This is a genomic window from Paenibacillus sp. EB106-06-01-XG199, assembly GCF_058791575.1.
Window position 1 is genome coordinate 565,893 of the sequence record NZ_JBYTDQ010000003.1, and the last position, 57,671, is coordinate 623,563.

Here is a 57,671-nt window from a genome sequence, read left to right on the forward strand (position 1 = left end):
CCTACGTTGTCTGTGGATGCTGCCCAAGCAAGGCTTACGCTTGTTGCCGTTTTTGAGGAACTTATAAGATTTGTTGGTGTGGTTGGTGCTGTGGTATCTGGGGTCGTTGTGATCTGCGTAAATTTCCATTTCTGTTGTGCATTTCCGTTATCTGTCCACTGCTGCACTTTAGCTCCGTCTGCAGATGAGCCTCCTGCTACATCCAAGGCTTTACCGCTGCTTTTGGAGATTAATTTGTAGTACCCGCTACCTGCATCAATAATTGCCCACTTCTGAGTGACTGCACCGTTGTCCGTCCATTGCTGCACATTGGCTCCATCGGCCGCAGGGCCTGCGGCATCCAATGCCTTACCGCTGGACTCAGCAATCAATTTATAGGCTCCGCTGCCAACGTCAATCACTTTCCACTTTTGTTGGGAGTTTCCATTATCCGTCCACTGCTGCACATTAGCTCCGTCTGAAGTAGCGCCTCCTGCCACATCCAGGTTTTTGCCGCTATGTTGCGCTGTAAGCTTATACACCGCACCAGAAATAATTCCATTATCCACCGGTCCGCTATCCGAATACACTTCAAAATTCCACAGGGAATACCCGTATTCGGTTGCCCTTTGTGTTCCATACATTCTTACATATCTTGCACTTTGGGTTGCAAATGAAATCGTATCAACTCCACCGTCTCCTGTTGTAGTGGAAAACACTGTAGTCCAGTTGCTGTTATCTGTGGATAGCTGAATCTGGTAAGACTTTGCGTAGGCAGCCTCCCAGTTCAGCATTACACCATTCACATTGATGGCGCTTCCAAAATCAATACTAATCCATTGAGGATCAGAATAACTGGAGGACCACCTTGTTGAAGCGTTTCCATCAATAGCCATATCCGGTGTTTTTGTTGAATCTTCACTTGAACTTGCAGTTGCAGTTTTATTGAATTCGATGTTTGTTGCTGCACTTGCCTGAATTGGCGCTACCATCCCCATAAGCAAACCAAACATCATAACAAAAGCTAAAATTTTCTTCAAGCAACATCCCTCCCATTAATTAATAAATTTTAAATTACGTTACATCTCTTACTTAAATTTGCATGAAAATACAAAAAAGTTCCTTCCTCCTTCCTCGTTATACGCAAATTGAAAGCGCTCTCTTATCTAAAAAGAGCTCTAGATGCAATGATCTAATGGTTCCCACAACATATTTGGCATACCACTAAATCAATGGTTATAAGGCCCGTTGTTTCCAACAACCCTCTAACCATTACAGAATATTACTTTGTTAGCCTAACCGTCAATGGTTTCAATAACACAATTTTAAATATTATTTCGAGCAATTTTGCGCTTGCTATGAATGATGTTTATTCCATGAGTAGTGTCTGAACAAAAAAAAGATCGCAGGCCCCTCATTACTTTATGAGAGCCATGCGATCCTTCCTTAAGATTATCGGTTATCCTTCCAACACACTTATATTTTTGAACTCACCCTTTTTGTCGACCTCAAAACGAACGTTATTATTCCTCTGATCCATTCCTTGAGAAACTCCCTTATCATGAACCTCTATAGTATGCACAGAGATACAATAGAGCCCTTCAGTAAGAACATGACTTTTTTCATAATCGTTTGCAATATCCTCTGCTTGAGGAACGTCTTTGTCTTGTTTATAGGTGTTAAAATCAAAATTAAAATTAATTACACCCCGATAACGGTTACCCTCTTTACTTAATGGATCAGACATGTCAGGCAGAGAATTTAGAGTATCTATTTTTTGAGTCCCTCTGAAAGTATCTATAAGTTCATCCGCCTGTTTTGTATTCAGATTAACATTAAGATAGTAATAGTAGTTCCCTTTCATTTTATCGTACTCACTTGCCGATTTCTTCATTAAATCATATTTATCAATCAGTTGTTCGGTTACTTTCATTACCTCTGGATGCTGTTCGATATAGGCACCTTTATATAATTCAAAAAATACATTATCACTTCTTTCCTCTGCAATTTTGTAAGTATCCCGTTCGAGCATAATATAAGCAGTCGCATGATAGGGTTTGCCGATTTCAATAGCTGTCTGATGATCAATACCTTCAAACCAATTATCATCCCATGTCAGAAATTCAAACGGCTCCTTGAAGCCATATCGCTCATCTAAATAATTTTTAACCGGTTTTTTCAGGTCCGCTTCTTCTACACTTCCACACCCGCTTAATGAAATTACAAAGATAACCATGGTTAAAACAAACAATAAATACTTTCTACACATCGTCAAAGTACTCCCATCCTTCTTACGGTTAAATATGCAGAATTTTAATAATATCAGGCAACGAATGAATCGACGTTACTCCAGGAGGTGTCTCTTTGTTTTCCCGATTTAAAAACAACGGTTGAATTCCAGCATTAGCAGCACCCGTGACATCACCGCTTAATGAATCGCCAATATGTATCACTTCGTCTGCACTCACCCCCGAAACCTCCAAGGCCAGTTCGAAAATTTCCTTGCGGGGCTTATAAGCTTTTGCCAGCTCGCTTGTAATCAGTCCATTTGGTTGTAACCCCATGTTGAACAATGCTGTTTCCACAAAAATAGTATCGCAATTCGTCACAATGTATATCGGCAACCGGTTGGCTGAGAGAAAAGCCTCGACATCTTTGTACACAGGAGGATTACTCCAATGTTCTGCAAGCCTGTCAGCAAGCTTTTTGGCATCCGCTGTGGAAGAATAATGCTGAATGGTTGTCTCAAACGCCTGGACAGCCAGTTCATACTGTGGCAGAAACGTCTCTCCAAATGAAGCTGCACGCAGCTCTGCAAAAGATCTCCACCAAAACCTGGCAGCTTCCATTTTGTCCTTTGCATTTCCAGTATTATAGACCTGGTCGATTACCTCCATCGTAATTTCACTGTTTTCATATACCAGCGTACCGTAAAAATCAAGAAAAATTGCTTTCGCCATGTCTTGTTCATCTCCAATGTTGTTTAATTACTTTACCTATATAGATTGAACTGAAAAGTTTAGAGTAAAGGTTTCAAGTCCAATCTATATCCCCCAGTCCTCCTGCAAATAATCCACTTTCAAATTATATCAAATTTAGCATATCACACCCTCCATTTGTTACCACAAATAAAAAATAAATCCCATTCTGAAGAGGAGTTTGATGAGCTTGCACGCTAGCTCAGTAACTTTCCTGACAGAACTACGTTGTAGGAATTTCATGCGGAACGCTACCGTCTCTGAACAAAATAAACACCAGCTAACTTCGTTTTACCTTCTGCACACTGTCCTACGCACTCATTTATTAGATACATATCGCTGAATGAATGTTCAGAAAATGATCAGAGGTTTGGGGTTTAATAAGAGAGTATTTTGATAATCTGGCCCTCTAGCCCCTCTAAAGGAGGATAAAATGGATCGAGAAAAAGTCATAGTTGAATTAGCCAAGCATTTGATTGAACAGTACCCCAAAAAAAATGATGTGAGGTTCCGCCGGGCTGCAGCTCTTAGCCGGATAGAACCATCGTTGAAAGTGACCGTTCACCATTTGCCAAGGTGCGAGATATCAAGATTGTACTGGCAGCACTAAATAAAGTAGACGACATAACCTGATGTGCGCTATAAGCCATGGACCGGCGGCGAGGCTGAATGAACTTCGAATACAAAAGGAAGGGCACCAACATTATGAAATGGAATGAGTTAAATCCGGGGCTAACCGTGCAGATCGTAGAAGGTCATAATAGTGGGTTTGGCGTACGCTGCGGTGAAATTATATCCATCGGAACCTTCGAAGGCTACAGTAAGCGTATAGGTGCAATGATTGATATTGGAGAGCCGCTATTAATGGTAATAGAACCGGAAGCCTTAGAAGAAGCCTCAAAGGTTCTTATTGGCATCAGGATGGGAAAAGTTCGACTTATAATCGCCTGATCAGTCTTAACGGATAGGGCCTAAACCGAATTTAGCACCATCTACTTGACTCCCAATAAAAATATGAGTTAAAACTTTTTCAGCGTACTCTCTACGTTCAGCATTCAACTGAATCACCTCGCGCTTTATATTACCATAAATTAGGGCTTACCAATGATGAAGCTGGTTGGACGTAAGATCCCGTATAACAAGCGATGCTATGGAGCGACAAGAAGAACCGTAGGGGATGCCGGTGAATCTAAAATTAAAGGAAGAGAGCCTTTTTCCACACTTTGGTGCAATGAATTTTCATAGTAGTTTTCAAATGATGAAAAAAAATTAATCTTTTCACATATTTATCAACTGACTTTTGTAGCTTTAAGTTCTCTTCATCAAGGTTACTCATAACGAGCATTGCCCATCGTGTCGGTTTCATCAGAGTATAAGAACCCTGTGCCTTTTAATGTACATACAGGGTTCTTTCGTTTTTGACATGAGAGAACTTTACTCTAATTTAAAGTTCCTTATTGATTGGAAACTTATTTAGTAATCAACTTGGTATTGGAGATATTACCATGGACTGAAGCCATATGACTCATGATCATTTCGGCGGCCCGCTTATAACCGCCGGCCTGCCGTAAAGATTCACCGATGAGGCAAGCCTGCTGTTTATAAAATGGATTGCTTAGGACTTCTGATAATGCCTCTCTCATATCCGTTGCACTGAGCTTATGTTTATTTAAAGTGATACCCGCCCCTAACTCCTGTACCCGATTGGCTACAAGAGGCTGATCCGACGTTAGTGGAATCATTACCAACGGAACGTTGTAATAAAGCGCCTCACTCGTACTGTTCATTCCGGCATGTGTAATAAAAACATCCGTATGTTGTAGCATATCCAACTGTGCAATGTATGGCATGACGATAAAATTAGGAGGAATTCGATCAGCCAGCGGCTCCATATCCGTGTATCTTCCTGAAGATAGAACCACATTCACCGGCATATCCCCAAATGCTTCAAAGCAAAGCTGATAGAAATCCAAGTTTTTATTTAAAATAGTACCCATAGCAATGTACACAGTTTGCGGGTAACGTTCACGAAGCAGCTCGAACGAGAAGGTCTGAGCATCTTGACGCGGTATGATCGAAGGACCCGTGAAAATAAAACGATCATCCAGTTTTTCTGCCTGTGGCTGAAAATAACGACTTGTATACACAAGATTTAACCGACCTGCATGTGCCGGAATCTCTTCCATGACGGGAATACTCACTTGAAACTCTTGCGCTAACGCACGCGTTATCTTCATCGTAGCCTCATACAGTTCCTTCGTATTCGTATCCATCTCCTTCTCATTCATGCCTTCGCCAGCCCCCAACGGATCTACGAAAGCAAAGGAGGCAATCGAACACACCGCGGGAATTCCTAGTTTTTCTGCAAGAATAGTCCCTCCCCAGCCCATCAGTGAATCAAAGATCAAATAATCGAACTTTTGATTTTCGATCACTCGAAGCACCTCGGGTATAATCCTCCGAATGATACCGCCTACCATCATATAAATGAACTGATAAGGATGCTTGTACTCCTGCGGTTTCAACACTGGATCATGAGAAAAGGCATCTTGCGGAAATGGATAGGTAATCAACAGGGCTCCGGTTTGTTCAATTCGGGAACGATACTCCTCCGTGCACACATAGACAACTTCCTCTCCACTGTCAATCAACTGAGTAACTAATCCTAACGACGGATTCACATGGCCTTCAGCCGGAGTAATGACAACTAATACACGTGCCATTTTATCCACCTCCCAATGCAATTTCCCCCCGTTCTTCTTGATGTTTTTAACGACGCGACCGTCATCCGTTACATGGGAATGTTATCTTTCGACTGGCTGATCGGATGATGTTCTTGATGAACGAGTTCGGTGATTCGTAAAGATGCCAAGAAACTTAATAAGACCCATAGTAATTGGAGTGTTAACACCATCATAACTCCTGTCGATATGCCCCACTGTAAAGTTTCTGACAAGGCGATTAGAGCGCCGCCAACTCCGATGCTTACTCCCATATAGAAGGAATCCACGAATTGAAGATTCGCAGACATTTCTCCCTCTTTCCTAGGCGCCGCATGTTGTAAAGCAATGGCCGCAGTTGTAGGATTAGCCAATCCAACACCGAAGCCGGTAATCATTTGCGAGAGCAGAATGAGTATAATTCCACCGTCCGACAACATAAGGGCTAGGATCACAAGTACAGTCCCAGCGATCATAATCCCGATACCTACCATAACTCTGCGCTTTCGGCCACGACCTTGATCTCGTACATCAAGCTTGGCTTGCAACCACGCTGCGGCGGACCAGCTCAAAGAACCTGCTGCTACAATGAGGCCTGCAAGGTCTGCCGATAACCTCTTTACTTCGGTTAGTGCCAAGATCACAAAACTCTCCGTTGTAAAATAACAAGCCACATACAACCCTCTGGAAACCAATGTAGCAGGCAATCCTTTTTTCACCACAAAAGTGCCCTTAGGAAGAAGTTTTCGCATTTGTGGGATCATGACGAATAAGCCACCCAAAGTGAGTACTATTCCTTTCCAATCGGTTATCATACCGAGTCCTGTGAGTAACAGCCCCGTTCCAATGGCAAGTAGAATCGCATGAAGAGTCTTCGAGTCAGCTGTTTGGGCTGGGCCTGTCAGTACTTGCCGAAGCTGCAGATCACGGAAAGAGCGGAATGTGAGACTCAATGCCAATCCAATCAGGGGTAAAACAATCCAGAAAACAAATCGCCATGACATATAGGAGGCAATAAGGCCTGCCAGGTAAGGCCCGATTAAGGAAGGCAGGACAAATGCCATGGAGAATGCCGCTAAAATTTGAGTACGAAGAGCATCCGAATAATGCAACGTTACACAGGTATAAACACATGTGATCAGGGCTCCCGCCCCAAAACCTTGAAGGGCTCTTCCTGCAATAAGCATGTGCATATCTAAAGAAACAGCCGCAACCACGGTTCCTAGCACAAAAATACTAAACGACACGAGCATGGATGTAAAAACGCCGCGCTTGTCAACCTGCTGACCCATAACCAGGGTTCCAATAAGCTGAGATAACAAAAATGCGCTGAAAATCCAACCGTATAAATGAATACCCTGCAAGCTTTGTGTCATTTTCGCGGCAATTGTCGTAATAGCCAGCCCCTCGAAAGCTACGGTTGTCAGAACCAGCATAATACCAATCGTCAACGCCCTGTGCTGCCTATCAAAAATTCCAATCTGATTGTTGTTTGTCTCCTACACCTCCATAATAGATGATTTTTATGGTAAAATTCACCTTTTTATGATCTAAATATACAATAATCACCCTACTTTGTAAATAAAAATGTTTAATAAGTAGAAGTGACGAAAATGGTTTTTCAACTAACAAGAAAAACCGCCAAAGGCGGCTTGAAAGTAGTCCACAGAAGTTATTCTCCCAAAATAATGACTTCTGTCTCCAAATCAATATTAAATGTCTCATATACTCTTTGTTTGATTAAATGGATTAACTCCAAATAATCCTCGGCGGTTGCACGATCTGCATTAATGATAAAATGAGTTCGTAAAGAAATGATTGCGTCATCGCTGAAATGAGATGCTCTTTCTTTATTTTATGCTCAATAGGAGATTGTGTTTGAAAATATGCCATTTTCATTACAATCAATTTGAAGAAGTTCATCCTGTAAAATCCAAGCATCTGAGCCTCCACCCGCATATTTTGCATAAATCCTTACATATTGGGCCTCTTCCAAACCCCATTCATCCTTAAAAGAATCAATAGCTTTTTCAGATACTTCAAATGGTATCATTCCTCTTCTCTCCTTCCTGCAGTTTAATCACATTTTTTAACTTCGCCCCGATAGTTGGCCATTCTAAAACTGGCCCCACATCCACATGAAACTTTTGCATTAGGGTTATTCATGGTGAACCCGCCTAACATTCCGCTTTCTTCATAGTCAATTTCAAGACCATCAATATATGGAATACTCTTCGTGTGAACTAATATACTGAATTTATCTTTATTGAATACTATATCCTCCTCTGTTTGCTGCTCGTCCAAGACAAGGGTATAAGATAATCCACTGCATCCCCCTTCTTCAACGCCTACTCTAAGAAAAGAATGTCGGGTATTTGCGCTTAATAAGATTTTGGCGATTTTCTCGGATGCTTTATCACTGACCTCAATGTTCATCTTCATTCCTCCTATAAAAGCTTAATAATTTCTTCAGGACTGGTATATGCACACTTCATTCATTTAGTTTTTGGTAGCCCAGTCCATTAAACAGGGTATGAATGTAGCGAGAGCAGCTCCTTTTGGTGTAAGTTCATAGATGGATTGTGTAGGGCGTTTCAGACTTGTTCTTTTAACCAAATTATGATGTTGAAGATCCTTTAAACGTTTGGAGAGGATCATTTCCGAAATGGAAGGAATACTCTGGTAAATTTCGCCAAATTTCTTCGGACCGTAAGAAAGAGTGAATAATATATGGATAGTCCATTTAGTCCCGATGATGCGATAAGCTATAAAAAGTTTCTCCGTATCTTCAGTGGACAATGACCGGTACACCCTCTTTCTTAGGATCAGCATTCTAGATGGATTGTTGTGAGATCCGAGTGCTCGCAATTATACTCATGACGATCAACAAGAGATGGAAACCCATGGCTACAATTAAGCCGGATTGCAGTGACATTCCGCCAGCCTGACAAACTACAAGGATGGAACCACCAATCCCGATAACTACACCGGGTGTAAAAGAATCCGCAAATTGCAGATTTGCCGAGGTTTGGCCCACGCCTCCTTCCCCCGTTTGGGAAAATGCTACAACACCGCTAATCGGATGTGCCAATCCAATACCGACTCCTGCGATGATCTGACCAATAACTGCAACGGTAACGGTCACAACAGGTACCCAAAATACGATGGCAATCCCTATGGCAAGCAGCAATACCCCAAGAATAATTCTCATATGACGTCCACGGCCCTGATCTGCCGCATCCCACCGTCCTTGCAGATACGCAATTATACACCAACTTAATGCAGCACTCGCTACGATTAATCCGGCCTGAGAAGGTGTAATTCCTTTCACATCGATTAAAGCCAATACCAAGAAATTCTGTGTGCTGGTATAGGCAGCGAAGAACAACCCACGTGTTGCCAGAATCGCTGGCATACCTCTTCGCAACGTAAGCGTTCCCTTCGGTAGCAATTTACGGAGCGGAAATATCATAAATGCGAGGCCAATCATGACGAATACAAATCCCATAATGCTCGGAAGCATACTTAGACCAACCAAGAAAATGCCTGTACCCATCGTTAAGAGTAACGCCATCCAAGTGGATGAAGGTCCGCTATCCCCTCCCGTATTCTGCACTTTCAATTTCCTAAAAGCAGGTAAACTAAGCAATGCTGAAACAACCAGCACAGGTAAGATCCCCCAGAAAACAAACCGCCAGGACCACTGATCTGCTATAAGACCTGCTACATATGGACCGAGCATGGACGGAAGAACATAGGCTGTACCAAATGCTCCAAGTATTTTGGCACGTAACTCATCCGGGTAACTTAAGGATATTGCCGTATACACACAAGTCATCATAGCTCCGGCACCCAAACCCTGCAGGGCACGTGATCCTATCATGTTATACATATCGCCTGCTGTTGCGGCAGCGATCAGCCCTACGATAAACAACAGAAGTGCAAAAGTGAACGGTGCTGCAGGTCCTCTTTTATCTATGATCCGACCGACGACCAGCGTTCCGATAATCTGCGCAAGCAGATAGGTACTGAATATCCACCCGAACAGGCTAAGACCGTTCAAGTCTCCAGCAATCGAAGGAGCAATGGTGGTTACGGATAGTCCTTCGAATCCAACGGCCATCACTGACAAAATAATCCCTATGGATAGTGCAAAATAACGTGGGCTGAAAATACTTTGATGATTAGACGACATGTGACCTCCAAGAAAATTGGTATGTATACATCGTATGCGGATACTTAGTAAACATTTATGTTTATAATGTCTAAGCTACAGTTCGGCTTTGACTTTGTCAACATTTTTGTTTAAAATGTAGTGAGTGATGTAGATTAAGTTGCTTCAAAAGGAGGTGCACCATGAGCCGAAATCAAATCAAAAAGGATGTCTCCACCAGTACTCGAAGAGCGATCATTGATCTGTTAAAGGAGCGAGGGGGAATGGATGTTGTGGCACTCTCCTCTCAATTTTCGTTGTCTGGAATGGCTATTCGTCAACATTTGAATGCGCTGAAAGAAGAAGGGTTGGTTACGAATGTGGAAGAGGCCCGTCCCATGGGTCGACCCACCAAGCTATGGATATTAACTCCCGCGGCTAATCGTTTTTTCCCAAGCGGATATTCGGATTTATCCGTCAGCCTCATCAATTCGATGAAAGAAGCTTTTGGTAATGAAGGGCTGGACAAGCTGCTGGAAGTTCGAAATAAAAATATGCAAGAACAATATCTTCAGCATCTTGGCGATGCATCAGACGTTCGAGAGAAACTGGAGAAACTGGCCGAGATACGAACAAATGAAGGTTATATGGCGGAGGTTAAGGCGCAGGATGATGGCAGTCTCCTATTCATTGAGAAGCATTGTCCGATCTGTGAAGCTGCTGCTGTATGTACCGGGTTGTGCAAGAATGAGTTACATTTATTTAAAACGGTTCTAGGAAATAATGTTCATATTGAACGGGGGGAGTACATTTTAGCGGGAGGAAGAAACTGCATATACACCGTTAGGCAAGATAAGCCGTGACAAAAAGAGCAACCTCAATGGAGATTGCTCTTTTGTTTACTTCACATCCTTAGATACGAGCCTCCCGTCTTGTCCTCTCTTCCTTTCAGCCTATGAACGAACGGGGTGGGCAGAGCATGCCATAAAAGCCGCGTTGTCTGTTCAGCTTCCGTCCCGTCTTCGGGACGACTAACTCAAGTACCGATTTCGAATGACCCCCATGTGATGAAGTTCGTGTCCCGCGCTGGCGTACGCGAGGGCGCGAGCCGTAATGCTTACGTTTTTGGCTGTGCCCTTGCGGGACCACGCCTCCGCCGGCAACCCGCGCAGCAGCGTGATTGTCGATTGCCGTACGGCCCGGTAGTCTTCGGCCAATTGCGCTGGTCGAAACCGGGCAGAGGCGTCTGGTCCCCCAGGCGGTAGGTCATAACGCCCCATCCGTTAGTCTGACTCCAACGACCACGGTGCAAATGGTCTATAAGTTGTTCAATTTTTCCCCTGCTAATAACGTCAATTAACACCATGTCACTGGACCAAAAATACGAACCGTTCATGCATTCACCCTGTATTACAATCGTTACAATCCCATGAACCTTCTTTCCATATTTCAGCTTCAATCCATACATGACGCTTCGAATAGTCCATGCCCATCTCCTCCAATTAGCTTACAGCTAACGTCTCCTGTATTTACTAATCTATCTTTTTAAGAAGTTTCGAAAGTCCAAAAATAAAAAGCAAAGTTATTCCTGCAAAGATTGGCATTGATGAAGCAAATAACAAAACTACAATTACGAAGAGCAAAACTCTAATTACCTTAATTGCAAGTATCATACGAAAACTCCTATTAGGTTTGTTCCAAATATATTTCTTCAATAATTCCGAAGTATCCTGCCTGTTAGATAAATAATGACTATGGTTACGTTCAACAAACTTAGGGGAAGTATGGAAAACTATCGAAGTGGCATTATCAATCAGGGAAAAAAATTTCGCCGTCGTTGCTGCTAACATCAAAAAACCCTACCTTGTGTTTTATAGCCAAATTCCGCATCGTAGTATATGCTTCCTTAGCTACGGAATAAGCGAAAGCCGCATAGATGACGGCGGAGCCCAGCGAGTACTCGGTTAACCGGTTTTCAGTTCCGGCTTCCTCCATAGCTTCAAAAATTTCATCATCTACATTCATATTGGGGAAATCCTCCGATAGCTTACTATACAAGTGCTGCAACGACTCTGAGCAGACAAAAGGATCATTATATTCATGATCTTCCGACCATTGCACTTGCTGCTCAAACCAATCCATAAACTCCTTCCTTTCCCTCGGTGCCCTGGACGGCTCGAAAACCATCAAATCATAGCTCATTTGAAGTCCTCCTAGATAGATTTCACTTCTATTATGGTGCTGAACGCTTACCCCGCATCTTCTAGCTTTCACCACATTTTCCTGGAATTATATGCCCGATTCGCAGAACAAATGTAGCGAAATCTGTCATTAGTACATTTCAAATTTCGGCGGAGTGATATGGTAATCCTCTATTTTTTAATAGAAGATCATACCGTTCACCCTGCTAAACTGCTCTCTAGTTAAATCGCTCTCATCTAATGGGAAGTTGCCTATATAGTTTCCCTTTAGTTGAATATAGGTTTTTTGCGATGTTTTGTTATTTGTTCAAAAGAATAAGCTATGCGAATTAAGGCCGGTTCAGTAAATGCTTTTCCGGCAAAAGTAATGCCAAATGGTCTGCCGTTTGCTCCATACCCCGCGGGGATAGCAATAGATGGATAACCAGCTTCGGCACATATATCCGCTCCAATATAAGCTGGAAACATTATCGCATCTAACTGATAACTATTTATCGCATAATCAATTCCTTCGTTCTGGGCTAGATATAAATCCATAATAGATTCCATGATATAATCCTTATTTTTCAAGGGATTGGTTAACCCCTCCCGGAATTCTAATATATCTTGACCGTATTTCAGGGCTGCATCTGCATACTTTTCATTCCAATTGATGAATTCGGACAATGAATGAACCGGCATATGTGCCGGGAGACGCTGCAAATAATTCTCCACTCCATGATTAAATTCTAAGTTCATCTTGTTCCAATGCCATGGACCATGAAACGAAGGAATGTCGATATTTTCTACTACTTCGGCTCCTGCTTTTATCATTTCGGAGACTGCTTGGTGAAATAGCTCCTGATTATGTTCACCAGATTCACGCAGGTAATCTGGTACTTCACAAAAGACCCCAATTCTCGCTCCCTGTAGTCCATTCTTGTCCAAGAATGGTGTGTAATCCGGTATAACATGGTCATTACGCCAGGTTGCTGGGTCGTGCTCATCCCTCCCAGCTAATGCGTTAAGTAGAACTACCGCATCTGAAACCGTCCTTGCCATCGGCCCTGCTGTGTCTTGTGAATAAGAAAAAGGAATAAGTCCTGAGCGGCTAATTAAGCCTACGGTCGGTTTGATGCCGACAATAGACATCTGTATGGATGGACTCAGAATTGAAGCGGAGGTTTCTGTGCCTATCGCCGCTGCTGCAAAACTCATGGCCACCGCAGCTGCAGATCCCGTACTGGATCCGCCTACGAAAAAGTCACCATAGGGTGCGCGACCTGCCCCCCCTTTGAACTATAACCTGCCCACATTGTCGAGGAAATACCGTTGGCCCATTCTGTCATATTCGTCTTGCCCAAAATGATGGCTCCCGATTCTCTTAATCGGCGAATCAGGAAAGCGTCGCTCGTACTTACATGCTGTGCCAGTGCTAAAGCTCCCGCACTGGTCCGCATCTTGTCTCCGGTTTCGATATTATCCTTAACGAGAACCGGTATGCCATGAAAAGGTCCTCTACTCCCATTCCGCTGACGTTCTATATCAAGTGCTTCTGCGATGAAAATGGCATCGGGGTTAATTTCCATGATGGAATTTATGTGAGGGCCATCCTGATCATATTTTGCGATACGTGATAAGTAGCAAAACACTAATTCTTTTGAAGTAAATTCACCTTGTTTGTTTATTGCATTCAATAATACCACGATGGATAGACAATATGACCAGGATAAAACAAGCATAATTAAACTATCCTCCCGTTAGCTTTAACCATCTAGGTTTGCTTCTAAAGGGAGGTTTAATCTGCCAGCATGCTTGAGCTAGTGTTTCTCGTTTGTTTAATCTTCTACTTTAAGGATGGAATATTTATCAAACTTAGTACATCATCTTAAACCTTCCCTTGCTTCCTCAAACGGTTTCTTCTCATCTACGAATTTTCTTAATTCAGTCGTATTCATTTCAATCGCTCCTTTGGTACACGAATCAGTCTTTGTTTCGCCAAGGTATTCTCGCTATCCTGCCCGATATCTTAATGACAAAAAGCAGCCGATCGTCTTGGCCGGCTGCCATCGCTCTTTATTCAGCAATCGTTTCTCGTTAGTTCCACGACTTCACACTCTTTATGATTCCGTTCACCGTAATGTATCTAAGCGCAATATTATTTTGACCACAAGGTTTGCATCTCAATATAAACATAAGCCCACTCCTTTGGCGGAAGCGGCCTTTAAAACAGAATCTTTAATTATCTTCAGTTTTCACCCAGGTCAAATCGGACTCCCCCTCATTTTTATGTGCAATGATGGGGAAGTTAGATTTAACCTCTCCTATGCGTTCTATTATCAGGTTATAAGGCGTGAGTCTCTGATGCCAGTCGCTTTCCTGTATTGCCGAGAGGGAATTAGACAGATAATCATTAATGACTTTTGTTAATCTTTCTTCAGTTAATGTGGAGTCATAGCCTATTCCAATTTTGAACACATTCTCTTTTTGGTCAGCTGCATAACCCACTAACGTTACGCCTTGTTCATCATTCAATTGGTTAGAATGCTGGGCTAAGCTTTTACTTATTTCCGAAAAGTCATTGTTCTTATTCGAGCCAAAACAACCAGTCAAAGATACAATGATAAGTGTAACTATAACAAATATTGCCCACTTTTTATTTTTCATTGCTATTCCCTCCCTTTCTCCAACGTGTATTCTTATAGACCAAATAAACACAAAATAGTTGCATTATCCTGCCCGTTAGTTGAACCAAGGTGGCTGATTATGTTACTAAAGTACTGCTTTCCCATACCCAGTTTCCGGGGCTAATGCCAAAAACACAATCCAATGCCTTGCCAGTCTTTTCACTTCTCCCTAGTCTGAGCGGTTTGATCATGATCTTTATCCCTCTTCAACCGGAATATAAATTTTTACTTCTACCTTTTTTGCATCCTCCCCTATATACCGCCCACCATAATACTCAAAATCAAAACCGCCCGACAACGTAACATTGTGCTTTACCAACCATGTTCCGTAAATATAACGATACGTAAAGGGCAATGCTTCTAGTTCCCCTTTGTGCCAGAAAACCTGGTATTTTCCTGGCCGAATTTGAAGCGTTACTTGATCTTCTGCTGCCTTAGTTAAATCGTGTTTTACCGCTGCGGTGTACGTAAAGGCAGCCTTCCCCTCCATAGAAAAAGGGTATTGAATCAATCCATATTTAGGGGTGCTCAAATCAAGACATACCTGATACAACCGATTCCAGCATTCATATATGCTTCCCACCGAGCTATCAGCTGACTGATAACCACGAATTTCAAGCCCATTCAGTCGTACTTGTTCTACATTCTCGGGTTCCAGTTGTTGAAGATGTTTCAAATAGTCTTCCCTTATTTCCTCTTTAAATAGATTGGGCGGTATAAACAGAGATTTCTGCTTCCACTGGTGCGGATTAACGGAAAACCGTGCTTTAAACGCCCTACTGAAGGCCTCATGAGATTCGAACCCGAACTGGTAAGAAACATCCACTACTCGAAACTGTCCCTCGCGGAGGAGTTTCCCAGCCTCTGTCAACTTGCGGCCCATCATATATTGCCCGATCGTCTGTGAGGTTACCTGATGGAATAGTCTTTGGAAATGGTAGTTGGAGTATCCAACATGCTTCGCGATATCTGCGACTCTTACTTTTTGGGTAAGATGGTTTTCAATATACCGCACAGCTGACATAATCGCATCGATGTACTCCATAACGATTCCTCCATGTGACTTGCCTATTTCCTATATCATAGCATTATTTATCAAGAAAATAGGTTTCTCTCCTTATATGATCAAGACATAAAAACAAAGAGGAGTGTTATAAAATGTATCACCCGCGTCTGCAAGGAAATCATTATGAGTTGGGAAATCATTATGGAAACCTATTATATAAGAAAGGAGTCCAATTCGATGGGTTCTTCAAGCTTGAAGAGGAGCAGCTTCGATATGGACTTGAGTCGGAGGCGATCTGTAAAGCCGTATACCCTGAAATTACTGAAGAAATTCGCGGTATGGCTGACGGCTTGCGAATTTCATATGACACATTTGCCGCTTTTTTACTTAATCTCGGGGTCTTTGGTGAGTCCTACGGATGTACCTGCTTCTGTTTCCAAGTGGGAGAGGAGATAATCTTTGCCCGTAATCATGACATGTTTACGCAGTTTAAAAGTACCACGGAGAGTTGCTTGTACCGACCAACGTCCGGGTACACGTTCATTGGTCAAGGCGACGCCCTCATCGGAAAAGAAGACGGGGTGAACGAACATGGGCTTGCTGTAGGAATGACCTTCGTCGCTTCCGGAAAGACCAAGCCGGGGTTAAATTTCCTTATGATTGTACGTTATCTATTAGAGAAAGCACGAAATGTTCAAGAAGCTATTCACCTTCTACAGGAGCTACCGTTGAGCACGGCACAGAACATCATCCTTGCCGATCGAAGCGGGGATATGGCTGTAGTAGAATGTTGCGCGCAAAGCATTGTTACTCGTAGGCCCAAACCTGGCCAGTGTTTTATCATTGCTACAAATCAATTTATAGATACTCGCATGATAGCTCTGGATGAACGCCCTGAACCAAACTGGTATTCGACCCAAACGCGATATCATACCGTTCAACATTCACTGACAGAACAATTGGCTCAAGCTCAAGATCCATTGCAACTTGCGCAGGATATCCTATCCGGCAAATGCGGATTTGTTTGTCAGTACGGCAAGGAGCTTCAATTTGATACCCTCTGGTCTTTTGTCATCAAACTGAGTGATCTGACTATTTTCCGAGCGGAAGGAAACCCAAAAAAAACAAAGTACCATGAAGATACACGCTTACGCTGGGCTCTACGCCATAAGATTATTTAAGGTTATTTAGATTAAGTATGCATCCTGTTGTGACGCTTGGGTTTTTGTCCATTTATGGTACGATTCCCCCGTAATTAATCTTCAGCTGCCCGTTAGCCAACCATGCAGCGCAAAATCAGCGCTGCACCACAGAGAATGAAAATTTTAGCTCGGTATTTTATACTGGAAGTACGGCTGGGAGAGGAAGGTCGATGAACTATGGTGCGATTAGAGCCCATCCGTTAGTCTGACTCCAACGACCACGGTGCACTACTGAATGTTGCTCCCGCTGGGAAGAACTCATAGTAGATTAATCCTATTCTGGTTGTTGCACCAGTCTCCAATCATGATGCCGTAGAAAGGTTGAATGGCGTGGATGTAAACTAAAACTGTATTTCTTCTTAAGTTAGTGGACTGGATTAAGGAGCACAGCTGTACTCATGTCGCCATGGAAAGCACAGGTGTTTATTGGAAACCTATTGTAAATTTAATTGAGGCTGAAGAGATCGAATTTCTGGTTGTTAATGCCCAGCATATGAAAGCTGTGCCTGGTCGCAAAACCGATGTCAAAGACGCAGAATGGATTTGCCAACTCCTTCGCCACGGACTGATTAAAGCCAGTTTCATTCCAGACCGTAATCAACGTGAGTTAAGAGAGCTTGTTCGTTATCGTCGGAGTATCATCGAAGAACGAGCCAGACAGCATAATCGGATCCAAAAAGTATTAGAGGGAGCTAATATTAAGCTTGGTTCCGTTGTCTCAGATATTATGGGAGTTTCCTCTAAAAGCATGCTTTATGCGATTGCTGAAGGTATAGATGATCCTGAGCAACTGGCCAACATAGCCCTTCGAACACTAAAACGAAAAAAAGCTATCGACCGATTAGACTCAATTCCAGGCATATCAACACGAAGGGCCGAACAAATCCTGGCTGAAATCGGTACTGATATTAGAAACCAGTTTCCAAGCGCAGCTCATATGTGCTCTTGGGCAGGGCTAGTTCCTGGACATAACGAAAGTGCGGGCAAAAGGAAATCCTCTAAAACAAAAAAGGGCAACAAATATTTAAGATCAGGCTTAACCGAAGCTGCTCATTCCGTAAAAGGTTCAAAGAACTACCTCGGTGCACTTTATAGGCGTACAGCTGCACGGAAAGGAAGGAAACGGGCAGGAATAGTAGTCACCCATGCCATGTTGAGAATCTCCTATTACCTTCTAACTCGTAAATGAAATGTATGTTGATCTAGGGGAAGACTACTTCGATAAGCAAAGGGAACAGTCCATTGTGCGACATGCTTTACGCAGACTTGAAGGACTAGGCTACTCCACTACCATCACTAAACCAGAACGCTCTTGATCTATATAAAGCTGCAATAAAAGGCTACCAGGCGATTTCATAGTAGTTCATTCAATTTTTACTCAAGTAAGCCATCTTAATAAACGATAAAAACCAATAATTTTAGAAAATAAAAATTAAAATGTATATTAATCCGACTGCTAATTTAATAAGTGAAATAACGTATTCTTTTGAGCCTTTCAAATACCTCCATTCGATAAACGCATGTTGTCCCATGGCAACTATAAATAATATTAACCAGAACCACTTAAGTGAGTCGATATTCGTTGTATCCAAAACGAAGAAGAAAATACAAAAACTAATGACAGCAAGTAGTCCTTTTACCCACCTATTGATATTCTTTCCAATAGTATCCGAGATCTTATTTAATTCTTCTACAATGAAATACTTCTTTATAGTTAGATCTATTAAGGCTAAAAGTATCACTAATAATGACATTGATAAACTCGTGGATTGTATATTTGAAATTGAATACGTCATGAATACCCCCTTTTAGTATGGTTAATAACCATTACTCTAGAGCCTTTTAAGACATGACAATTATACCATTAATTAGGACGTTAAAAATAAATCATTGTTGCGCTAAACTGCCCGTTAGCTTAATCACCCATTGGATTCATTTACTTTAAAAGAAGTGATTCAATAACTGACTCTATGTCAAATGGTTCAGTCGTAGTTTCGTATCTACCGTATACATGGCCGTTTCGATCGATTAAAAACTTTGAGAAATTCCACTTGATTCCGTCTCCGACATATATGTCCGGATACTTTTCCCGCAGAAAATCCTGCATCCATTGACCGCCTGAAGTCTGAATATCGAAACCTTGAAAGGGTGCCTGCTGTGTTAGATATTGAAATATAGGATGAGCAGACGGTCCCCTAACCTCAACTTTCTCAAATAACGGAAACTTAACTCCAAAGTTGCTTTCACAATATTCATGTACTTCCGAATTGCTCGCTGGCTCTTTCTCGTTGAATTGGTTAGAAGGAAAACCGAGTATTTCAAACCCTTGTTCATGGTGAGTTTCGTAAAGTTTTTGAAGATCAGGTAATTGGCGAGAATAGCTGCATCTACTGGCAGTGTTAAGAATAAGTAGAACTTTTCCACGATAAATTGACAATTCAACGGGCTTACCGTTAATTGACTTCGCTTGAAAATCATAAATTGACATCAGACCATTCCTCCACGGTATTATTATAAATTTATAATATCGCTACAGGCTTTTATTGGTCTAATATATAATAGATATAATCTTTATAGGATAAACCAATAAAGATTAACACAAGATCATTAATTACATCTGCCCGTTACTTCAATGAAAACCAGGGAGCAGTTACCGCACAATCTACTCCCTGGTTATTCAACTAACGTTTCCAGTTAGTTCAATCGTGTTTTTCCTATCGCTGACTGCAAATGTTGATACTCCAATGAACGATTTTTCTTATTGGCAATTTCACTCAGCTAAACTTTCGAAGATATAACTCCCAAAGCTCCAATATAATAAAAGAGATCTGTCCTAAAACTAGCCCTCATTAACAGTTATTCAGAATATGCTTTAAATACAATCAAGGGGGATAAAAAACTATACAGCTAGATTAGTGTGTAAAACCACCGAATCTAGCTTTACGGCACGACGGTGGTTTTTCTTGCGATTTCCGCTTCGATTTAACCTTTAATGTTTTTTTGTGTAATACTTCCACACCGAAAAAAATACGATCAAAACAAATAGTAGGGTAGCCAGTAAGGTGTAGAATATCAAGGAATTGAAGAAACCCGCAATCACGGAAGCGATGGCCAGACCTACGAGAATCATGACTATGCTGAGCAAGCTGGCATTCTGGATAATCACTACACTCCGCTCGTCGTTCTCCTCGATGTACAGCTTCTTCAGCTCTGCGTCATTTTTGCTGGCTTTAATGTACTTGGCGAGAAAAAAAACGAAGCACAATTCAGCGCCGATAAAAGCACCTGTGTGAAATCCCTTTATAAAACTGGGCAATTCGGGCAGACCACCGCGGTAAAACACAAGTCCCACATAGATCAATAGCGTGGCAGCAGCTACCAGTGACAGTACGTTCTTGCGAGTTTTGACTTGAACCTTGTAATTGTCCATTACAATTCCTCCACTTCGCTGAAATCAAAAACATCTTCAATGGCGAGTCCAAAATGCTTAGCAATCTTGTAGGCAAGAACAAGGGAAGCCGCATATTTTCCCGTTTCAAGGGAGGTGATGGTTTGCCGGGTAACGCCTACGATCAGCCCCAGCTCTTCCTGGGACAGCTTGTGCTGCTTACGCAGTTCCGCAATTCTTGTCTTCAAGTGACCACTCCCTTGCAATGTTTACTTTGCACTTATAGCATAGTTTACTTTGCACTTTATGTCAAGTATACTTTGCATTGTTTGCAGCGTTTATTTATAGCCGACGATTTTCGCAATAATAAAAGCGCCCGATCCCTCTGTTTCTGGATGGTGGGCGCAATCTGATGTAAACATCGGTGGGTTACGGCGAAGCCAACCCGATGGTGGTGACATTTTATCCCTTCATGAACAAACGGTGAAGTTTCCGGATGTGCGCTCAAATTTGAAAGTCTTATAACTATCCTGCCCGTTAGCTTAATAAAAAAGAGCAGGCTACGAAGCACCTACTCATCATTGTGTGTTATTGAACTAAAGTTTCCCGTTAGTTCAATCGTGTTTTTAGGGGCTGACTTCGAATCGGCATACTTAGTTATTTTCTTTGAGCATCACGAATTTTTTCTAATTTACTTCTTGTATCTATTCGATTCCTACTCCAATAGCGGGGGCAGCAAATCGCAGCAACTACGATTGGATAATCCGCTCCGCCTCCAAAGCATCCCAGTTCGGCGTAGGCACATCCGACCTGGTCCTCAACTCGGCGAATGTGTAATTCAACGCATTAAGCTCCACATCCGTCCCATCAATCAACCGACTAATCGGGAGCAAGAAGAAAAGCTTTAGGGCCCAGCGAACTAAGCGTGGATACCGGATAATCCAAGATGCTTGACCCACCGGGGTCAGCGGGTAACCCAATGAATCCAGTACGTGAAAGCCCTCCCCCATCGCCGCCACCAACTGACGCAATCTCTTGTCGTCACGAACAACCTGTTTCATTTGGAAGCCATGGAACAGAATGACCATGTTCATTGGCACGACTAACACCATGTGATTTTTTAGCCAGTCATCGATCTGATCATGATAGTTGAGCTTGTACTTGGTTCGCTTGAATGCCTGCTCCAGCAGGGAGCGGAACGGAATGGGGCTGTTCAATCCCCCGATGATCATCTGCCCATGGCCGCCACGGATGCAAATGACTTGCCCATCGGCACGAATACCAGCGGTAGTCTGGAATCCAAATGCGACCTGCTTGGGTGACCGCCCAGCCTTCAAATAGTCCTGCATAGCATAAGTATCCATATTGTTGCCAACCAGTATAATATTGCGGCTATCGTTGTTCGCGAGGATCGGCAGCACAGCCCCAAAGTCCGAATATTTCATCATGACGAAGATCAAGTCATACAAGTCACCCGGCTCAAGTGTACGAATCACACGAACCGGATCGAAGGTTGTCTTGCGCTGAAAGTAATGCCGGATGACCACTCCCTTCTCTTCCAGTTCCTCCGCTCGCTTTCCTCTTGCCAACACGGTCACATCATGACCGCCCCGAACTAGGACGTGCGCTAAATAGCTTCCCTGCACACCTGCTCCGTACACAAGTATGTTCAATATAGTCCCCTCCCCATGCAATTAACAGATGTTGAATATATAACACCTGTGTACTACAATCAAAGTATCATTGGAACTAAAGCAAGCGCAATGGCTAATCGTAACTGCTTTTGTTGAGAAATGAACAACGAAAGCTGGATATGTTCAAGAAAGAGGGGGAAAACATGGATCGACGCATCGAGCGATCAAGACAAATGATTATGCAAGCGTTCATCGGGTTGTTGGAGGAGCAGGATTTTGAGAAGATCACCATTCAAGGGATTGCGGATCGGGCCAATGTCAACCGCGGAACAGTCTATTTGCATTTCACAGACAAATATGACCTGCTGGAACAGAGCGTGGAGACGTATCTGATGATGCTTGTTGACAGCTGTTTACAGGAGGAAAGAGTAGCCACTGAACTATCCCGGGAGCTGCTGATTCGTGCGTTCACGTATCTGAAAGAGCATGCATCGATCTACCGCGTGTTGATGACCAACAAAGGCAGTCCAACTTTCAGACATCGTATGACACAGTTCATTAAGGGAAATATCACCGTGGTGGTGAACTACATGAATCTGGAAACGGGTATCCATCGAGATGTGATGGCGCAATTCTTATCTATTTCCGTTACGGGGTTGATTGAATGGTGGATCGTCGAATCCATGCCGTATACGCCAGAAGAGATGGTCGAACAGATGACTAAGATACTGGAAGCACGGCTGCAGCTATGGTGAACTTAATTACTAATCCAAGTATAACATCGTCGTTGCAACTAACCTGGCATTTAGTTGAATAGCGACGAATTCTAAAGCTGATCCGTCGCCATTACAAACTAAAAGTATCGTCGATAAAGTTCTCTCCGACGTTCGCCGCGGAGTTGTGCGTAGACTTGAGTGGTCGATGCCTTCTCATGACCGAGCATTCCTTGAATGAAATCTAATGGAGCACCATTATCAAGGAGTTGGCATGCATAAGTATGTCGAAAGCGATGCGGGTACACATTCACTTCAAGTTCTCCCCGATCTGCAAGCCGTTTTATTGCCCACCTAATCGTAGGTATAGCCATTCGTTTTGTTGGATGCGTATCGGTAACAAATAAGGCTTTGCAGGAATCCTCACGGCTGGCCAGGTACTTCTTTAACCATACTTTGCACTCTGTCGTAAAGTAAACTTCTCTTTGCTTCGATCCCTTGCCATTTATGATTGCTGAGCAGTTCTCCCAGTTTAGGTCTTCGATGTTGATTTTTTCTACCTCCCCAACCCGGCAGCCGGTGCTGTAGAGAAACTCAAGCAGTGCTCTTTCCCTGAGTGACTGACATGAGATTTTCAAGTGTATGACGTCTTCCTCAATCAAAAACTTAGGAATGCGCTTATCTAATTTGGGTTCTCTTAATTTTAGAGAAGGATTAGAAGTCAGATACGTCTCTTCATAAGCATACCGGAAAAGAGAACGAACAAAACGAATTCGATGACCAAGGCTGTTTGGCTTCAAACGAACTGCTTGCTTTGCCAAGTACTCCTTCAGTATGGTTAACGTTACCTCTGTGACATCGAGATTGCCTAGCTCCATCACTAACATCTTGTGCTGTAAGGCGTATGCTTTTAATGTTTTTGGACTGAACCCTTGAATGCTTTTGTCAGCCTCATACAAACTCCACAACTCATTAAAGTTCATAACAAAACCTCCACTTTAGAAGCTATTAAATCTAGTTTGCTTCTAAGGAGAGGTTTTAATCTGCCCACTGTATTAAACTAGCGTTCCCCGTTAGCTCAACGAATGGATGGTTTAAGTTCTAAGAATATTTGTATTCCCATTAAGCAAATCTTCAACGACTGGTCGTTGAACTTTGTTTATTTGATCCAGTGGGATTTCGTTAATATTCCAGAACTGTAATTTCAACGATTCACTTAGATCGTCATGAAATTTTATCGTATCCCATCTTCTGATAAGTGCTTGAAAATAACCTTGTTTCCATCATAAAAATGCTGAGATGAAGAGGTTCCACGGTATGGCAACAGCCAAGTACCGAGGTCTATTTTGTATGCGAATACAGACATATCTCACAGCATTTGTTGTGAATGTGAAAAGAATGGTAAAGCTAGTCGAGCAAAAGCAGTCTTTGGCATATTTAAATAAATCAACAAAGCTTATGACTGAGACAGAATTCCTTTTACAAACAATGAGACACTGTGCTTGTAGAACTCTTCCTCGGTGACGAGTTGGGACTGATATTGCCGGTGAATCAGCTCGCTCATCTGAAATCCGTAGCACATCGAGAGAAAAGACATGGCGGCAAGGCGCTCATCCTGTCTGGCTATAACCTTTTTCTTCTGCAGGCGTTCAAAATACTCAACCAGCAAGGAGTGCAGCTTCACTGGCGGATCGGCCAGCACTCTGTCCAATTCGGGAAACATTCCAATGTCGCGGATGCCAATCAAAATGATGTCCGCATTTTTATGGAAAAACAATCGGTACTGCTGACTTACATTCAGCAGATCGACTTCCGGATTATCGGTCGCGTCCTCTTTTAACAGCTTCTCAAATTGCGGAATATCCGAATGTCTTTCAATGATGGCTTCCAATATGCCTTGCTTGCTTCCAAATTGCCGGAAAATCGTAGATTCATTGACTTTAGCTTCCGTTGCAATGGCTTTGGTGCTTACTCCCCGATAGCCCTTCTTTTTGATGAGCCGTGTCGCGGCTTCAATGATTCTGTCTGAAGTTTGCATTGTATTTCTCCTTTTGCATATGTTAAACCTATTCTACTACAAGTTTTGTATATGCAGCAGGGTAGGGGTTCATCATTTTCATAAACGTTTATTTAAGGTAAATCGCTTCTTTTTTCCCAGCGGCTTGGTTCCGTAATCTTGACATGATCAGGCACCAATTGCGTGAGCGTGCCTAATTTATCAAATGTAATCTGGATTCGGTCAGAGGGCAACAGCCATTCTCCGGTCTCAATTGCGCAGCAATCCGGTATCGTCCCCATTCCTATAATCGTGCCCGGGAGTGGCGTGAAAACTTTGAGAACCTCCTCCATCACTTTTGCAGGGTGTGCAGAATACTCGGATGTGCTTCCCTTCCAGTGCAGTCTCTCCCCGATGCGTACATCCACATCCAATGCCAGCGGGTTGTCGATTTCATCCGGCGTTACCAGAAATGGTCCTATTCCTTTGCTGCGATCGAAATCTTTGCAGCGCGTCGGTCCGGTCATCGCCTGGAAATCCAGCCACTGCACATCGCGGACAGTACTGTCGTTAAAAACAAGATAACCTGCAATGCAGTTCCCCTTCCCTGTAACAAAGGCCAGCTCCGGCTCGATATCCAGGTAGGAAGAGTACGAAGGCCAATGAATCGTATCCCCATCGCCAATTAATGCATTATGGTTACACTTATAATAACTGAAAGTTACTTTATTCAGATCTTCCTGGAATTTTTCAGCAATTTTACGTGTAAGTTCTTCTCTTTCCGGCCCTGTATATTCTCTTTGCAGCAGATTTACGCCAGCATTTCTCAGATGTCTTGGCGTCAGCCCGAAATCGATAAGCGCAGCCGGATTCGGAACTGGCGGTAGCAGGTTTACCGCTGCAATCGGGCTGATTTCATTTTCATTGAATTGATGCAACTGTTCGACAGCATATTGCATCATTTCCTTAGCGGCATCATAACTTGCCGGCAAATAATGAAGATAGCTGTCCATACTTTCAAGACTGTCAACGAATATTCCCTGCTTTTTCATGATTGCGGCAAAAGACACGACAAATTTCTCGTTAATTACAAGCCCAAACAAAGGTTCCTGAGATGTATTGGTTTGAAAGGTTACTAGTTTCATGGTTAAGCGCCTCCATCCATGTAGTGTGATGTTGTTCTGTTACTATCATAAAGCATAGAAGGAATGCATGCAAGCGCTTGCTTGCATTCCTGTTTTCCATTCTCTATAATAAGACATAGTCAGTATGCCTTACCCCAAAACATATACGCAAAGGAGAATTTTCATGAAGTATGGACGTATTATTCAAAAACCTCGCGTTAAATTTTTTGAAGTCGCAGATGGCGTCTTTGCCGGTATTTCGCCGTATCGCGGCATCAGTTGGGCCAATGCCAGGTTCATCAACAAGGGTGAAGGGCTGGTGTATGACACGTTCTTCGATTTGTTCCATGCGCGGGAAATGCGGGAGGCTTTTAAGGAAGTAAGCAACGGCGGCTATCCCGCATATGTGGTGAACTCGCACTATAATAGCGACCATACCTGGGGAAACAAAGTGTTTGAAGATGCTTGCATTATTATGCACAAGGAAGCGTCCAGAGAGCGTCTTACCGAAAATATCGCCTGGATGGACTGCGTCATCAGAAGAGGAAAGGATTCTCCGGAATCTACTTCGGGCGAGCGGTTTTTTGCAGCAGAATTTGAAGGATTCGACCTGGAAGGCGTAGAATGGTTGCTCCCGAATATTGAGATAAAGGACGATATCAACATCCGTCTAGGCGATACGGAAGTAATGATTTACAACGTTGCTCCGGCCCACTCTGACAGTGACTTGCTGCTGTGGATGCCAAAAGAAAAAGTGCTGTTCGCCGGCGATGTCGTGTTTAACGGGTGTACGGCATACAGCGAAGAGGGAACCCTCAATTGGGTTAAAGTGCTTGACCGCATTATTGATGAAATTAAACCCGAAATCGTTATTCCAGGACATGGCACCATCTGCGGCCTGGACTTCGTGAAGGAGCAGAGAGACTACCTCCTGAACCTGATCAGCGAGTTCAACAAGCATTACAATGACGAAATTGATGCCTTGTCCCTGACCAAGCAAATTGATATTTCCCGCTTCCTTCATTGGATTCAGCCAGAACGCTTGTATGTTACAGTGGACATCCTATTGAAAAGCAAACGAGGGTTACCCCCCCTTCCAATTTGGAACGAGGTGCCTGCTAAGCTGGAAGACATGAAAGTTTTTTTGGCCGGAAAATATGGTAATCAAATCAAGCCATGGGACCCTATGAGTGTTTGGCAAGAATAGCAATTTGAAGCCAGCTTACGAAAAACAAAAAAAACGGCCCTGTCGCAAACGATGCGAACAGCGGCCGTTTTTTTGAATTGTTCCACGGAATTAAGACTTTTGGCTGTAGCCACCATCACTAACCTGCCCGTTAGCTCAATGACCTCTTCAAGTCAATTCTAGAATAAGTTTTCTCATAAGTAGTCCCATCATCATTGTAAAAAATAGCAGTTTTTATATATGGTTCGGAAATAGCTTCGTACCCTTGTTTTGTAATGAGCTTTATCATCTTTGGATTTTCTATTGGGTCAACACTAACGATTCAGCGGCTACTGCCAAATATACTTCTTTATTTTCATGTTGTTTCAAATACTTAATAAACAAGTCCTTATTATTTCTAATATTACATAAGCCATTAATATCTTCTTCATTCACCGCTCTTATACTGTATTCCATTTTTCGCCTCCTACATTGGTTTCGTTCATTACGTAGGCAACATTTCAAGTATCGTTTCCCATTAGCTTAATCTCATAGACCTTAAACAATTGTTGCACTGTACCCTGTTTCCTTACCTTTTTCAACTGCATTGATATAACCATCAAAGTAATATGGTATGTCATCTTCTTTCCCATTCTGAATTCTACCTCTAACTTTATCGAAAGCAAAAATTGAAATTGAAAAATCTGGCTCACCAGTGACTAAAACAGGTTGTTTTCTATCTTGTATCCAATAATAATTCCCACCATAATTCCTTCTTGCTACTTCGAAAATGTAACTTCCAACCATAGAAGAAACAGAATCCAAAGAATCATTATCTATTTCATACTCACATAATTCTTCAAGAATATCGTCTACTTTACGTAGGCTTTGTACACTAAAATCAAAATTCCCTTTATCAGAAAAATTATTTGTGAAGCTTTCTGCCGTTGAAATAATGTCTTGTTCTAATCTACTTTGCATAAATTCTAACCTCCAATTATAAACATCATTGGAATATGGACATATCCAAAAACGTTTATTTTTCACTTTTATATCCCATACATACATTTTCATTATCCTGCCTCGTTAGCTTAATGAGGTCGCCTATTGGTCCGCGGCGGCCTAATGATGTGTTTTCTGAACTAACGTTTCCCATTAGTTGAATCCTATTTAGACAAATCCATCCCGTAAGCAGAAGGAAGCCGGTCGATTGACCAGCTTCCTTCGTTATTTAATATTTTGTTGCAATTACTTTAACGAAAGTAAGAAGATTTTCCTCGTCCGCGGCAAGCAATTCCTGATCACAATTTGAATTAAGCCAAAGCTCCTTACTATCCACAATATTATTAGCGAAATCAATAGTCACATGCTTTGTTTTATCCCAGTGATTTTCCCACCATTGATACGTTCGGAAGGTATATAGATCATTGCTCCAAAGACTTTTCAATTTCTCAGGCAGGTCGCCTTGGTTGTTAATATCTTTGGTTACTCCAGGTACGACTATACCCATTTGTCCTCCGCTTTTCACTAACTTTTGAAAATACCAAGAAAAGTAGAGTTCTTCGGTTCCAAAATAGTGATAAGCATCTATACTTATGATGGCATCAAAAAATTCCATTGCATATGGTAATGAATGAGCTTCAGCCTTTATGGGGAATACTCGATCCTCCACACCTGATTGTTTAATACGTTTTAGGTTGTCCGTAGGATCGACCCATAAATCATTAGCCCAAACTTGCACATCATATTCTCTCGCTAAAAATACAGAGGTGATAGCTTTGCCACAGCCCATATCTAGGATTTTCATGCCTTTCTCAAGGTTCATGTCCTTAGCTAGGTCTTCAAGAAGCCATAATGGGTTAGGGCCCATATTGTTTTCGTTAATCCAGTTAGGATCATAAGTTGCCGTACGCGGAAACCTGTTTTTCAAGTTCAATTCATCTCCCGTTTTTTTTAATTAGATATCACCGCAATCATCTTCCTAATGTTATTATTCAATATAAACAACTCCCATTGATTTAATTTTGAGCATATTATCTATGCTACTTGTTACTTCTATTTAAGTTGATGAAAAACCTTTTTATTCCACACTAATCTCTCTTTTACTTAATTTCTTAAATACCGTGTATTCCTTATTGGACTTAATAAAACGTAATATTTTTTCGGCACATTCTGTTGGATTCATCTTTTCCGTATTTACTTCGAGGTCATATTCATCAAAGCAATATACTTGAGTAAACTGTGAATCTACTAGTCCTATCGTTCTATCTCCTCTTGTTTGCTCTCTTCTTATGAGTTCTTCTTTCGAGCATATTACACCTGTAAATAACGTAGGCTGATCGAAAAATTGATCAAGAAACTCATTAAACCTCTTGTCAGTGTTGATTACGGTATCCGCTATTACATTAAAACCCAATTCTAATAACAATTTAATTGTCGAATGGTACACAGTGAATATGGAATCATCAACTATTCGAGAGACAACTTGATGATCTATTGCCTTTGGAGGTTCATCTGGAAATTTATTGTTAATAAAATCATTGTAATTATTAAAAAAATCATCAATTGATAAATGATAAAAAAGAATCTCTTTCTGATTGATCAGTTCAGTCGATATGGAGGTCTTTCCGGAACTTGAAGTTCCATTTAAAAAAACTAATATCCCTTGCTTCAATTTAATCATCCCTTCAAAAAATAATCATTGCGCATCTTTCAGATAACGTTATATTCACAAAGTTCATTAAATTATCCAACTGATAAAATATTTGAGAAACGATTAAACTATCCTGCCCGTCCCCCGGTTTTAAGGGTTTATCTCACATATACTCACTCATTCGTAGGATTTCGTCGCCCTCTACCCCAAGGTGGATTAAAACCTACGTTTTACGGAATCCTTGGTATTCTCTGCAATTAAACCATCCGATACATATAAAACCTCCTACTAGAGCAATTATAGCTTGCTTCAAATAGGAGGTTATAGACTACTGATTCAACTACCGTATCCCGTAAGCGAAGTGGTTTTTCAGCGCTTTTGTTGAAATTAAGTAGAGAATTCATCAATAATTTCTACTACTTCGATTTCCCCATTAATCAGCAGTTCAGGAAGTTCGTTATTTATATTGCCTTTCCAGTATTCTCTGGCCTGTTCGATTTTTCGGGAGAAAGGAATTCCATCTTCCTTTGGTAAAAGATTACCGTCACCTTCAAAGATATTCCCAGTAACCCGAAGTTTAACGATCTGCAAAACTTTTCGATGATAAGAATCGAAAAGCTCTTTCCATTTCAGAGCGTCTTCATAGCTCTTAGCAGCGTATAAGCAAGACAATCGTGAAGGATATTCTTGCAATCTGACCATTTCAACTATTACTTCTCTAGTAGCTCTGATTGTTTGTTCCACATATCTAATAGCTACATCTGCATTCTCTTTATCCATCTTAACACGTCATTTGTATAATGACGGTGTAATATTTGAATAAAGTCTTCACCTTTGGAATTCAACTGCTCCTTCTCAAAAAAGAAGTGATATAAGGTGTTTTTTTGGTTTTTGTCAAAGCTAATTATCTGCCCAATGTCCATCTTACTTCTGGTGACAATGTGATAAACATACAATTCGCTTCCTTCCATGAACTGCCCCCCATCAATCATTGTTAACATAAGTAAATTCGGCATGTACCAGCATTATCCTGTCCGTTAGCTTAATCAAATTTTTAGCTACACTTATACTATGAAACACCAACTAACGCCAAACTTATCAATAAATGAGACTAACCATGGACTGAAAAATATTAGACCTACGGCAGTGCAGCCACCCGAAGCAATAAGAGAGCAACATTTCATAACAGCTTCTATGTTAAAACTATAGAGGAACAGAAAATAAGGAGCTGAGTACTGATGAGCAAATTGACAGGAAAAATAGCATTAGTAACGGGGGCCAGCCGGGGGATCGGGCGCAACGTCGCGTTACGTCTGGCGCAAGAGGGCGCTTTTGTCGCCGTTCATTACGGTCAACGCCGCCATGAAGCGGAAGCGGTCGTGCAACAAATCACCCAAAACGGAGGAAACGCCTGTGCGATTGGAGCAAATTTGAGCACGCCTGACGGCATTCGCGAGTTGATCGCGGCGCTGGACGAAGCGATTCAAGAGCACGGGGACGGCGGCGGATTCGATATTTTGGTCAACAACGCGGGAATCGGGCAAATTCTTACTTTCCAAGAAGCGACGGAAGCTACTTTTGACGAAGTGATGACGATTAACGTCAAAGCGCCGTTTTTTGTAACGCAGCAAGCTTTGCCGCGGTTGAAGGACGGCGGGCGCATCATTAACATTTCTTCCTTCGTGACGCGGGTAGCTTCACCGGGTGTCTTCACCTACAGCATGACAAAAGGAGCGATCAATACCTTTACGCTGCTGCTGGCTAAGCAGTTGGGGAGCCGGAATATTACGGTCAACTCCATCCAACCCGGCATCATCAACACCGAGATGAATGAAGGAACTTTAAGCGATCCTGACGGACAAAAATATGCGGCAGGCCTATCCGTTTTCAACCGTTGGGGAGAACCCGGAGACATTGCGGATATCGCCGCCTTCCTCGCTTCTCAGGACAGCCGCTGGGTAACTGGTCAGTTGATTGACGCAAGCGGCGGTTCGCATCTTTAAAAGCCTGGCAAGCCGATCTAGCAACAACATATATGATATATAAAAGTATGGATATCCAAACATGCAAAACAACACGAGTGCAGATCACTACGTGTTGTTTTGCATTGGACTATTTCGGTTGATCGTATTGTTAGGTCACTTCCACAACAATTCATTAATTGTCAAACGTAATGATTAGTCTAATATCCGATGAATTTTTCCTCCCAACTAGACGGTTAACGGCTTCTAAAAATGTACGCCCACATTCCATATAATTGACGGATCCATTTATTTTCTCACCGTCCATGGTCTCATCTTCATACTCAAACACTTGATTCCAATTAAATTCGAACAGCTCTTTTGCAGTAAACCACGTCGTACTATGGCCCTCTAAAACTATAATTTGAAGCGGAATCTCTGGACTAACGTTTTCAGGTAACCCGCGCGGATCACTGATATAAGGCAGATTCTCGCAATTCCGCTGATTAGCCAAAATTGCAAAAAGGTCATAATTCCTCTCTGTGAAAACCATATCCTTTCGTTCGACCTTCCAAATAGGTCCTTCATCTCGTTCAGGATAAAGAATTGCCCAACTGCTTTTAGTCCATTTGTCAATCGATATCCATTTTCCCGTCCGGTCAGTTTCATTTATGCCGGTGCGATACATTTTTTCCTCTACAAAACAGTGAATATCTGTCCCCATTAAGCTCCTCCAAATTTTCAATATTTGCTGACCGTTCGCTTAATGAAAAACGATCTAATGAGATAATATTACCTAACCAGCTTATAAGTGCTTTTTAATATGAACAATCATTTCAACATATTCTTCGTCAGTTAAATAAGTATCGCCCGGGTTCATTTGGAAGGTGGAGCCCCAATCCTTTTGATCTGCATATTTAGGAACAATGTGCATGTGCAGGTGATGCAGCTTGTCTCCGTAAGCCCCGTAATTCAATTTATCTGGCGCAAAAGCCTGATCCATAGCTGCGGCCACTTTTTGCACATCCTTCATGAATGCCGATAATTCTTCTGCTGTAAGCTGAAATAACTCTTTTACGTGATCTTTATATACAACATTACATCTGCCTTTATACGTCTGCTCTTTAAACAGAAACACGGTCGAAACCTCTAGCTGAGCCACCTCAATCATAAGGTTGTCCCTTCTTTCATCCCCCATACAATACATACATTCATTATTTTTCTCCATGTCCTGCATCCTTTCTCCCTATGATTATGTACAGCTCTATCCTGCTCCAAAAATTTGCTGTTTACAATTAAAAGAGTTACATCCAACCACACAAAATACGGCCCTTTCGGACCGTATCGAATAAGTGCAGGATTCATTTTCCACTAATTTAGTTGACCGATTTATCATATTGTAAATAAACCACATGGGTCTGGAGATATTCGTTCAAACCATGTTTGCCGTCCGCGCCGCCGATGCCGGATTTTCTCCAGCCTGCATGGAAGCCTTGCATTGCTTCAAAGTTCTCGCGGTTAATATAGGTTTCCCCGTATTTGAGACGCTTGATGACTTTCATCGCAACGTTCAGATTCCGGGTATACAGGGAAGAGGTCAGTCCAAAGTCACTGTCATTGGCAAGCGCAATCGCTTCATCCAGGTTTGCAAAAGAAATGATCGGGATAACCGGTCCGAAGATCTCCTCTTGTACAATTTCCATATCATTGGTGGCACCGGTAATGACCGTCGGCTCAAAAAAGCTGCCTGCTCCCTCTACCTTTTTACCGCCGCAGGCGATCTTGGCGCCCTCTTGTACTGCACGGTCTACCTTCTGCTGCACGGATTCCTGCGCTGCCTTGTTAATCAGCGGGCCCATATGAATATCCTTGTCTTTCAGCGGATCGCCGTACTTCACCGCCTTCATCGCCTCGACCAGACGGGTGGTGAATTCGTCCTTGATCTTCTCATGCACATAGACCCGCTCCGCACAGTTGCAGACCTGCCCTGTATTGATCACCCGGGAATCCACGATTGCCTTGATAGCCAAATCCAGATCGGCATCATCCATAACAATGGCAGGCGCCTTGCCGCCAAGCTCCAGACTGACCTTGATGATATTTTCAGCAGCCGCCTTCATCACCTGTTGTCCTGCCGGCACACTGCCTGTTAGACTGACCATACCGACTTTTGGGTTACTAGCCAATTCGTTGCCGACCTCTCCGCCTTTACCGGTAACCAGGTTGAACACGCCCTTAGGAAGGCCAGCTTTGTCAACAATTTTGCTGAAAGCCACCGCATTGTTCGGAGATTCGGCACTAGGCTTGACTACAATCGTATTTCCGGTGATCAGGGCCGGTGCCATTTTTCTGGCGATCAGAAAGAACGGGAAATTCCATGGCAGAATGCCTGTGGTGACCCCAATCGCCCGTTTAAACACAAAAATATTCTCATTATCACGATCACTCTGAACAATTTCCCCTTCATAACGTCGTGCCCATTCTGCCATATAATCCATATAGTCTGCTGTAAAGTTAACCTCTACCGTGGACAATTCCAAGGTCTTACCTACTTCTTCGGAGATCAGTCTGGCAAGGATATCAACCTCTGCCCGAATCCCATCGGCAATGGCATGAAGGTACTTTCCTCTTTCAACCGCAGGTGTTTCCTCCCAGGCTGACTGGGCTTCTTCCGCTGCGTTAATGGCACGCACCACATCATTCCTTGTAGCTTTGGGAACCTGTGAAATGACTTCATCTGTTGATGGATTGGTTACATTCATCCACTCGTTGCCTTCTGATTCCGTAAACTGGCCGTTGATATACATCAAATGCTTTTCCACTGTCTCTCCCCCTCAAGGTAGATTATTCCATTCAATCCTCCCATAGTGTAAACGTTATCATTATTTTATGTCAACAACATTCACATTTTTTATTTGTTTTTGTGTTGTTTTTCATTGACTTCTTGAGTTAAGCTATTCTTATCAAGGTTGCATTGGGAGGGATCGAATTGAAAGTCAGTATTTTATCGACTTGTTTAGTAGACCTAATGACCCCGAATGTCGGAATTGCTATGGTCCAAGTTCTCGAAAGGCTCGGCTGTGAAATCGACTTTCCGGCTTCCCAGGTGTGCTGCGGTCAACCTACTTATAACAGCGGTTATCTTGAGGATTCCAAGCTTGCGATGAAAAACATGATGCTTGCCTTCGAAAGCTCCGATTATGTCGTGGGTCCGTCCGGCTCCTGTATCGCTATGTTTCATGAATACCCGAAAATTTTCAAAGGAGATCCACATTGGGAATTGAAAGCGATTGCTTTAAAAGAGAAATCATATGAGTTCACACAATTCATCGTAAGGGTGCTTGGTATTACCGATGTTGGCGCAAGGCTTGAAGGCACCGCTACCTACCACCGTTCCTGCCATATGACAAGACTGCTGGGAGAAAAGGAAACCCCCTTCCAATTGCTCGAACAGGTACAGGGACTCCAATTGGAGACGCTCAAAAACAGTGATAATTGCTGCGGCTTTGGTGGAACCTTTTCCGTGAAAATGCCTGAGATCTCCGAGCAAATGGTAGATGAAAAATGCGGTTGTGTCGTTGAAACCGGAGCGGACATTCTGATCAGCGCAGATATGGGATGCCTGCTTAATATCGGCGGCCGCCTGTCCCGCAAGGGCGAACCTGTGAAAATAATGCATATTGCAGAAGTGCTGAACCATCACAATGCTGCTGCTGCCAAGGAGGAAGCCAGACATGAGCCTGCAAACGGATAAACGGGATTTCAGCGAACGGACTACAGATGGACTTGGTAATCCCTTCATGAGAAGCGCCGTAAGCTTAGCCCAGGACAGCCTGAAGACCAGGCGCCTTTCCGCCGCAGCCTCTCTCGGGGATTGGGAGCAGTGGCGTACCCTCGGCCAGCAAATCCGCCAGCATACGCTGAAACATCTGGATTATTACTTAGCGCAGCTGGCAGATAACATTGAGAAAAAGAGCGGACACATCTATTTTGCAAAAACCAAAGAGGAAGCAAGCAGCTATATCCGGGACATCATCGTACAAAAAAAGGCTAAAAAATCGTCAAATCCAAATCAATGGTCACCGAGGAAATTGAGCTGAATCATGTCTTGATGGAAGCAGGCTGCGACCTGATCGAGACCGATCTTGGGGAATATATCCTTCAAATGGATGATTGGGACCCGCCTTCACATATTGTGGCCCCTGCACTGCATAAAGACCGGACGCAAATCCATAAAGTGTTCACTGAGAAGCTTGGATATACAGGTGATGAAAGTCCCGAGAACCTCGCCCGTTTTGCCCGTTCGGTGCTGCGGCAAAAGTTTCTGGAGGCGGATGTCGGGATTACGGGCTGCAACTTTGCCATCGCTAACCTTGGAGCCATTAATCTGGTGACCAATGAAGGCAACGGGGATCTTACAGCCGCCATACCAAAAACACATATTGCAGTGATGGGGATGGAACGAATCGTCCCGACACTTGAGGAGATGGAGGTTTTGGATAATCTGCTCTGCCGAAGTGCTGTGGGGCAGAAATTGACCAGCTATATTACTGTAATGGGCCCCTCGGCAGCCGGGGAGACGGATGGTCCGGAAGAGTTCCATTTAGTCGTAGTAGACAACGGGCGCTCCGAGATTCTGGGAAGTGAATTCAACGAAGCCCTGCAGTGTATCCGCTGCGGTGCCTGTCTTAACGTCTGCCCGATCTACCGTCATATTGGCGGGCATGCTTACGGTTCCATTTATCCGGGTCCGATCGGGGCAGTAATCACCCCGCTGCTGGGCGGATACGATGACTACAAAGAGCTTCCTTTTGCCTCCAGCCTGTGTGCAGCCTGTACGGATGTCTGTCCGGTTAAAATCCCGCTTCACGAGCAGCTTATCCTGCACCGTCAGAAAATTGTGGAACAAAACAGAACCGGTGCAGGAGATAGACTTCAGATGAAGGCGGCCAGCCGTCTGCTGTCTTCCCAAGCTTTGTTCGGCAAAGCACTGCGGTTTGCGAACCCGGCCAGCCAGCTGATCAGCAGGCAGGGACGAATTGTTAGAGGACCGGGCCTAGTCCGCGGCTGGATCAACGCTCGTGATCTTAGTCAACCGGTCAAGCAGCAAGACAGCTTCCGGGCGTGGTTTGACAAACGTAAAGGAGGGGCTGGCCAATGACGGTATCAGGCAAGGAGTCTTTTCTAAACACAATCGCCTCCAAGCTGGGGCGAGAACGTGTACATGATGTGCAGCGGCCCGACCTGAAAGAGTGGATTCCAAACAGCTATGGCGATTTAACAACCGGTGAGCTGATAGAGATTCTTAAAGAGCAGTGCTTTTTTATCCACACTCAGTTGATTGAGTCGAATCCCGAGATTTTGCAGAGAACATTGGATGATCTGATCCAAGCGAATGGCGGAGGCGCTGTAATCACTTCCGGAGATACCCGGTTTTCCGATTATAGGTTAAACTTCCCGGATTCGTACGTCTGGGAGGAAGCGGCAGGAAGAGAGAAGAATATTCTCCGCTCCGAATGCGCCAATACCGCGATTGTCTTCGCCGACTACGCACTAGCCGAGTCAGGAACGATTGTCGTAGAAAGCCGCCCGGATCAAGGCCGCTCCCTCCACTTTCTGCCTGCCCATTATATTGCGATTATTGAAAAAAAGAGGCTGGTACTTCGCTCCACTCAGGCCGCGGCCGATCTAAACCGGCGAGTTCAAGCATGTGAGCCTATGGGCTCCTCCATCAACTTCATCTCCGGTCCTTCGAATTCAGCCGATATTGAAATGCAGCTCGTTGTCGGCGTTCATGGGCCTTTGAGAGCAACCTATGTACTAATTTAGCTTCTATGATTAACATTCAAGCACCCTTATTTGGGGACTTATTAATATAAACTATTGATTTTTTTGGATATGAGCACCTTCTGTGGCAAGACCGCCCTCCTTAACTCGTCTCTTCCCGCAGATCATGCTCCATGAAGAGGATATCGCGTTTCATTTCTTTCATGCCCTGTCTGGAGAGACGCCCTGTCTCGAACATGGATTGGATATGATCTCTCTCCAGCTGAATTCCGACCCGGGCCAGCTCCTGCAATGACATGTCGAACTCTTTTCGGGTGCCGGTGTCGGATTCGCTTCTTGTCAGGCGCAGCAGCATCCGTTCATATTGCAGAACTACCGAGTTGACCGTCTCCATATCCGGCCCTCCTTCTGTAAGCAGAGTCTTTAGCTGCTTAATGACATAAGCAGTATTTTGAATACTGAGGCTGGTCAATTCGGCACGTCTTTCGCGGATGCTTAACCGGGCTTGCTGCAGCACCCCGGCCACCTCGTCCCAATGCTTAACGGGGAACAGCTCTCTTTTATACTGGGGATTCCGTGTGTGCATAAACAGCAGCCGGTTAATTCTGTTCAGATAACGGTACGCTGTATATGGATTCACTTTTTTGTTGTCCAGCGCAAGCAGCGTATTCTCTCTTTCCCATTGCAGGACAGCCAGGCCCAAGGCCTGCTGTACCTTATCCTTCTTCTCATCTTTCCTGAGCGTTCGGATTCTGGAGGTATACGTATTGATGATCTGGGCAGTAGCCAGCCGGTTCTGGTCCGTGGTCAGGTCGTTTAATCCGCTAACAACATTCCTCAGAATCTCAATTTTCGTCTGAATCTCCTCCTCTTCCTGCTCTGTTTGCGTTTCTTTCCCCAATAAAAGCGGCAGCAGATAGTTGGAGGCCAGCAGAGTCCACAATATAACTCCAGCCGCCAGGAAAATGATCAGATCTCTGGCCGGAAATACTGTGCCATCATTAAGAAAAAACGGCAGCGACAATGTACTCGCCAGTGTGATCGTTCCACGGACTCCTGACAAACTAAGGATAATTGCCTTCTTGAATCTGAGCTGCCAAGGGGCGCGCGGTTCGGTCCCTTCGGGAATATTCATCAGAAGGGCCCAGATAAGGCGCAGCCCGAGTACAGCCGCAGTCAATAGCAGCGTGTACATAATCACTTTAAAATTCCCTATTTCCGGGCTGTTCCAAATCGTCTGAATAATCTCCGGAAGCTGGGTGCCAAGCAGCAGGAAGACCAGCCCGTTCAATACAAAAATTATGACCGACCAGGTGCTTTTAGAGACAATGCTCAGCTTGGCTACTTCGGGATTCATTTTCTTGTATCCGAAAGAATGGGCAATTCCTGCGGCGACGACGGCAAGGATGCCGTTAACCCCCAGTTCCTCGGCCGCCATAAAGATCAAAAAGGGAGTCAGGATCTCAATCAACATGTGAAGTGTGACATTCTCCATTCCCAGTCTCCGCAGCCATTTCACCACTCCATATTTCACTAGCGTGAGCAGAAGACCCAGCACTACACCGCCTAGTGAAATGGAAATGAAGCTGAGCCCGGCGGATTTGAAGGAGAACACCCCAGTGACCATAGCGGCCACGGCAAACTGAAAGGAAACTAGACCCGATGCGTCATTTATTAAAGATTCTCCCTCAAGGATTTGCATCGTCCGGTGGGGGATTCTGACTTTCTGCTCCAGTGCGCCCACCGCCACGGCATCAGTAGGCGCTAATGCAGCCGCCAGTGCAAAGGACGCCGCCAGCGGGATGACCGGAAGCAGCCAATTAAGGAAATATCCCATGACTCCTACCGTTACAAAGACCAGACCCAGCGCCAGCAAAAGAATGGGCTTCTTCAGCTTCCAAAGTGCCTCTTTGTCGGCATGCCTGCCGTCATTGAACAGCAACGGGGCAATGAACAGCAACAAGAACAGCTCCGGATTTAGTTTCAGTTCATAGTGCAGGGGCAGCCAAGTAATCACTATCCCCAGCACGATTTGAATAATAGGCACGGAGACCGAAGGGATAAACCGGTTCACTAAATTGGATAAAGAGACTGCCGCCAGCATCAGCAAAATATATTCAAACAATTCCAAAAGATCTTACCTCCATATCTGAGAATTCATTTTAATGTAAGATAAATGTTTAAACTGAATGTAAATCATCTTGTCACTTATATAAGTTGAACTTTAGACTTACCCAACCGGCATAGAACGCAACTGCGGTGAATGTTTGGACTTCCGGCCGCTGCCCTTCTCCCGATATCTTGATTTAACCCGCTATTTGCGGTTGAAATCCGGAGACTGCTTATGCTTTCGAAGCGAGCTTTCCTACGGAAAGCTTTCAGGCGGTCGCTATCGCTCCTACAGTTCCAAAATTCCCCTCCGCTGCTTTAGCCTCAAGGTAGTTCTTTAGTTTAACTTGTATAGGTATTTTTATCGGGAATCGCCAGCTACTTCGTTAATACAGCCTGCTCCATCTATTCAACTCTTTAAGATTTCAGATTCTTGCTGCTGAACAGCGTCTAAAGTGAATTCTGAGGAATAGATATCTATATACGGGAAACTGGAGACCAGCAAAATCCGTTATAGCAAAGGGGGATTTGTTATGCATCCGGCTGCAACCTACGCCGCAACCGTCTCTCCCCATACCTGTACCACATTTCGCGCTCTTGTTGAAGCAATAATCCCAAATACTGCGACAGGCTCCGTATGCGGGGACGTGCAAACTGCAGGTGCTGTTAATTTATGTGTTCACGAGTATATGATCTGGGAGCTGGACCACTCTCTTTCGCTTGTGCAGGGCTTTTATTTGACAGTTGTACCGCTAGCCTCTCCTGTCGCCGGGTTGCTCAATTGCGGTGCCGTTCAATTCGTCGCCTCCGGACAAATGCAGGCTGTTATTGATTATTCCGTTTGGGAGGGAAGTCCGTTCGCCGCCCTTCACCCTGCAGACCGGATTCGGGTACTTGCCATGCTGGAGCATGCGGACCTCGATCTTGGAACTGTACCGCCTCCCTTCCGGAATGATGCAGGTCTTATACGGTATAACATAGATTTCCTCAACAGACAGACCATGTTTGGCAACTACTCGGAATGGCCGGCATACGGAAAGACCCGGCTCAGTGTTCCGACGAAGCGGAGACTGGAAGGGTTCCGGTGGGTTGGATACAAGCAGAATACCCGGGAATTGTCTCTGGTTATCGGGCCCTGCTTGGCAATGTGTTGACTATTGAGCGGCAGGGAGGGGGATCATCTATTGTGTGCAGCTGAGCCCATGTTCGATGCTGATGTAATTGTTATCGGGACCGGCGGCGGAGGTGCCGTTGCGGCTAATGAGCTTGGAGAAGCGGGGCTGAAAGTGCTGGTACTGGAAGCAGGGGCCTGGTACGGAAACAAGCAATGGGTGAATCCGAACAGTGAACACGGCGGAGAATGGAGCGCTGATTACAAGGATTTGGTGGAAGGTGAAGAGTACTCCCTCTCTGAAGGGTAATTAATTCTGAATTTGACTTCAATCACTTTCTGATCATCACCATAGTTGCAGGACAACCCGATCTTACATTTCCAAAATCCCCCGCTCCAGTGCAACGGCAACCGCCTGCGAACGTGAATCTACTCCAAGCTTATTGTAAATGGTCGTTAAATGTGCTTTTACGGTACGCTCGGAGATTCCCATATCAATGGCAATTACTTTGCTTTTGAACCCCTTGGCGACAGACTGCAGGATGAATATTTCTTTGTCAGTCAAGCGATTGGCTTCATGTTTCAGAGGAATTGGAGCTTTCTGCTGCGACTTGACTGCAATTACCCGTTCCATAATATCGGCGGAGAGCAAGGTTTCTCCACGTACTGCCGACTCAATGTTTCTGAACAGATTCTCACGGCTGGTATCTTTCAACAAATATCCTTTCGCCCCCATGGCCAGGCCACTGATCATTAGATCGTCTTCGTTATAGGTTGTGAGAATTATTACCGGAATCGTGCATCCTTGGTTCCTTAACTCCTTCATCGTATCCAGGCCGCCCAAAACTGGCATATTCAAATCCATCAGAATCACGTCTGGCTGCAGCTCCTTGATCAATTGCAGTGCCTCTGAACCGTTCCCGGCTTCACCAACCATTTGAAACTGCTCACTTGTCTCCAGAATCAGCTTTAATCCTTCCCGGACTACAAAGTGATCGTCTACAATCAGAATTTTGTATACATTCATGTAAGTTCTCCTTCAATGAAAGGTGTCTCCAGCTTAATGCGGGTTCCTTCTGAGTTACTGTCCACGTTAATCTCTCCTCCAATTAGTCTTACCCGCTCTTTAATTCCCAGCAACCCATAGTGTCCGGCATCCTTGCCAATATCATCTGTTTTAAATCCAATGCCATTATCCCTAATCTCAATAATCAGCCTGTCGTATTGCGTGGAAACCACAACCCATACTTTATCAGCCTTTGCATGGCGGGCAATATTGGTCAGACATTCTTTAATGATATGCAGGCTATGTTCCATCAGCAATCTGGACAACCGCTTGTTCAAATGATATTCCGTGGATACAAGGATCCCGGTGGCGTCATTAAAATGTTCAATTTCATCGCCAATGGCCTCCTTGAAATCAATCTCGGGTGCTGATTTCAAGCGCAGATTGTCAATCGCTCTCCGGGCTTCGGCCAATGTCCGGCGTGCATGCTGCATCGACTGCCTGATAATTCCCTGCGCCCGCTCCGCATGATTCTGTGACATATGAGCATCTGCGGCTTCGAGCTGCATAATGAGTCCGGCAACCCCTTGTGCCAGTGTATCATGCAAATCCCGGGCCATACGCTGGCGTTCATTCGCAAGGGTTAACTCCTCCACCTTCTCATGGGCTTCTCTCAGATCCTCCAGAAAGCTCTGAATTCTGAGCCGCTCTTGGACCTGCTTGAAGAACAATATTGCATAAGCCAGCACAATAATCAGCATCAGAATAAATATAGGAAGAAATAAGATAAGTTCACCGGAATCTCCAACAGTCAAAGCGGAATTAAAAAATACCACAATACTGATAAGTGAAACGAATACTGCTCTCTTCACCCGGAAGGAAAGACTGAGGCTCTGAGCTATCAGTATAGGCAGCAGTCCGATTAAAACCGCCTGATAACCATCTCGCATTAAAATCGCACACAAATAAATTAAAGCCGCTTGAATTGAGAAATACAGCCAAAATTTATTGTGAGTGACTCTGTAGGAATTCCAGTGTAATAATCCATGAACTGTAAACAAGCCTGTAAATACAGCACCTTCTAAAATCAAAGGCTCCTTAAGAAATTGCAGTATTATTGTTCCTGCATAAACGATTGACACCCAAATCAAAGTCGGCAGCCTTGAAGCGAATAATTCACTAATATCCTGCATTCCGTTTTTTTTATTGTTCAATGGTCCTCCCCCTGATCGTCTCTCTGATCCGTAAGTTTTATTTTAACCTAACTGCATTCTGCTGTAATCCTCTATTAAATACATGTAAAAGCATCCCTAACTTTATAATTTTCCACTTCTTTTAATTCTATAATGTTGTAAGACTTTCCACACCGTCCAAAAGGGCAAATGATATTTGCCCTTTTGGGCAGTGTGGCTGAACTCCTCATAATACACAAAGAGACATTGCATGGAAATCTCCATCAATGCCTCTTAACCTTTGCTTACGAGTATTCATTGAGCGTGCTATGGGTTAATACGCCGCCAGCCACCATCTGCCGCAATCACAGTTCCGTTGACAAACTTGGAATCCTCGGAGGCAAGGAAAAGGGCAACGGTCGCAATTTCTATAGGCTCAACCGCCTCACTGCGCTGAGTTCCTAGCAACGATGCCCACGGCTGCCCCTCCGGCCAGATTGATTCCGTCCACGACCTCAGAGACCACATCCCCGGATCGGCCACCACAACCATGGCACCTTCCTTGGCATACAATTCCGCTATCGCCCGGCCTACCCCTGACGGTGCACCTGTAACAACCGCTACTTTATTGTGTAATTTTATCTTAATTTCCTCCTTTAACATGGTACAGAATCCCTCTCTTTTTGAGCCAGCCGATGACCATGGCATCCATAAAACCTGTGCACCCCTCCTTCAAAATCCCATATTTAGATACGCTGTATTTCCTTCTCTGATGGGTTACCGTGACTTCAAGGACTGAGAATCCATTCATCTTTGCGAGTGTCGGCAGAAAACGGTGCATTCCATTGTATAAATGAAAGCTGTCTGCCACCTCCCGGGTGAAGAGTTTCATAGGGCAGTCTGTATCATAAATCGAATCTCCGGTGATCCAATTGCGAATTCTATTTCCGAGCCGCAAAGATATTTTCTTCAGCATGGGTTCTTTGCGATCCACCCGTTTTCCATTTACAAAATCGATCCTCTCAATAAATGGCATCAGTCTGAAGATATCCCGGGGATCTGTCTGGAGGTCTGCATCCATAAGGGCGATTAATTCGCCTGTAGAGCGCTTAATTCCGGCCCAGACCGCAGCCGTTTGCCCATAGTTTTTCTCAAAATGAATGACCTTTACCGCCTCATCCATCTGGGCGATTTCATTCAGCAGGACAGCACTTCGATCTCTGCTGCCATCATTCACCAGCACTATTTCATAACTTTCCACTTTCTCTTTCAACGCGTTCGTGATGCTTAAGTAAAGATCGTAAATATTACCCTCTTCGTTATAGACAGGTGCGACCACTGAAAGGCGGGTCATGGAGCAACACCTCTTTGCCAATGAATTACTGCACCGTACACCAATCCCGCATACCCCACCCCAATAACGCCTATCCTCACTGCAACCTCCCCCAGTTTCTTAACGATTTATGGATAATAATGCGGCAGTCATTGAATATTGTACTAATCAACGGCTGCCGCTTCTTAAACCAGCTTATTCTAAGGGTTCAGCCAAGAATCTGATATTAGCTTCCTTCACAAATTTCAGCTGTTTCTGTTCTACTTCCTTCATAACTTCCTCACCCTCCACATCCAGGTTGGGAAGCAGCCGGTCCAGCCACTTTGGAAAATACCAGGCCGACTTCCCAAGCAGGGTCATAAGACCAGGAACAATCAACATCCGGACTACAAAGGCATCAAACAGAACCCCAAAGGCGAGCGCCAGTCCCATGACCTTGACCATAGGCTCCTCTGCCAGAATGAATCCGGTAAAGACGGCAACCATGATAAGTCCTGCTGCGGTTACGACTCCGCCACTGTGGTGCATACCGGCAAGAACAGACTTCTTGGCATCTCCACTCTTCTTGAACTCCTCACGCATCCGGCTGACCAGAAACACTTCATAGTCCATCGCCAGGCCGAACAGAACACCAACTACAATGATCGGCAGGAAATTGAACACCGGCGCTTCCGCATAGAATCCGAACAGCTTTTGGAAATGACCATCCTGAACAACATAGGTGACAAATCCCAAGGTCGCACCGAGCGACAGAATGAAGCCGAGCACTGCCTTGATCGGAACCAGAATCGAACGGAACACCAGCATCAGCAGTACAAAGGCCAAACCAACAATGATCAGGCAAAATTTAGGCAAGGCCTGATTCAACTTCTGAGTGATATCAATATTGACAGCAGTACTGCCGGTTACCCCAATTTTGACATGATCCTGCTGCTCTATTTCCGAAGCCTTATCACGAATCAGATGCACAAGGTCTAAGGTTTCTGAATCATTGGGTCCCGTTGCCGGCACGACGGTAATCAGCGACACTTTTCCGGATGGTCCAGTCACCGGCGGGTTTACCATAACGACGTTGGGGTAGGTCTTCACTTCTTCAATCACTTTATTAAGATTGGCGGCAGCCGCTTCCCCGCCATCTGTTTCTGCCAATATTACTAACGGTCCATGATACCCTTCACCGTAGGCTTCACTTAGGAGGTCGTAGGCCCGGCGCTCGGTTTTATCCGGCGATTTATGACCGTCATTCCCAAGGCCCGTCTCCATGTGGAAGAATGGCAGAGCAATGGTTGCCAACAGCGCAACACCCAGCACTACAGCCACTAAAGGCTGCCCGGTAACAAATCTTCCCCACAAATTCCCGCGGCCTGCCGGCTTCTGCTTGCTTTCTGAGCCCTTGGAACGCTTGACCGGTGCTTTGATTTTACCTCCCATTAATTCTAGTATTGCCGGCACCACAAATATCGTCATCAATATAGCAGTGAATACACATAGCGCGCCTGCCATGCCCATAGCACTAAGGAACGGTACGCCCACAAAGGAAAAGCCGAGCAGAGCAATAATAACTGTTATTCCAGCAAACACCACTGCACTCCCGGCTGTTCCATTCGCAATGGCGATTGCTTCCCGTCTTTCATAGCCTTCGGCAAGCTGCTGGCGGTATCTGGCGATAATGAATAATGCATAATCGATGCCGACAGCCAGTCCAAGCATACCGGCCAGCGATAAAGCAAACGACGGAATGTCCAATATACTCGTTCCGATAATAATCAGCATAATACCAAAGCCAAGGCCTAAAGCCGCTGTTAAAATCGGTAAAGCGCCGGTAAGGATAGAACCAAGAGCAACTGCAAGGATTACCAAGGCCACCAATACCCCAAGTGCTTCGGCCGGACTGCTGGTTGCCATTTTTACGTAGCCGTCGCCGATCAATTCGGCCTGCCAGCCGGCATCCCGCAGGCCTTCTGCAATCTCGGTAACTGAATCCTTCGATGCCTCTGTAACTTCGTCACCTGGCACTTTATACGTAATTGTGGCATAGCCAATGCTGCTGTCCGCATTCAATGAATGGTTATCATACGGACTTACAACCGAAGCTACCTCCTGATCCGCTGCCACTTCCTTAAGCTTCTCCGCAATTAGCTGCTGTGCTGCTTCAGAGGATAACGTTTCATTGCCGGGAGCCTTTAGCACCAATTGGGTTTTCCCGAGGTCACCCTGCGGGTTTGGAAATTCCTTTTCCATAACCTCCAGTGTTTTTTGCGAGGCAAGTCCGGGAATGGAGGTTTCCTCACCAAAATGGATACCCATCGACAGTGCCACAATAGCTGCTGCCACCAAAAGTGTAATGCTTCCCAGTAGGACTTTAATCCGGTTCTTCGCCGACCAAAACCCCAGCCGGTATAATAATTTTGCCATTTCAGTATCGTCTCCTCTATGCTAAATGTTTTTCTCTATGCCTTTATCTTATAGACCGGGAGACCTTCTGCCATCGTCCAAAGGGGCACGGAGAATCTGCCCTTTTGGGCAGCCCTTTAGACAACAAAACATGCGAAAGTTATCTTTCGACATGTTTTGTTCATTATGGTTTCAAGAAGCTCATATTCCGCAAATAATTGCCCATTGTGCAATTTTGCTCTTTGGGCAATAATATAGAAATAGCAAATAGAGAGCAGAGCATCCTCTGTACTCAAGAAAGGAGGTCGCTTGGAACTTGAACCCCAAGCCGACATTGCGCGATAAAAAGAAGGAAGCCACAGCTTATGCCTTATCCCAATCCGCCTTCGAGCTTGCACTTGAGTTGGGTATGGACGGCTTCATTGTCGATGATGTTGTCCAGAAGGCCGGCTACTCCCGGCGGACCTTTGCCAATTACTTCTCGTGCAAAGAGGAGGCGGTAGCAGAGTATTTTATGGGCAACATTTCAAAAGAGGACAAGAACATACTGCTAACAGGCTTGGCTCCGGATGCAACACCACTGGATGCCTTGTACAAATTGCTGAAGCTGCAGTTTACTTCCGAGTTTCTGTATCAATTACGCCAGTTCGTATCACTTGCGAATCAGTACCCTTCGCTGGAGCCTTATATCCTCAGCGTATTCCGCCGTTTACAGATCGCAGCACAGCAGACGCTCGAGCAGTTCTCTCATGGACGTTATGCGGACGGATATACCCATCTTCTTGCGGGTGCTGTCTATGGAGCGTTCGTGCCAATTCTGGACGGACGGCTAAACGTGCTGCTGCCGGGCGAGTCACAGGATGAACACACCGGTGCATTGTCGTTCGATCAATATTTGAATTCCATGTTTGCTTATTTACGCAACGGCTTCTAAACCAGAGATAAAAAGGAGAAACCATTACATGTCAACATTTCTATACCGATTGGGAAAATCGGCTTATTCCAAACCATGGTATTTCCTTACGGCCTGGATTCTTATTCTCGGTGTTGTAGGTGCCCTGCTAGGCGTCAATGGCATCCAATCCAGCTCCGAAATGAAAATTGAAGGCACGGAATCGCAAAAAGTTCTGGATATGCTGGCTGAAGAGCTTCCTGCTGCTGCCGGCGGCCAGGCGAGCGTCGCCTTCACCGCGCCTGCCGGAGAACGGCTGGACACGCCGGAGCGGACAGCGCTGATTCTGAAGGCTATCAATGATGTCTATAATATGGAGTATATTATCAACCCGGCCGAGCTGGCTGCTCAAGCCGCCGCTGCTGCGGGACAAGCTACAGGAGCAAACCCGTCAGCCGCTACGGGACAGACTGACGCTGCGGGTCAAGCCGCTGCCGGTGGTCAATCTGCCACTGCTGATCCTTCGGCAGCTACGGGTCAGACTGATGCTGCGGGACAAGCTGTTGCCAGTGGTCAATCTGCCACTGCAGACCCTTCGGCCGCAACGGGTCAAGCGGCTGCTACAGCTCAGGCAGCTCCTTACGGACCGCTGTTGGCTGACGGTGTTCCGGTTCCCGGCGTCATGTTATCCGCCGACGGCAGCATCGCCCTGTTCCAGTTTCAATTCACTGTTCAGCAGACGTCGCTGCCATCTTCCGTACCGGATAACATCATCAACACTGTGACCGAAGTCGAGCAGGCAGGCTCTGGCATCACAGCCATTCCGAGCGATTCGCTGAAGAGTATTCCGTCGATCGGATCGACAGAAGCGGTAGGCGTCGTCGTCGCAGCCATTGTACTGTTTATTACGCTTGGCTCGGTCGTTGCCGCAGGGCTGCCGCTGATCACCGCACTCCTTGGCGTCGGGATCAGCGTCGGCGGAGCGTTTGCCCTCTCAAGCATCATCCAGATGAATGACATCACGCCGATTCTCGCCGTTATGATCGGTCTGGCTGTCGGCATCGACTACTCGCTGTTCATCGTCAACCGGCAGCGACGGTTGATTCTCGATGAGAAATTAAGCGCCGGCGAAGCAGCAAGCCGGGCATTAGGTACCGCCGGCAGCGCAGTATTTTTCGCCGGACTAACCGTTATCATCGCCCTATGCGGCATGCTGGTCATCGGCATTGGCTTCCTGTCAACCATGGCTCTAGTGGCCGCTGTCAGCGTTCTGATCAACGTCCTGCTGGCGCTGACCCTGCTGCCTGCGCTGCTGGGTCTGGTGGGTGAACGGATCTGCACCGCTAAGGCCCGCTCCAAAAACGTTGCTTCCGTTAACAAAGCCCGCCACGGGTTCTCACACCGCTGGGCGAACGCTACCGTGAAATACCGCTGGATCATCATTATTCTGGTGGTTCTGGGTCTTGGAACAGCGGCGATCCCGGTAACAAAAATGGAGCTGGGTATTCCGTCCGGTGCCTCGGCGAACCTGGACACCCCGGCACGCCAGAGCTATGACATTATCTCCAAGGGCTTCGGCGAAGGCTTCAACGGACCACTGCTGCTGGTGGCCCAGCCGAACAACCCGTCCGACAAGATTTCTATGCAGACCCTGGGCAAGCTGGTTCAGGAGCTGCAAATGCATGATAACGTCACGCTGGTGTCCCCAATGGGTGTCAATGCGACCGGAGATATCGCCATTATCAGTCTAATTCCAAAAACCGGCCCGACAGATACAGCGACAAGAGATCTGGTACAGGATCTGCGCGATCCCGCTTCCGGCCTCGCATCCGGGAATGATGTTAAGCTTGGCGTGACCGGCTTCACCGCCATTAATATTGATATGTCCTCCAAGCTTTCCGATGCTTTCCCAATTTATATTGGCATCATCGTAATTCTGTCGTTAATCATCCTGCTGCTCGTTTTCAGGTCGGTCATCGTTCCGATCAAAGCGACAGTTGGCTTTATTCTCAGCGTGCTCGCCACCTTCGGCCTTACCACAGCCGTGTACCAGTGGGGATGGCTGCACTCCCTGTTCGGTTTTGACACCGGGGGTCCGCTGCTCAGCTTCATGCCGATTCTGGTCACCGGCATTCTGTACGGGCTGGCGATGGACTATCAAGTGTTCCTGGTCAGCTCCATGCGCGAGGCTTACGTCCACGGACGCCGTGGCAACGACAGCGTCGTTCATGGCTATGATCTCGCCAGCCGCGTCGTACTTGCAGCAGGCATAATCATGGTTTCCGTCTTCGCCGGCTTTATCTTCGCACCTGACGCGATGATTAAGCAGATCGGCTTCGCGCTGGCCTTCGGTATCCTGATCGATGCCTTCATCATCCGTATGACGCTCGTTCCGGCCGTAATGGCGGTCTTCGGAGACAAAGCCTGGTGGCTTCCGAAATGGCTGGATCGTCTGCTTCCCAACCTTGATGTCGAGGGCGATAAGCTAATCGCCAAGCTCCATGCCGAGGGCGGAGAAAAGAAATAAAAAAAGGCGGCCGTTAGACCGTCCCCCAAAATTCTTAAAAAGCAGAGCCTGCGGACAATGTCTGCAGGCTCTGCTTTTTGTAGTACAGCCCAATATATTCATGGGCGCAATCTCCCTTTTTTCCATTTCATAAGGGGGCTTATTAAGTTGAACTAGATATATGAACTCCTGTCGCTGTCCGCCCTCTCAGTTACCCGCTTTCCCGGACTTCTCCGTCAGTCCGGCAACGATCTGATTGATCGGATTCGTGAACAGAGCATACAGAATTGCAGCATTCTCCTTTTTGCTCAGCGCATCTCTGGACTTGAAATCAACAGCCCCCTTGGCATTAGCCTTGATGTCAGGTCCGTACAGTCCCAAAGCCACGGCCATCCTCACTGCCGGAACCGCCCATTTATCCGTTTTGCCGGCCAGCTTCACATCTTTGAACAGCTCATCCGGGTACTGTGCGCTGAGCAGTTTCCACACCATTACCGCCGCCTCCTGGCGGGAAATGACCCGGTCAGGCTGGAACTCTCCGCCTGGCGTTCCTTGAACCATTCCGAGTTCAACGGCCATCTGTACATATGCGGCATCAGGATGACCCTGCAGATCAGGGAATGCCAGCTTCTCTGTCTTGCTCTCTTTTATATTGCTGCTCTCCAGCATCAACCGCACATACTCGGCACGTGTAGTTCCCGCCTCAGGCTGAAAGCTGAGCGCCGCATCATTCGGCAGATAGCCCAGCGACTGCAGCATCATAACCGGGGTCGCATACGGATGGCTCGCGGTGACATCGGCATAACCGACACCATCCGGCCCTTTTTGCTCATAGCTGTAAGGATTGAGGTACGGTTCTTTCAGATAGACGCCTTGTCCGCCCGAAGTCATTTCAAAGCCAGTAAATTTCTTGGTAAGCGCATCAATGAACAAATTATCGTCCACCTGACGCAGCTGGCGGGTGCCCAGCAATGCATCACTAATGCTAAGCGCACCATTTTTTACAGCAACCGTGGAGACCAGGCTCTTTAGACGGAGATCCGCATAGTAACCCGTGAACGCATCCAGGGCTTCGGCGCTCAGCGGCTGGAAGGTTCCCAGCTTCGCCGGTGCGGCATATTGCGGGAAAAATTCCTGGATAAACGCCGGGTAAAACAGCTCCCGCAGCACGCTTTGCTGATTATAGGCAATAAAAACTCCGGTATTCTGCTCCGGAATCAGGAACATATAAGAGCTGAAGCCGATTAAATCGCCTGCCTTGGTGATAATCTTGGAGCTGCTGCCGGCACCGGGAAGCTGCATGGGTGCTTCGAAGCCGTAGGTGGTATTCGGCAACAACGGGTGGATGGAGGAGCGATATTCCTTCATGGAGTCTACTGTACTTTCAGCCAGAATGCGGTTATTTCCCGCCACACCCCCATTCAGAAAAGCAGTCATGAACTTGCCGATATCATCGGCGGTGGACAGCATGCCTCCATGCGGCATGACGGTTGGAGTTACTGTATACAAGTCAAGCGCCTTGCCTGCGGCATCATAGGCCGTAGCGAGATCTTCCTTCAGCTTGCCTTCCAGCAGGAAGCCGCTTTTATCCATATTCAGCGGTGCAAATACATGCTTCTCCATATAATCCTCATAGGACTCGCGGCTGGCCTTCTCCACTACCAGACCAAGCAACAGTGAAGCGAAGTTGTCATACATGTAAGAAGTGCCCGGCTCTCGGACAACCGGCGGCATGTGCTGCAGCACATAATCCTCAATAGATACCTTTGTCCCGAAATCATCATTGATATCTTCCGGCTGAGGGTCCTGAATCCGGAACCCAGTGGTATGGGTCAGCAAATCCTCCACCGTTACCGGAACCCCGAAGGGATTCTCGAATTCAATCGGTCCTGTATAGGTCTGGAAATCCGCTTTCAGATCAATTTTCCCTTGCTCTACCAGCTGCATAGCGGCAGTGGCGGTGAAGGTTTTGGATACCGAGGCCATGCGGAAGACCGTTTCATCAGGGTCTACCTCCGTTTTACCGGCCTTGTCCGCATAGCCGAAGCCTTCTTCAATCACCGTCTTGCCATCCTTGACCACAATGACAACCGCACCGGCAAGCTGCGCTTTTACCTCTTTCATACTGAAGAATTGCTTGAGGAACGCCGCGGCATTCTCTGTCGTCAGCGGCTTAGCTTGCCCTTTAGCAGATGCCGGAGGAGGAGACGCAGGGGAAACGGCAGACGCATGCACCATCGGGGCCGTCAGAGTCAGAATCAGAGTAGCGGCAAGCACTGTCCTCGTCCAAAAAGCGGGACCGCTACGCAACATTGACAAATTCATTCACTTCACTCCATTTCCATTAAAATAATAGGTATAGCTGTTATTACGGAATTTTATGGATTTGGATTCATTAAATTCTAGCTCCAATAAGGCGAATATAAAATCATATTTGTTTCACCGCAGCAGCTCATGCGGGAACAATCTGTCCCTGGAACAAAAAAAAGCTCCAGCCCAAATGAGCTGAAACCTTTGATTTTATGATTACCAGAATCAAACTTTAATAACGTTCCATTCGGGACAGGTTGCCCTATTATAAGGTTTTGGGGGCCAGCACTTCTTCCATTTTCTTTAGCTTTCTGTAAATAACCGATCTGTCCACACTTAATTTCTTGGCCGCTTCTGTTCCGTTACCATAACAATCTTTCAGTACTTTTTTTATATAACGCCCCTCTGCTACTGCAGTGAAGTCTTTCAGAGTAGACAGCTGATGTTTATTCTTTTCTATGAAGTGGTCTATTGAATACCAATCCGCAACATTATCCTCTTCCTGTTGGCTAATTCCCATGTATTCCGTAACCACAAGTCTTTCGATATAGTTCCTTAACTCTCTCGCATTCCCATGCCAAGGCTGACTAAGCATCTTATCAAACTCTTCAGCACTTAAGACATATTTCTTACCATACATTTGATTGAAGCTGGCTATAAAACTGGAGATTAATCCTACAAGGTCTAGTTTGCGGTTGCGAAGCGGAGGAATATGAATCGGGATCACATTAATCCGATAATATAAATCTTCCCGGAACAGCCCTTTCTTTACCATACTCCACAGATCCCGGCTAGTAGCTGATATAACACGACAATTGATCGGTATATTAGTGATGCCGCCGACTCTTCTCACTTCCTGATTCTCAAGAACCCGCAATAATTTGGCTTGCATCTCGAGAGGCAAATCCGCAATTTCATCCAGAAATAGAACCCCTTCATTGGCAATTTCAATCATGCCTGTCTTCACTTCCGCCTGCCCTTCAAAGACTCCTTTTTCGTATCCAAACAATTCATATTCAAATCCAGCCGGAGCAATAGCTGCGCAGTTAATCGCAATGAAGGGACCCTTCCACTTTTCACTCTTTAGATGAATATATTTCGCTATAACCTCTTTGCCCGTTCCGGATTCACCATATATTAACACTTTACTGTCGTAGGATGCTATTTGGTTGCAGACTTTAATAATTTGTTTCATTGCCAAACTTTCGGCAACAATACCTTTCCCTTTTCCCGCTGCAGCTTCTCCTAATTGCTTGCTGATTTGCTGGGTTACAGGTACATTAGCCTCATAATAGGTGTGTTCCTGTTTGAATTCATTTGAAGTGGTGACTACCAGCTGCACCTCCCCGTCCTTATCCAAAATAGGAATAGCTGTCGAGAATATATGAAACCCTCTTGACGTAATGATATTCTTAGATACTTTTTGTTTACTTTGAATGGCTTCCATCGTAATGGAATGACCATAATAGCCTGCCTTCACCAAATCCTGGACGTTGGCCTTTAGCAGCTCTTCTAATTGAACTCCAATGGTTAAAGCGGTAAATTCATTGGAAATTAATATATTTCCGTTTGGATCGGTGACAAATAAAGTAGACGGCAATTCTCCAATAATTTCGTCTATCGTACGTTTAGCTGTTTTTTTATTTCTTTTAGTCAAATTTATCAGTCCTATACAGTTGTATTAACGCTTACTTCATATTTAGAAAAAAAGCCAAATGATATCATTACGTAAATGATACCACTTGGCTAATATATATTACACTTTAATTATGCACCAACAACTGATAATTTCCCCAGCTTCTCAAGGATTTCTTGCGCCTCTTCAAACATAGTGGTAATCATCTCTTCAACCGTGGTAATCTCATTGACCATCCCACAAATTTGTCCTGCCATTACAGAGCCAGTATCCGTATCTCCTTCGAATACGGCTCTGCGCAAAGATCCTAAACTTAATTTCTCTAACTCTTCACGAGAAGCCTTTTCATTTTCAAGTCTAAGGAATTCAGCGATCATACTATTCTTAATACTTCTTACAGGACCACCCAGGCTGCGGCCAGTAACCGTTGTGCTCGTATCATCTGCTGTAATTACTGCTTGTTTGAAGTTCTCGTGAGTAGGGCATTCCACTGTAGCCAGGAACCGGGTTCCAACCTGAACGCCCTGTGCTCCGAGCGCAAATGCGGCTGCGACCCCACGGCCATCCGCAATCCCGCCGGCTCCAATAACCGGAATGGAAACCGCACTAACTACTTGAGGCAGAAGAGCCATCGTCGTTGTTTCACCAACATGTCCGCCTGCTTCTGTTCCCTCAGCAACAATCGCATCAACACCTAATGCTTCCATTTTCTTAGCGATTTTTACAGAAGGGACTACCGGAATTACGATAATGCCATTTTCTTTGAGAGTCTTCATGTATGGAGCGGGCGTGCCTGCACCCGTGGTAACAATCTTCACATCTTCTTCTATAATGACTTGAATAAGTTCAGGGATATTGTTCATCATCAACATCAAATTTACAGCGAAGGGTTTATTGGTGCTTTCTTTTGCCTTACGAATCTCGTCACGAAGACGATCAGCAGTAAATCCGCCTGAACCGATAATGCCTAGCCCTCCCGCATTAGAAACAGCACCTACTAGAGGAGAAACGGCGATTTGAGCCATACCACCTTGAAAAATTGGATATTTAATACCTAATAATTTTGTAATCGACATTCTTATAAACCTCCATTTTTTTTGATCGTTAATGTAACTAATTTTCTTAAGCAGCTTTAGCGGCTTCTGGTTTTGGCTGTTGTTTTTCCATTGCTTTGAAAACAAAGGTTAAGGCAAAACCAACCAAGGAGATAACCAGAGCGATGTAAAAAGCATTCGTGAACATTCCGTCATTAGCTGCTGCAACCTTACCGGCAATTCGCGGTCCGAAGAATGCTGCTCCTGAATAACCGATAAAAGTTACACCATAGTTCACACCGTAATATTTCATACCAAATTTCTCACCGACAATAGAAGGGAATATTCCCATGGTTCCGCCAAAGCATAAGCCAATTCCTACGATGGCTACTGCAAATCCGGCTATTGTTGTAGATAATGCTATAGTCAACATCATGCCCGCAATGACCAGATAGATAATGAGCAGACATTTTACCCGCCCAATTTTATCGGACACAGCGCCCCAGAATACACGACCAATGCAGTTACTGAGAGAATATAAACTTACATATAGTGCTGCGGCTGCGGCCGAAAGTCCAAACATCTTCTGACCGATTACAGAAGCATTAGCTGTTACCATCATTCCTGACAAGGCACCGATTAAGAACAGGCAGGCTATCACATAGAATAATGGCTTCTTTATCATTTCGTGCCACTCTATATTAACTCCACCCTTAGAAGCTGCAGCAGCCGGAGGCGTCCAGCCTTCAGGGATATACCCGGCCGGGGATGCTTTAACGAGTAGAGCAAGGCTTAGAATGACTACTAAGAAGGCGGCCCCGAGCATGATCAGTGCTGGCTGGACACCATTGCCGCTAATTAACGCGTTAGCTATAGGTGCTATAACGATGGATCCACCGCCATATCCCGCTGTAACAATTCCGGCAGCTAATCCTCTTTTATCCGGGAACAGCTTAACGCTGTTCCCAATTGTAGCTGAATACACAATTCCCTGACCTATTCCGGTAATTACACCGTATGTGATATACAGCATCCAAGGAGCGGTTGCCAATCCGGAAAGAATAAATCCAAGCCCAAACATTGCTCCGCCAATGAATATAGCCTTCTTGGCTCCCCCTTTATCCACCAATTTCCCTCCCAGGATCATTGGAATTGGAGATATAGCCGCGTTAATAGTAAAAGCCATCATAATATCCGGCATCGTAACATTAAATACTTTGGTTAATGGCAGTGCAAAAATACTGAATGCGTATATTGCACCTACACAGATATTAATGATCGTTGATGCAATCAATATCCTCCAACGATTCAATTTTACATTCATGACATCATCCCTTTTCATGGTTTATTAAATCAGTAAATAATCACTATACTTCCAATAAAATCTGATTTTTTGCGGCAATAATAGACTTCAATTTTCCCCAGTTTTCCTGGAACATGGCTTGATCCATCTCTTTAAGATTTGGTGAGATCGCCGGTTCAAATTCCATTTGATCCAGAATATGAGTTTGCAAGTCAACACCTGGTGCTATTTCAGTTAATGTAACTTTTCCATTCTGCAGTTCGAATACTGCGCGCTCAGTAACATATACAACAGGTTGCCCAACTTTGGCGGCATATGAACCGCTGAACGTGATTTGTTGCACCTTCTTAATGAACTTTTTTACTTTTCCCTCTTGGAGTATTTGCAATTCTCCATCTTCAGCCTTGATCTCTAGCCCGCCAGCTGTAAATGTACCTGCGAACACAAGCTTTTTGGCAGCTTGAGAGATATTAATAAACCCGCCGCATCCAGTTACACGAGTTCCAAATTTGCTGACATTTACGTTCCCGAACTCGTCTGTTTGAGCCAAGCCAAGGACAGATAAATCGATTCCGCCACCATCATAGAAATCGAACTGCGAGTCATGATCTACAATAGCTTCAGAGTTATAAGCATGACCGAAGTCTTTCAGACCTGCGGGAACACCACCAATCGAACCCGCCTCTGTTGTCAAAATCAGTTGGTCGCTTACTCCCTCTTCTGCTGCTATGTTTGCAACATTAACCGGAATTCCAACCCCAAGATTCAAGATCGTATTCGGTTGAAGCTCTACTGCAGTTCGGCGGGAGATGATTTTGCGCTCATCCAGCAGTAGGGATTCAATAGACTCTGTAGGTACTTTTACATGACCGGAGAATGCCGGATTATAATGAGTGTTTTCTGTCTGGTAATGATTTTCCGGTTTAGAAACAACAATATAATCTACTAAAATCCCTGGCACTTTAACATCTTTAGGATTAAGAGTGCCACACTTTGCGACCGTCTCTACCTGGGCGATAACTATGCCTCCCGAGTTGCGGACAGCCTGAGCGATAGGCAGAACCTCCATATGCAGGCCTTCTTTTTCAAGAGTCAAATTGCCATTCTCATCAGCCACAGTTCCGCGGATCAAGCCGATATTAATAGGGAAGGATTTATAGAACAACCACTCTTCGCCCTCTAATTCAATAACCTTCACTATGTCTTCCTTCGTAGACGGGGACATTTTTCCGCCTTCGACCCGAGGATCTACGAACGTCTCCATGCCTACTTTGGTAATCACACCAGGACGCTTAGCTGCAATTTCCCGGTATAGCTGAGTAATTACACCTTGGGGCAAATTGTACGCTTCACACTTGTCTTCTTCGATGAGCTTAGCCATCCCAGGAGAAGCAATTGCAATTCCGCCAATCCATCGTTTAATTAATCCCTCATGGCCTAAGTGGCTCATTCCTTTGTCGCGGCGGTTGCCGACTGCACTCGCATGCATTACAGTCAAATTCTTCGGTAATCCTGTTTGCACGAAGCGATCTTCAATGG

51 protein-coding genes and 5 pseudogenes (1 of these 56 only partly in view) are annotated in these 57,671 nt (G+C 44.8%); 14 read left to right on the forward strand and 42 right to left on the reverse strand.

Annotation, left to right across the window (positions count from 1 at the left end):
- From AC3WT9_RS13335 to AC3WT9_RS13345, 3 genes are all read right to left on the reverse strand, one after another.
- A partial coding sequence (locus tag AC3WT9_RS13335) for an RICIN domain-containing protein (RefSeq protein WP_492407707.1) occupies nt 1-995 on the reverse strand: 995 nt, incomplete at its 3' end.
- 443 nt (nt 996-1,438) lie between these two features.
- Nucleotides 1,439-2,248 (reverse strand): hypothetical protein, encoded by an 810-nt coding sequence (locus tag AC3WT9_RS13340; RefSeq protein ID WP_341095142.1) that lies wholly within the window; start codon nt 2,246-2,248, stop codon nt 1,439-1,441.
- Between the two features lie 28 nt (nt 2,249-2,276).
- Nucleotides 2,277-2,939, reverse strand: coding sequence for an HAD family hydrolase (locus tag AC3WT9_RS13345; RefSeq protein ID WP_341095144.1), 663 nt, complete (start codon nt 2,937-2,939; stop codon nt 2,277-2,279).
- A gap of 723 nt (nt 2,940-3,662) precedes the next feature.
- Here AC3WT9_RS13345 and AC3WT9_RS13350 point away from each other — a divergent pair.
- Nucleotides 3,663-3,908, forward strand: a complete 246-nt coding sequence (locus tag AC3WT9_RS13350) for a hypothetical protein (RefSeq protein ID WP_341095147.1) — start codon at nt 3,663-3,665, stop codon at nt 3,906-3,908.
- Between the two features lie 518 nt (nt 3,909-4,426).
- Here AC3WT9_RS13350 and AC3WT9_RS13355 read toward each other — a convergent pair.
- From AC3WT9_RS13355 to AC3WT9_RS13385, 7 genes are all read right to left on the reverse strand, one after another.
- Nucleotides 4,427-5,680, reverse strand: coding sequence for a macrolide family glycosyltransferase (locus AC3WT9_RS13355; protein ID WP_341095149.1), 1,254 nt, complete (start codon nt 5,678-5,680; stop codon nt 4,427-4,429).
- A 68-nt stretch (nt 5,681-5,748) separates the two neighbouring features.
- Complete coding sequence (locus AC3WT9_RS13360; protein WP_341095151.1) at nt 5,749-7,113, reverse strand: MFS transporter; 1,365 nt, start codon at nt 7,111-7,113, stop codon at nt 5,749-5,751.
- A gap of 236 nt (nt 7,114-7,349) precedes the next feature.
- Nucleotides 7,350-7,496: a hypothetical protein gene (locus tag AC3WT9_RS13365; RefSeq protein WP_341097746.1), complete on the reverse strand. Its 147-nt coding sequence runs from the start codon at nt 7,494-7,496 to the stop codon at nt 7,350-7,352.
- Nucleotides 7,497-7,538: 42 nt separating this feature from the next.
- Nucleotides 7,539-7,730, reverse strand: a complete 192-nt coding sequence (locus AC3WT9_RS13370) for a hypothetical protein (RefSeq protein WP_341379329.1) — start codon at nt 7,728-7,730, stop codon at nt 7,539-7,541.
- Between the two features lie 23 nt (nt 7,731-7,753).
- Entirely contained in the window at nt 7,754-8,113 is a 360-nt protein-coding gene (locus AC3WT9_RS13375; RefSeq protein ID WP_341095155.1) for a HesB/IscA family protein, read from the reverse strand.
- Nucleotides 8,114-8,176: 63 nt separating this feature from the next.
- A complete protein-coding gene (locus AC3WT9_RS13380; protein ID WP_445935344.1) occupies nt 8,177-8,509 on the reverse strand; it encodes a winged helix-turn-helix transcriptional regulator in 333 nt (110 codons plus the stop codon).
- Nucleotide 8,510: 1 nt separating this feature from the next.
- Entirely contained in the window at nt 8,511-9,872 is a 1,362-nt protein-coding gene (locus tag AC3WT9_RS13385; protein WP_342480344.1) for an MFS transporter, read from the reverse strand.
- Between the two features lie 161 nt (nt 9,873-10,033).
- Here AC3WT9_RS13385 and AC3WT9_RS13390 point away from each other — a divergent pair, with 161 nt between their 5' ends.
- Entirely contained in the window at nt 10,034-10,693 is a 660-nt protein-coding gene (locus tag AC3WT9_RS13390; protein ID WP_341095158.1) for a helix-turn-helix transcriptional regulator, read from the forward strand.
- 168 nt (nt 10,694-10,861) lie between these two features.
- On the opposite strand, the pseudogene AC3WT9_RS13395 reads toward AC3WT9_RS13390, so the two are convergent.
- The 5 genes and pseudogenes from AC3WT9_RS13395 to AC3WT9_RS13415 all read right to left on the reverse strand — a co-directional run.
- Nucleotides 10,862-11,103, reverse strand: a pseudogene (locus AC3WT9_RS13395) (DinB family protein); the annotation flags it as partial.
- Nucleotides 11,104-11,639: 536 nt separating this feature from the next.
- On the reverse strand, nt 11,640-12,032 hold the full coding sequence (locus AC3WT9_RS13400; protein ID WP_341095160.1) for a hypothetical protein: 393 nt from the start codon (nt 12,030-12,032) through the stop codon (nt 11,640-11,642).
- A gap of 266 nt (nt 12,033-12,298) precedes the next feature.
- Nucleotides 12,299-13,752 (reverse strand): annotated as a pseudogene (locus tag AC3WT9_RS13405) (amidase family protein).
- Nucleotides 13,753-14,248: 496 nt separating this feature from the next.
- Nucleotides 14,249-14,677, reverse strand: a complete 429-nt coding sequence (locus AC3WT9_RS13410; RefSeq protein WP_341095162.1) for a hypothetical protein — start codon at nt 14,675-14,677, stop codon at nt 14,249-14,251.
- A 216-nt stretch (nt 14,678-14,893) separates the two neighbouring features.
- The gene (locus AC3WT9_RS13415; RefSeq protein WP_341379332.1) at nt 14,894-15,742 is read right to left on the reverse strand and encodes a helix-turn-helix domain-containing protein; all 849 of its coding nucleotides are present in this window, start codon (nt 15,740-15,742) and stop codon (nt 14,894-14,896) included.
- Between the two features lie 113 nt (nt 15,743-15,855).
- Between AC3WT9_RS13415 and AC3WT9_RS13420 the strand changes: the two genes are divergently transcribed.
- Both AC3WT9_RS13420 and AC3WT9_RS13425 read left to right on the forward strand, forming a co-directional pair.
- The gene (locus tag AC3WT9_RS13420) at nt 15,856-16,884 is read left to right on the forward strand and encodes a C45 family autoproteolytic acyltransferase/hydrolase (protein WP_341095166.1); all 1,029 of its coding nucleotides are present in this window, start codon (nt 15,856-15,858) and stop codon (nt 16,882-16,884) included.
- Between the two features lie 361 nt (nt 16,885-17,245).
- Nucleotides 17,246-18,221, forward strand: a pseudogene (locus AC3WT9_RS13425) (IS110 family RNA-guided transposase); the annotation flags it as partial.
- Nucleotides 18,222-18,323: 102 nt separating this feature from the next.
- Here the strand turns inward: AC3WT9_RS13425 and AC3WT9_RS13430 are convergent.
- From AC3WT9_RS13430 to AC3WT9_RS13450, 5 genes are all read right to left on the reverse strand, one after another.
- A complete protein-coding gene (locus tag AC3WT9_RS13430; protein ID WP_341379333.1) occupies nt 18,324-18,701 on the reverse strand; it encodes a DUF4181 domain-containing protein in 378 nt (125 codons plus the stop codon).
- 140 nt (nt 18,702-18,841) lie between these two features.
- On the reverse strand, nt 18,842-19,393 hold the full coding sequence (locus AC3WT9_RS13435; protein ID WP_341379335.1) for a glutathione peroxidase: 552 nt from the start codon (nt 19,391-19,393) through the stop codon (nt 18,842-18,844).
- A 501-nt stretch (nt 19,394-19,894) separates the two neighbouring features.
- Entirely contained in the window at nt 19,895-20,335 is a 441-nt protein-coding gene (locus tag AC3WT9_RS13440) for a hypothetical protein (protein WP_341095179.1), read from the reverse strand.
- Complete coding sequence (locus AC3WT9_RS13445; RefSeq protein ID WP_154118287.1) at nt 20,335-20,541, reverse strand: helix-turn-helix transcriptional regulator; 207 nt, start codon at nt 20,539-20,541, stop codon at nt 20,335-20,337. The genes AC3WT9_RS13440 and AC3WT9_RS13445 overlap by 1 nt, the downstream gene beginning before the upstream one ends.
- A 501-nt stretch (nt 20,542-21,042) precedes the next feature.
- Nucleotides 21,043-21,966 (reverse strand): ketopantoate reductase family protein, encoded by a 924-nt coding sequence (locus tag AC3WT9_RS13450; protein ID WP_341379336.1) that lies wholly within the window; start codon nt 21,964-21,966, stop codon nt 21,043-21,045.
- A 164-nt stretch (nt 21,967-22,130) separates the two neighbouring features.
- Between AC3WT9_RS13450 and AC3WT9_RS13455 the strand changes: the two genes are divergently transcribed.
- Complete coding sequence (locus tag AC3WT9_RS13455; protein ID WP_189029953.1) at nt 22,131-22,682, forward strand: TetR/AcrR family transcriptional regulator; 552 nt, start codon at nt 22,131-22,133, stop codon at nt 22,680-22,682.
- 98 nt (nt 22,683-22,780) lie between these two features.
- Here AC3WT9_RS13455 and AC3WT9_RS13460 read toward each other — a convergent pair whose 3' ends face one another.
- The 3 genes from AC3WT9_RS13460 to AC3WT9_RS13470 all read right to left on the reverse strand — a co-directional run bounded on the left by AC3WT9_RS13460 (nt 22,781) and on the right by AC3WT9_RS13470 (nt 25,781).
- Complete coding sequence (locus AC3WT9_RS13460; RefSeq protein ID WP_341379338.1) at nt 22,781-23,623, reverse strand: tyrosine-type recombinase/integrase; 843 nt, start codon at nt 23,621-23,623, stop codon at nt 22,781-22,783.
- A gap of 473 nt (nt 23,624-24,096) precedes the next feature.
- Nucleotides 24,097-24,678 carry a TetR/AcrR family transcriptional regulator gene (locus AC3WT9_RS13465; RefSeq protein WP_341379339.1) on the reverse strand — a complete coding sequence of 194 codons (582 nt, stop codon included), beginning with the start codon at nt 24,676-24,678 and terminating at the stop codon, nt 24,097-24,099.
- Between the two features lie 92 nt (nt 24,679-24,770).
- Nucleotides 24,771-25,781 (reverse strand): fumarylacetoacetate hydrolase family protein, encoded by a 1,011-nt coding sequence (locus tag AC3WT9_RS13470; protein ID WP_341379340.1) that lies wholly within the window; start codon nt 25,779-25,781, stop codon nt 24,771-24,773.
- Between the two features lie 163 nt (nt 25,782-25,944).
- On the opposite strand from AC3WT9_RS13470, the gene AC3WT9_RS13475 reads away from it, so the two are divergent.
- Nucleotides 25,945-26,967, forward strand: a complete 1,023-nt coding sequence (locus AC3WT9_RS13475; protein WP_492407639.1) for an MBL fold metallo-hydrolase — start codon at nt 25,945-25,947, stop codon at nt 26,965-26,967.
- A 279-nt stretch (nt 26,968-27,246) separates the two neighbouring features.
- On the opposite strand, the gene AC3WT9_RS13480 is transcribed toward AC3WT9_RS13475, so the two are convergent.
- From AC3WT9_RS13480 to AC3WT9_RS13500, 5 genes and pseudogenes are all read right to left on the reverse strand, one after another.
- Nucleotides 27,247-27,402 (reverse strand): hypothetical protein, encoded by a 156-nt coding sequence (locus AC3WT9_RS13480; protein ID WP_341379342.1) that lies wholly within the window; start codon nt 27,400-27,402, stop codon nt 27,247-27,249.
- 81 nt (nt 27,403-27,483) lie between these two features.
- Nucleotides 27,484-27,999: a hypothetical protein gene (locus tag AC3WT9_RS13485; RefSeq protein ID WP_341095183.1), complete on the reverse strand. Its 516-nt coding sequence runs from the start codon at nt 27,997-27,999 to the stop codon at nt 27,484-27,486.
- A gap of 157 nt (nt 28,000-28,156) precedes the next feature.
- The gene (locus AC3WT9_RS13490; protein ID WP_341379343.1) at nt 28,157-28,855 is read right to left on the reverse strand and encodes an SAM-dependent methyltransferase; all 699 of its coding nucleotides are present in this window, start codon (nt 28,853-28,855) and stop codon (nt 28,157-28,159) included.
- A gap of 150 nt (nt 28,856-29,005) precedes the next feature.
- Nucleotides 29,006-29,599, reverse strand: a complete 594-nt coding sequence (locus AC3WT9_RS13495; protein ID WP_341380401.1) for a chloramphenicol phosphotransferase CPT family protein — start codon at nt 29,597-29,599, stop codon at nt 29,006-29,008.
- Nucleotides 29,600-29,965: 366 nt separating this feature from the next.
- Nucleotides 29,966-30,549, reverse strand: a pseudogene (locus AC3WT9_RS13500) (DUF2441 domain-containing protein).
- A 267-nt stretch (nt 30,550-30,816) separates the two neighbouring features.
- Here AC3WT9_RS13500 and AC3WT9_RS13505 point away from each other — a divergent pair.
- Nucleotides 30,817-31,581, forward strand: coding sequence for an SDR family oxidoreductase (locus AC3WT9_RS13505; protein ID WP_341095188.1), 765 nt, complete (start codon nt 30,817-30,819; stop codon nt 31,579-31,581).
- 154 nt (nt 31,582-31,735) lie between these two features.
- On the opposite strand, the gene AC3WT9_RS13510 is transcribed toward AC3WT9_RS13505, so the two are convergent.
- The 3 genes from AC3WT9_RS13510 to aldA form a co-directional block, all read right to left on the reverse strand.
- Complete coding sequence (locus AC3WT9_RS13510) at nt 31,736-32,263, reverse strand: hypothetical protein (protein ID WP_341095191.1); 528 nt, start codon at nt 32,261-32,263, stop codon at nt 31,736-31,738.
- An 81-nt stretch (nt 32,264-32,344) separates the two neighbouring features.
- Nucleotides 32,345-32,767: an HIT family protein gene (locus AC3WT9_RS13515; RefSeq protein WP_341095193.1), complete on the reverse strand. Its 423-nt coding sequence runs from the start codon at nt 32,765-32,767 to the stop codon at nt 32,345-32,347.
- A 148-nt stretch (nt 32,768-32,915) separates the two neighbouring features.
- Entirely contained in the window at nt 32,916-34,361 is a 1,446-nt protein-coding gene (gene aldA, locus AC3WT9_RS13520; RefSeq protein WP_341379344.1) for an aldehyde dehydrogenase, read from the reverse strand.
- Nucleotides 34,362-34,528: 167 nt separating this feature from the next.
- On the opposite strand from aldA, the gene AC3WT9_RS13525 reads away from it, so the two are divergent.
- The 3 genes and pseudogenes from AC3WT9_RS13525 (at nt 34,529) to AC3WT9_RS13535 (ending at nt 37,368) form a co-directional block, all read left to right on the forward strand.
- Nucleotides 34,529-35,293 carry a (Fe-S)-binding protein gene (locus tag AC3WT9_RS13525; protein WP_341095197.1) on the forward strand — a complete coding sequence of 255 codons (765 nt, stop codon included), beginning with the start codon at nt 34,529-34,531 and terminating at the stop codon, nt 35,291-35,293.
- Nucleotides 35,274-36,700 (forward strand): annotated as a pseudogene (locus AC3WT9_RS13530) (LutB/LldF family L-lactate oxidation iron-sulfur protein). The gene AC3WT9_RS13525 and the pseudogene AC3WT9_RS13530 overlap by 20 nt, the downstream one beginning before the upstream one ends.
- On the forward strand, nt 36,697-37,368 hold the full coding sequence (locus AC3WT9_RS13535; protein ID WP_341379346.1) for a LutC/YkgG family protein: 672 nt from the start codon (nt 36,697-36,699) through the stop codon (nt 37,366-37,368). Before AC3WT9_RS13530 ends, AC3WT9_RS13535 begins: the two are co-directional and overlap by 4 nt.
- Nucleotides 37,369-37,468: 100 nt before the next feature.
- On the opposite strand, the gene AC3WT9_RS13540 is transcribed toward AC3WT9_RS13535, so the two are convergent.
- Nucleotides 37,469-39,457, reverse strand: a complete 1,989-nt coding sequence (locus AC3WT9_RS13540) for a Na+/H+ antiporter (protein ID WP_341379347.1) — start codon at nt 39,455-39,457, stop codon at nt 37,469-37,471.
- A gap of 511 nt (nt 39,458-39,968) precedes the next feature.
- On the opposite strand from AC3WT9_RS13540, the gene AC3WT9_RS13545 reads away from it, so the two are divergent.
- Both AC3WT9_RS13545 and AC3WT9_RS13550 read left to right on the forward strand, forming a co-directional pair.
- A complete protein-coding gene (locus AC3WT9_RS13545; protein WP_341095205.1) occupies nt 39,969-40,589 on the forward strand; it encodes a hypothetical protein in 621 nt (206 codons plus the stop codon).
- Nucleotides 40,590-40,619: 30 nt separating this feature from the next.
- Nucleotides 40,620-40,856 (forward strand): FAD-binding protein, encoded by a 237-nt coding sequence (locus AC3WT9_RS13550; protein WP_445935345.1) that lies wholly within the window; start codon nt 40,620-40,622, stop codon nt 40,854-40,856.
- 63 nt (nt 40,857-40,919) lie between these two features.
- Here AC3WT9_RS13550 and AC3WT9_RS13555 read toward each other — a convergent pair whose 3' ends face one another.
- The 5 genes from AC3WT9_RS13555 to AC3WT9_RS13575 form a co-directional block, all read right to left on the reverse strand.
- Nucleotides 40,920-41,573 carry a response regulator gene (locus tag AC3WT9_RS13555; protein WP_341379348.1) on the reverse strand — a complete coding sequence of 218 codons (654 nt, stop codon included), beginning with the start codon at nt 41,571-41,573 and terminating at the stop codon, nt 40,920-40,922.
- On the reverse strand, nt 41,570-42,766 hold the full coding sequence (locus AC3WT9_RS13560; RefSeq protein ID WP_341379349.1) for a sensor histidine kinase: 1,197 nt from the start codon (nt 42,764-42,766) through the stop codon (nt 41,570-41,572). The genes AC3WT9_RS13555 and AC3WT9_RS13560 overlap by 4 nt, the downstream gene beginning before the upstream one ends.
- A 285-nt stretch (nt 42,767-43,051) precedes the next feature.
- The gene (locus AC3WT9_RS13565) at nt 43,052-43,387 is read right to left on the reverse strand and encodes an SDR family oxidoreductase (RefSeq protein WP_445935346.1); all 336 of its coding nucleotides are present in this window, start codon (nt 43,385-43,387) and stop codon (nt 43,052-43,054) included.
- Nucleotides 43,368-44,078, reverse strand: a complete 711-nt coding sequence (locus AC3WT9_RS13570; protein WP_341095211.1) for a glycosyltransferase family 2 protein — start codon at nt 44,076-44,078, stop codon at nt 43,368-43,370. Before AC3WT9_RS13570 ends, AC3WT9_RS13565 begins: the two co-directional genes overlap by 20 nt.
- Nucleotides 44,079-44,252: 174 nt before the next feature.
- Nucleotides 44,253-46,472: an MMPL family transporter gene (locus AC3WT9_RS13575; protein ID WP_341379350.1), complete on the reverse strand. Its 2,220-nt coding sequence runs from the start codon at nt 46,470-46,472 to the stop codon at nt 44,253-44,255.
- A gap of 295 nt (nt 46,473-46,767) precedes the next feature.
- Here AC3WT9_RS13575 and AC3WT9_RS13580 point away from each other — a divergent pair, with 295 nt between their 5' ends.
- On the forward strand, nt 46,768-47,385 hold the full coding sequence (locus tag AC3WT9_RS13580) for a TetR/AcrR family transcriptional regulator (RefSeq protein ID WP_341095214.1): 618 nt from the start codon (nt 46,768-46,770) through the stop codon (nt 47,383-47,385).
- A gap of 28 nt (nt 47,386-47,413) precedes the next feature.
- Complete coding sequence (locus AC3WT9_RS13585) at nt 47,414-49,870, forward strand: MMPL family transporter (RefSeq protein ID WP_341379351.1); 2,457 nt, start codon at nt 47,414-47,416, stop codon at nt 49,868-49,870.
- A 186-nt stretch (nt 49,871-50,056) separates the two neighbouring features.
- On the opposite strand, the gene AC3WT9_RS13590 is transcribed toward AC3WT9_RS13585, so the two are convergent.
- The 5 genes from AC3WT9_RS13590 to AC3WT9_RS13610 form a co-directional block, all read right to left on the reverse strand.
- Entirely contained in the window at nt 50,057-52,174 is a 2,118-nt protein-coding gene (locus AC3WT9_RS13590; protein ID WP_492407640.1) for a serine hydrolase domain-containing protein, read from the reverse strand.
- 250 nt (nt 52,175-52,424) lie between these two features.
- Nucleotides 52,425-53,816, reverse strand: a complete 1,392-nt coding sequence (locus AC3WT9_RS13595; protein WP_342480356.1) for a sigma-54 interaction domain-containing protein — start codon at nt 53,814-53,816, stop codon at nt 52,425-52,427.
- A 110-nt stretch (nt 53,817-53,926) separates the two neighbouring features.
- Nucleotides 53,927-54,871: a DUF561 domain-containing protein gene (locus AC3WT9_RS13600; RefSeq protein WP_341379353.1), complete on the reverse strand. Its 945-nt coding sequence runs from the start codon at nt 54,869-54,871 to the stop codon at nt 53,927-53,929.
- A 46-nt stretch (nt 54,872-54,917) separates the two neighbouring features.
- Nucleotides 54,918-56,153 carry an L-lactate MFS transporter gene (locus AC3WT9_RS13605; RefSeq protein ID WP_341095224.1) on the reverse strand — a complete coding sequence of 412 codons (1,236 nt, stop codon included), beginning with the start codon at nt 56,151-56,153 and terminating at the stop codon, nt 54,918-54,920.
- Between the two features lie 43 nt (nt 56,154-56,196).
- A protein-coding gene (locus tag AC3WT9_RS13610) for an acyl CoA:acetate/3-ketoacid CoA transferase (protein WP_492407641.1) crosses the window boundary here: on the reverse strand, nt 56,197-57,671 show its 3' portion. The gene runs 109 nt beyond the window's last position; the window shows 1,475 of its 1,584 coding nt (coding positions 110-1,584); its start codon lies beyond the right edge, outside the window; the stop codon is at nt 56,197-56,199.

Bases quoted from the DNA above. Each gene is read 5' to 3' on its own strand.
- AC3WT9_RS13570 (WP_341095211.1), bottom strand. From the start codon at position 44,078: ATGACCCGCCTTTCAGTGGTCGCACCTGTCTATAACGAAGAGGGTAAT.
- AC3WT9_RS13575 (WP_341379350.1), bottom strand. From the start codon at position 46,472: ATGGCAAAATTATTATACCGGCTGGGGTTTTGGTCGGCGAAGAACCGG.
- AC3WT9_RS13360 (WP_341095151.1), bottom strand. From the start codon at position 7,113: ATGCTGGTTCTGACAACCGTAGCTTTCGAGGGGCTGGCTATTACGACA.
- AC3WT9_RS13345 (WP_341095144.1), bottom strand. From the start codon at position 2,939: ATGGCGAAAGCAATTTTTCTTGATTTTTACGGTACGCTGGTATATGAA.
- AC3WT9_RS13485 (WP_341095183.1), bottom strand. From the start codon at position 27,999: ATGAAAATGTATGTATGGGATATAAAAGTGAAAAATAAACGTTTTTGG.
- AC3WT9_RS13340 (WP_341095142.1), bottom strand. From the start codon at position 2,248: ATGTGTAGAAAGTATTTATTGTTTGTTTTAACCATGGTTATCTTTGTA.
- AC3WT9_RS13565 (WP_445935346.1), bottom strand. From the start codon at position 43,387: ATGTTAAAGGAGGAAATTAAGATAAAATTACACAATAAAGTAGCGGTT.
- AC3WT9_RS13535 (WP_341379346.1), top strand. From the start codon at position 36,697: ATGACGGTATCAGGCAAGGAGTCTTTTCTAAACACAATCGCCTCCAAG.
- AC3WT9_RS13350 (WP_341095147.1), top strand. From the start codon at position 3,663: ATGAAATGGAATGAGTTAAATCCGGGGCTAACCGTGCAGATCGTAGAA.
- AC3WT9_RS13460 (WP_341379338.1), bottom strand. From the start codon at position 23,623: ATGAACTTTAATGAGTTGTGGAGTTTGTATGAGGCTGACAAAAGCATT.
- AC3WT9_RS13600 (WP_341379353.1), bottom strand. From the start codon at position 54,871: ATGTCGATTACAAAATTATTAGGTATTAAATATCCAATTTTTCAAGGT.
- AC3WT9_RS13475 (WP_492407639.1), top strand. From the start codon at position 25,945: ATGAAGTATGGACGTATTATTCAAAAACCTCGCGTTAAATTTTTTGAA.
- AC3WT9_RS13435 (WP_341379335.1), bottom strand. From the start codon at position 19,393: ATGTCAATTTATGATTTTCAAGCGAAGTCAATTAACGGTAAGCCCGTT.
- AC3WT9_RS13510 (WP_341095191.1), bottom strand. From the start codon at position 32,263: ATGGGGACAGATATTCACTGTTTTGTAGAGGAAAAAATGTATCGCACC.
- AC3WT9_RS13480 (WP_341379342.1), bottom strand. From the start codon at position 27,402: ATGGAATACAGTATAAGAGCGGTGAATGAAGAAGATATTAATGGCTTA.
- AC3WT9_RS13555 (WP_341379348.1), bottom strand. From the start codon at position 41,573: ATGAATGTATACAAAATTCTGATTGTAGACGATCACTTTGTAGTCCGG.
- AC3WT9_RS13515 (WP_341095193.1), bottom strand. From the start codon at position 32,767: ATGGAGAAAAATAATGAATGTATGTATTGTATGGGGGATGAAAGAAGG.
- AC3WT9_RS13455 (WP_189029953.1), top strand. From the start codon at position 22,131: ATGGATCGACGCATCGAGCGATCAAGACAAATGATTATGCAAGCGTTC.
- AC3WT9_RS13505 (WP_341095188.1), top strand. From the start codon at position 30,817: ATGAGCAAATTGACAGGAAAAATAGCATTAGTAACGGGGGCCAGCCGG.
- AC3WT9_RS13605 (WP_341095224.1), bottom strand. From the start codon at position 56,153: ATGAATGTAAAATTGAATCGTTGGAGGATATTGATTGCATCAACGATC.
- AC3WT9_RS13400 (WP_341095160.1), bottom strand. From the start codon at position 12,032: ATGAGCTATGATTTGATGGTTTTCGAGCCGTCCAGGGCACCGAGGGAA.
- AC3WT9_RS13585 (WP_341379351.1), top strand. From the start codon at position 47,414: ATGTCAACATTTCTATACCGATTGGGAAAATCGGCTTATTCCAAACCA.
- AC3WT9_RS13420 (WP_341095166.1), top strand. From the start codon at position 15,856: ATGTATCACCCGCGTCTGCAAGGAAATCATTATGAGTTGGGAAATCAT.
- AC3WT9_RS13440 (WP_341095179.1), bottom strand. From the start codon at position 20,335: ATGGACAATTACAAGGTTCAAGTCAAAACTCGCAAGAACGTACTGTCA.
- AC3WT9_RS13590 (WP_492407640.1), bottom strand. From the start codon at position 52,174: ATGAATTTGTCAATGTTGCGTAGCGGTCCCGCTTTTTGGACGAGGACA.
- AC3WT9_RS13415 (WP_341379332.1), bottom strand. From the start codon at position 15,742: ATGGAGTACATCGATGCGATTATGTCAGCTGTGCGGTATATTGAAAAC.
- AC3WT9_RS13355 (WP_341095149.1), bottom strand. From the start codon at position 5,680: ATGGCACGTGTATTAGTTGTCATTACTCCGGCTGAAGGCCATGTGAAT.
- AC3WT9_RS13465 (WP_341379339.1), bottom strand. From the start codon at position 24,678: ATGCAAACTTCAGACAGAATCATTGAAGCCGCGACACGGCTCATCAAA.
- AC3WT9_RS13375 (WP_341095155.1), bottom strand. From the start codon at position 8,113: ATGAACATTGAGGTCAGTGATAAAGCATCCGAGAAAATCGCCAAAATC.
- AC3WT9_RS13380 (WP_445935344.1), bottom strand. From the start codon at position 8,509: ATGCTGATCCTAAGAAAGAGGGTGTACCGGTCATTGTCCACTGAAGAT.
- AC3WT9_RS13410 (WP_341095162.1), bottom strand. From the start codon at position 14,677: ATGAAAAATAAAAAGTGGGCAATATTTGTTATAGTTACACTTATCATT.
- AC3WT9_RS13390 (WP_341095158.1), top strand. From the start codon at position 10,034: ATGAGCCGAAATCAAATCAAAAAGGATGTCTCCACCAGTACTCGAAGA.
- AC3WT9_RS13370 (WP_341379329.1), bottom strand. From the start codon at position 7,730: ATGATACCATTTGAAGTATCTGAAAAAGCTATTGATTCTTTTAAGGAT.
- AC3WT9_RS13385 (WP_342480344.1), bottom strand. From the start codon at position 9,872: ATGTCGTCTAATCATCAAAGTATTTTCAGCCCACGTTATTTTGCACTA.
- AC3WT9_RS13430 (WP_341379333.1), bottom strand. From the start codon at position 18,701: ATGACGTATTCAATTTCAAATATACAATCCACGAGTTTATCAATGTCA.
- AC3WT9_RS13545 (WP_341095205.1), top strand. From the start codon at position 39,969: ATGCATCCGGCTGCAACCTACGCCGCAACCGTCTCTCCCCATACCTGT.
- AC3WT9_RS13470 (WP_341379340.1), bottom strand. From the start codon at position 25,781: ATGAAACTAGTAACCTTTCAAACCAATACATCTCAGGAACCTTTGTTT.